At 72.4% G+C, this 56,006-nt stretch carries 51 protein-coding genes (1 of these 51 running past the window's edge); 28 read left to right on the top strand and 23 right to left on the bottom strand.

Annotated features, from left to right (window positions below; all coding sequences use genetic code 11):
• Positions 1-1,379: the 3' portion of an NAD(P)-binding domain-containing protein gene (locus tag ABZT18_RS22855; RefSeq protein WP_355252467.1), read on the top strand. The gene continues 28 nt to the left of window position 1, outside the view; the window shows 1,379 of its 1,407 coding nt (coding positions 29-1,407); the start codon falls outside the window, past its left edge; the stop codon is at positions 1,377-1,379.
• Positions 1,380-1,433: 54 nt separating this feature from the next.
• Positions 1,434-2,228, top strand: a complete 795-nt coding sequence (locus ABZT18_RS22850; RefSeq protein ID WP_354994980.1) for an alpha/beta fold hydrolase — start codon at positions 1,434-1,436, stop codon at positions 2,226-2,228.
• A 44-nt stretch (positions 2,229-2,272) separates the two neighbouring features.
• Here the strand turns inward: ABZT18_RS22850 and ABZT18_RS22845 are convergent, their stop codons facing one another.
• Complete coding sequence (locus ABZT18_RS22845; protein ID WP_354994904.1) at positions 2,273-3,769, bottom strand: trehalose-6-phosphate synthase; 1,497 nt, start codon at positions 3,767-3,769, stop codon at positions 2,273-2,275.
• A gap of 158 nt (positions 3,770-3,927) precedes the next feature.
• The gene (locus tag ABZT18_RS22840) at positions 3,928-4,782 is read right to left on the bottom strand and encodes a DUF308 domain-containing protein (protein ID WP_354994903.1); all 855 of its coding nucleotides are present in this window, start codon (positions 4,780-4,782) and stop codon (positions 3,928-3,930) included.
• Positions 4,783-5,199: 417 nt separating this feature from the next.
• Between ABZT18_RS22840 and ABZT18_RS22835 the strand changes: the two genes are divergently transcribed.
• Positions 5,200-5,892 carry a lysophospholipid acyltransferase family protein gene (locus tag ABZT18_RS22835; RefSeq protein WP_354994902.1) on the top strand — a complete coding sequence of 231 codons (693 nt, stop codon included), beginning with the start codon at positions 5,200-5,202 and terminating at the stop codon, positions 5,890-5,892.
• A gap of 7 nt (positions 5,893-5,899) precedes the next feature.
• Here the strand turns inward: ABZT18_RS22835 and ABZT18_RS22830 are convergent, their stop codons facing one another.
• On the bottom strand, positions 5,900-9,424 hold the full coding sequence (locus tag ABZT18_RS22830; protein WP_355252464.1) for an adenylate/guanylate cyclase domain-containing protein: 3,525 nt from the start codon (positions 9,422-9,424) through the stop codon (positions 5,900-5,902).
• A 162-nt stretch (positions 9,425-9,586) separates the two neighbouring features.
• Between ABZT18_RS22830 and ABZT18_RS22825 the strand changes: the two genes are divergently transcribed.
• Positions 9,587-9,784, top strand: a complete 198-nt coding sequence (locus tag ABZT18_RS22825; protein ID WP_354994900.1) for a hypothetical protein — start codon at positions 9,587-9,589, stop codon at positions 9,782-9,784.
• 74 nt (positions 9,785-9,858) lie between these two features.
• Here the strand turns inward: ABZT18_RS22825 and ABZT18_RS22820 are convergent, their stop codons facing one another.
• Complete coding sequence (locus tag ABZT18_RS22820; protein ID WP_030337710.1) at positions 9,859-10,551, bottom strand: Crp/Fnr family transcriptional regulator; 693 nt, start codon at positions 10,549-10,551, stop codon at positions 9,859-9,861.
• 294 nt (positions 10,552-10,845) lie between these two features.
• Here ABZT18_RS22820 and ABZT18_RS22815 point away from each other — a divergent pair, with 294 nt between their 5' ends.
• From ABZT18_RS22815 to ABZT18_RS22795, 5 genes are all read left to right on the top strand, one after another.
• A complete protein-coding gene (locus ABZT18_RS22815) occupies positions 10,846-11,343 on the top strand; it encodes a polyadenylate-specific 3'-exoribonuclease AS (protein ID WP_030488918.1) in 498 nt (165 codons plus the stop codon).
• A gap of 89 nt (positions 11,344-11,432) precedes the next feature.
• Positions 11,433-11,936 carry a pyridoxamine 5'-phosphate oxidase family protein gene (locus ABZT18_RS22810; protein ID WP_354994899.1) on the top strand — a complete coding sequence of 168 codons (504 nt, stop codon included), beginning with the start codon at positions 11,433-11,435 and terminating at the stop codon, positions 11,934-11,936.
• A 171-nt stretch (positions 11,937-12,107) separates the two neighbouring features.
• A complete protein-coding gene (locus ABZT18_RS22805) occupies positions 12,108-13,136 on the top strand; it encodes a 6-phosphofructokinase (RefSeq protein WP_354994979.1) in 1,029 nt (342 codons plus the stop codon).
• A gap of 174 nt (positions 13,137-13,310) precedes the next feature.
• Entirely contained in the window at positions 13,311-14,129 is an 819-nt protein-coding gene (proC, locus tag ABZT18_RS22800; protein WP_354994898.1) for a pyrroline-5-carboxylate reductase, read from the top strand.
• Between the two features lie 49 nt (positions 14,130-14,178).
• Positions 14,179-14,529, top strand: a complete 351-nt coding sequence (locus tag ABZT18_RS22795; RefSeq protein WP_354994897.1) for a DUF2203 domain-containing protein — start codon at positions 14,179-14,181, stop codon at positions 14,527-14,529.
• Positions 14,530-14,562: 33 nt separating this feature from the next.
• Here ABZT18_RS22795 and ABZT18_RS22790 read toward each other — a convergent pair whose 3' ends face one another.
• Positions 14,563-15,267, bottom strand: a complete 705-nt coding sequence (locus ABZT18_RS22790; RefSeq protein WP_354994896.1) for a class F sortase — start codon at positions 15,265-15,267, stop codon at positions 14,563-14,565.
• The gene (locus tag ABZT18_RS22785; protein WP_354994895.1) at positions 15,237-16,106 is read right to left on the bottom strand and encodes a DUF4397 domain-containing protein; all 870 of its coding nucleotides are present in this window, start codon (positions 16,104-16,106) and stop codon (positions 15,237-15,239) included. The genes ABZT18_RS22790 and ABZT18_RS22785 overlap by 31 nt, the downstream gene beginning before the upstream one ends.
• 225 nt (positions 16,107-16,331) lie before the next feature.
• Here ABZT18_RS22785 and ABZT18_RS22780 point away from each other — a divergent pair, with 225 nt between their 5' ends.
• Positions 16,332-18,050 (top strand): glycosyltransferase 87 family protein, encoded by a 1,719-nt coding sequence (locus tag ABZT18_RS22780; RefSeq protein ID WP_354994894.1) that lies wholly within the window; start codon positions 16,332-16,334, stop codon positions 18,048-18,050.
• Here the strand turns inward: ABZT18_RS22780 and ABZT18_RS22775 are convergent.
• On the bottom strand, positions 17,963-18,637 hold the full coding sequence (locus ABZT18_RS22775) for an NADPH-dependent F420 reductase (RefSeq protein ID WP_354994893.1): 675 nt from the start codon (positions 18,635-18,637) through the stop codon (positions 17,963-17,965). The genes ABZT18_RS22780 and ABZT18_RS22775 overlap by 88 nt on opposite strands.
• A gap of 257 nt (positions 18,638-18,894) precedes the next feature.
• Positions 18,895-19,389: a glutathione peroxidase gene (locus tag ABZT18_RS22770; RefSeq protein ID WP_354994892.1), complete on the bottom strand. Its 495-nt coding sequence runs from the start codon at positions 19,387-19,389 to the stop codon at positions 18,895-18,897.
• Positions 19,390-19,558: 169 nt separating this feature from the next.
• Here ABZT18_RS22770 and ABZT18_RS22765 point away from each other — a divergent pair, with 169 nt between their 5' ends.
• The 4 genes from ABZT18_RS22765 to ABZT18_RS22750 all read left to right on the top strand — a co-directional run bounded on the left by ABZT18_RS22765 (position 19,559) and on the right by ABZT18_RS22750 (position 24,460).
• A complete protein-coding gene (locus ABZT18_RS22765) occupies positions 19,559-21,205 on the top strand; it encodes a glycosyl hydrolase family 18 protein (RefSeq protein ID WP_355252461.1) in 1,647 nt (548 codons plus the stop codon).
• A gap of 181 nt (positions 21,206-21,386) precedes the next feature.
• Entirely contained in the window at positions 21,387-21,896 is a 510-nt protein-coding gene (locus tag ABZT18_RS22760; RefSeq protein WP_354994890.1) for a hypothetical protein, read from the top strand.
• An 87-nt stretch (positions 21,897-21,983) separates the two neighbouring features.
• Positions 21,984-23,390, top strand: a complete 1,407-nt coding sequence (locus ABZT18_RS22755; protein WP_354994889.1) for a class II 3-deoxy-7-phosphoheptulonate synthase — start codon at positions 21,984-21,986, stop codon at positions 23,388-23,390.
• A 38-nt stretch (positions 23,391-23,428) separates the two neighbouring features.
• Positions 23,429-24,460 (top strand): GntG family PLP-dependent aldolase, encoded by a 1,032-nt coding sequence (locus ABZT18_RS22750; protein ID WP_354994888.1) that lies wholly within the window; start codon positions 23,429-23,431, stop codon positions 24,458-24,460.
• Between the two features lie 166 nt (positions 24,461-24,626).
• On the opposite strand, the gene ABZT18_RS22745 is transcribed toward ABZT18_RS22750, so the two are convergent.
• Together ABZT18_RS22745 and pknB are read right to left on the bottom strand one after the other, a co-directional pair.
• Positions 24,627-25,499 (bottom strand): deoxyribonuclease IV, encoded by an 873-nt coding sequence (locus ABZT18_RS22745; RefSeq protein ID WP_354994887.1) that lies wholly within the window; start codon positions 25,497-25,499, stop codon positions 24,627-24,629.
• Positions 25,499-27,487 carry a Stk1 family PASTA domain-containing Ser/Thr kinase gene (gene pknB, locus ABZT18_RS22740; protein ID WP_354994886.1) on the bottom strand — a complete coding sequence of 663 codons (1,989 nt, stop codon included), beginning with the start codon at positions 27,485-27,487 and terminating at the stop codon, positions 25,499-25,501. The genes ABZT18_RS22745 and pknB overlap by 1 nt, the downstream gene beginning before the upstream one ends.
• Positions 27,488-27,675: 188 nt before the next feature.
• On the opposite strand from pknB, the gene ABZT18_RS22735 reads away from it, so the two are divergent.
• Positions 27,676-28,065: an Rv2175c family DNA-binding protein gene (locus ABZT18_RS22735; RefSeq protein ID WP_354994885.1), complete on the top strand. Its 390-nt coding sequence runs from the start codon at positions 27,676-27,678 to the stop codon at positions 28,063-28,065.
• A 97-nt stretch (positions 28,066-28,162) separates the two neighbouring features.
• Here ABZT18_RS22735 and ABZT18_RS22730 read toward each other — a convergent pair whose 3' ends face one another.
• Together ABZT18_RS22730 and ABZT18_RS22725 are read right to left on the bottom strand one after the other, a co-directional pair.
• Positions 28,163-29,245 carry a polyprenyl synthetase family protein gene (locus ABZT18_RS22730; protein WP_354994884.1) on the bottom strand — a complete coding sequence of 361 codons (1,083 nt, stop codon included), beginning with the start codon at positions 29,243-29,245 and terminating at the stop codon, positions 28,163-28,165.
• Positions 29,246-29,254: 9 nt separating this feature from the next.
• On the bottom strand, positions 29,255-29,656 hold the full coding sequence (locus ABZT18_RS22725; RefSeq protein WP_354994883.1) for a helix-turn-helix domain-containing protein: 402 nt from the start codon (positions 29,654-29,656) through the stop codon (positions 29,255-29,257).
• Between the two features lie 247 nt (positions 29,657-29,903).
• On the opposite strand from ABZT18_RS22725, the gene metF reads away from it, so the two are divergent.
• Together metF and ABZT18_RS22715 are read left to right on the top strand one after the other, a co-directional pair.
• Positions 29,904-30,821: a methylenetetrahydrofolate reductase [NAD(P)H] gene (gene metF, locus ABZT18_RS22720; protein ID WP_354994882.1), complete on the top strand. Its 918-nt coding sequence runs from the start codon at positions 29,904-29,906 to the stop codon at positions 30,819-30,821.
• Between the two features lie 44 nt (positions 30,822-30,865).
• Positions 30,866-31,555, top strand: coding sequence for a CDP-alcohol phosphatidyltransferase family protein (locus ABZT18_RS22715; protein ID WP_354994881.1), 690 nt, complete (start codon positions 30,866-30,868; stop codon positions 31,553-31,555).
• A 10-nt stretch (positions 31,556-31,565) separates the two neighbouring features.
• On the opposite strand, the gene crtI is transcribed toward ABZT18_RS22715, so the two are convergent.
• From crtI to ABZT18_RS22685, 6 genes are read right to left on the bottom strand one after another with little or no spacing between them, the layout of a single operon-like run.
• On the bottom strand, positions 31,566-33,053 hold the full coding sequence (gene crtI, locus ABZT18_RS22710; RefSeq protein ID WP_354994880.1) for a phytoene desaturase family protein: 1,488 nt from the start codon (positions 33,051-33,053) through the stop codon (positions 31,566-31,568).
• 11 nt (positions 33,054-33,064) lie between these two features.
• Positions 33,065-34,192 (bottom strand): glycosyltransferase family 2 protein, encoded by a 1,128-nt coding sequence (locus ABZT18_RS22705; protein WP_354994879.1) that lies wholly within the window; start codon positions 34,190-34,192, stop codon positions 33,065-33,067.
• Positions 34,189-35,052 (bottom strand): carotenoid biosynthesis protein, encoded by an 864-nt coding sequence (locus ABZT18_RS22700; protein ID WP_354994878.1) that lies wholly within the window; start codon positions 35,050-35,052, stop codon positions 34,189-34,191. The genes ABZT18_RS22705 and ABZT18_RS22700 overlap by 4 nt, the downstream gene beginning before the upstream one ends.
• Positions 35,049-35,600, bottom strand: coding sequence for a GNAT family N-acetyltransferase (locus ABZT18_RS22695; protein ID WP_354994877.1), 552 nt, complete (start codon positions 35,598-35,600; stop codon positions 35,049-35,051). Before ABZT18_RS22695 ends, ABZT18_RS22700 begins: the two co-directional genes overlap by 4 nt.
• Positions 35,597-36,334, bottom strand: coding sequence for a monooxygenase (locus ABZT18_RS22690; RefSeq protein ID WP_354994876.1), 738 nt, complete (start codon positions 36,332-36,334; stop codon positions 35,597-35,599). Before ABZT18_RS22690 ends, ABZT18_RS22695 begins: the two co-directional genes overlap by 4 nt.
• Positions 36,331-36,819 carry a YbaK/EbsC family protein gene (locus ABZT18_RS22685; protein WP_354994875.1) on the bottom strand — a complete coding sequence of 163 codons (489 nt, stop codon included), beginning with the start codon at positions 36,817-36,819 and terminating at the stop codon, positions 36,331-36,333. Before ABZT18_RS22685 ends, ABZT18_RS22690 begins: the two co-directional genes overlap by 4 nt.
• 442 nt (positions 36,820-37,261) lie before the next feature.
• Here ABZT18_RS22685 and ABZT18_RS22680 point away from each other — a divergent pair, with 442 nt between their 5' ends.
• The 9 genes from ABZT18_RS22680 to ABZT18_RS22640 all read left to right on the top strand — a co-directional run bounded on the left by ABZT18_RS22680 (position 37,262) and on the right by ABZT18_RS22640 (position 47,856).
• Positions 37,262-37,711, top strand: coding sequence for an SAV_6107 family HEPN domain-containing protein (locus ABZT18_RS22680; protein WP_354994874.1), 450 nt, complete (start codon positions 37,262-37,264; stop codon positions 37,709-37,711).
• A 98-nt stretch (positions 37,712-37,809) separates the two neighbouring features.
• A complete protein-coding gene (locus ABZT18_RS22675; RefSeq protein ID WP_354994873.1) occupies positions 37,810-38,607 on the top strand; it encodes a hypothetical protein in 798 nt (265 codons plus the stop codon).
• A gap of 40 nt (positions 38,608-38,647) precedes the next feature.
• The gene (locus ABZT18_RS22670; protein WP_354994872.1) at positions 38,648-40,210 is read left to right on the top strand and encodes a DNA polymerase Y family protein; all 1,563 of its coding nucleotides are present in this window, start codon (positions 38,648-38,650) and stop codon (positions 40,208-40,210) included.
• A 186-nt stretch (positions 40,211-40,396) separates the two neighbouring features.
• On the top strand, positions 40,397-43,810 hold the full coding sequence (locus ABZT18_RS22665; RefSeq protein WP_354994871.1) for an error-prone DNA polymerase: 3,414 nt from the start codon (positions 40,397-40,399) through the stop codon (positions 43,808-43,810).
• A 93-nt stretch (positions 43,811-43,903) separates the two neighbouring features.
• Complete coding sequence (locus tag ABZT18_RS22660; RefSeq protein ID WP_167454721.1) at positions 43,904-44,080, top strand: hypothetical protein; 177 nt, start codon at positions 43,904-43,906, stop codon at positions 44,078-44,080.
• Complete coding sequence (locus tag ABZT18_RS22655; protein ID WP_354994978.1) at positions 44,077-44,847, top strand: methyltransferase domain-containing protein; 771 nt, start codon at positions 44,077-44,079, stop codon at positions 44,845-44,847. Before ABZT18_RS22660 ends, ABZT18_RS22655 begins: the two co-directional genes overlap by 4 nt.
• Entirely contained in the window at positions 44,844-46,016 is a 1,173-nt protein-coding gene (locus tag ABZT18_RS22650; protein ID WP_354994870.1) for a nucleotide pyrophosphatase/phosphodiesterase family protein, read from the top strand. Before ABZT18_RS22655 ends, ABZT18_RS22650 begins: the two co-directional genes overlap by 4 nt.
• A 62-nt stretch (positions 46,017-46,078) precedes the next feature.
• Complete coding sequence (locus tag ABZT18_RS22645; RefSeq protein ID WP_354994869.1) at positions 46,079-47,338, top strand: DNA polymerase IV; 1,260 nt, start codon at positions 46,079-46,081, stop codon at positions 47,336-47,338.
• A gap of 116 nt (positions 47,339-47,454) precedes the next feature.
• Positions 47,455-47,856: a DUF3040 domain-containing protein gene (locus tag ABZT18_RS22640; protein WP_354994868.1), complete on the top strand. Its 402-nt coding sequence runs from the start codon at positions 47,455-47,457 to the stop codon at positions 47,854-47,856.
• A gap of 267 nt (positions 47,857-48,123) precedes the next feature.
• Here ABZT18_RS22640 and ABZT18_RS22635 read toward each other — a convergent pair whose 3' ends face one another.
• A complete protein-coding gene (locus ABZT18_RS22635) occupies positions 48,124-48,297 on the bottom strand; it encodes a hypothetical protein (protein WP_354994867.1) in 174 nt (57 codons plus the stop codon).
• Positions 48,294-48,512, bottom strand: coding sequence for a flavin reductase (locus ABZT18_RS22630; protein WP_354994866.1), 219 nt, complete (start codon positions 48,510-48,512; stop codon positions 48,294-48,296). The genes ABZT18_RS22635 and ABZT18_RS22630 overlap by 4 nt, the downstream gene beginning before the upstream one ends.
• Positions 48,513-48,884: 372 nt before the next feature.
• Here ABZT18_RS22630 and ABZT18_RS22625 point away from each other — a divergent pair, with 372 nt between their 5' ends.
• Both ABZT18_RS22625 and ABZT18_RS22620 read left to right on the top strand, forming a co-directional pair.
• The gene (locus tag ABZT18_RS22625; protein ID WP_354994865.1) at positions 48,885-49,286 is read left to right on the top strand and encodes a winged helix-turn-helix domain-containing protein; all 402 of its coding nucleotides are present in this window, start codon (positions 48,885-48,887) and stop codon (positions 49,284-49,286) included.
• Positions 49,287-49,987: 701 nt separating this feature from the next.
• A complete protein-coding gene (locus ABZT18_RS22620; RefSeq protein ID WP_354994864.1) occupies positions 49,988-50,356 on the top strand; it encodes a hypothetical protein in 369 nt (122 codons plus the stop codon).
• 805 nt (positions 50,357-51,161) lie between these two features.
• Here the strand turns inward: ABZT18_RS22620 and ABZT18_RS22615 are convergent.
• From ABZT18_RS22615 to ABZT18_RS22605, 3 genes are read right to left on the bottom strand one after another with little or no spacing between them, the layout of a single operon-like run.
• Positions 51,162-53,636 carry a DUF3488 and transglutaminase-like domain-containing protein gene (locus ABZT18_RS22615; RefSeq protein ID WP_355252458.1) on the bottom strand — a complete coding sequence of 825 codons (2,475 nt, stop codon included), beginning with the start codon at positions 53,634-53,636 and terminating at the stop codon, positions 51,162-51,164.
• 16 nt (positions 53,637-53,652) lie between these two features.
• On the bottom strand, positions 53,653-54,951 hold the full coding sequence (locus ABZT18_RS22610; RefSeq protein ID WP_354994862.1) for a DUF58 domain-containing protein: 1,299 nt from the start codon (positions 54,949-54,951) through the stop codon (positions 53,653-53,655).
• Position 54,952: 1 nt separating this feature from the next.
• Positions 54,953-56,005 carry a MoxR family ATPase gene (locus ABZT18_RS22605; RefSeq protein WP_354994861.1) on the bottom strand — a complete coding sequence of 351 codons (1,053 nt, stop codon included), beginning with the start codon at positions 56,003-56,005 and terminating at the stop codon, positions 54,953-54,955.
• Position 56,006 lies beyond the last annotated feature (1 nt).

Here is a 56,006-nt window from a genome sequence, read left to right as displayed (position 1 = left end):
CCGACCCGGAGGCGACCCCGTCCGCGCAGAGCAGCGACGGCCGCCCAGTCTCCGACCGGGGCGACACGGTCTGCGTCATCGGGGCCGGGGCCAGCGGCCTGACGGCCATCAAGAATCTGCGCGAGCACGGGTTCGGCGTGGACTGCTACGAACGGGAGACGGGCGTCGGCGGCGCCTGGAACTGGCGGCACGATCGCAGCCCGGTGTACGCCAGCACGCACCTGCTGTCGTCGAAGCCGTTCACCCAGTTCCCCGACTTTCCGATGCCGGACTCCTGGCCGGACTACCCCCACCACAGTCAGCTGCTGTCGTACTTCGAGCGGTACGCCGACCACTTCGACCTGCGCTCGCACATCTGGTTCGGCACCGAGGTGATCCGGGTTGAGCCCGCCGAGGGGGAGCGGTGGGACGTGACCACCCGCTCCACCGGCGGTTACGGCCCGGAGCGCACCTCCCGGTACGCCGCCGTGCTGATCGCCAACGGCCACAACTGGTCGCCGAAGCTGCCCCGGTACGAGGGGCTGGAGCAGTTCCGCGGCGAGATCATGCACGCCTCGTCCTACAAGGACCCGGCGCAGCTGCGCGGCAAACGGGTGCTGGTGGTCGGCGCCGGCAACACCGGCTGCGACATCGCCGTCGAGGCCGCCCAGCAGGCGTCACGCTGCTGGCACTCCACCCGACGCGGCTACTGGTACGCGCCGAAGTACGTGCTCGGCCGCCCCGCCGACCAGGTGAACGACTCACTGTTGGCGCTGCGCGTGCCGCTGCGGGTGCGGCAGTGGCTCTACCACTGGACGCTGCGGTTGACGGTCGGCGACCTGACCCGCTTCGGCCTGCCCAAGCCCGACCACCGGGTGTACGAGACGCACCCGATCGCGAACAGCCAGCTCGTCTACTACGTGGGCCACGGCGCGATCGGCCCGGTGCCCGACATCGCCCGGTTCCACCCGTACGCCGTGGAGCTTGCCGACGGCCGTGAGATCGACCCGGAGGTGGTCATCTTCGCCACCGGCTACCTGCCGCGCTTCGAGTTCCTCGACGCGTCGGTGTTCGGTGACAGTGCCGGCGCGGGTCGGCCCACGCTGTGGCTCAACGCGTTCACCCCGGGGCATCCGACGCTGGCGGTCGCCGGCCTGGTCCAGCCGGATTCCGGGTTGTTCACCCTGTCGCACTGGCAGACGGTGCTCTTCGCCCGACTGCTGCAGGCCCGCCGCGATCGACCGGAGCGGGCGGCCGCGTTCGCGTCTCGGGTGCGTGACCGGGCCGGGGAGCGCTACTCCGGGCAGGTCAAGGAGAGCAGCCGACACTGGTTCGAGGTCGGTCACGCCGACTACCTGCGCGCCGTCCAGCGCGCCCTAGTCGACCTGGAGGGCAAGTGACCGGCGACCGCACAGGTGCGAGCGAGAGGCCGACCCGTGACTGAGCTGCGGATCATGCGGGGCCGGGAGTGGTCCCGCCCGGTCCGACCGGCACGGCGGGAGGTGCTCAGCGCCATTCCCGAGCAGGAGGAGGGGCGCCCGCCGCTGCTCTTCGTCCCCGGGTTCGGGCACGGTGCGTGGGCGTTCGCCGAGCACTGGTTGGGTCACGCGGCGTCGCGGGGCTTCCCGGCGTACGCGGTGAGCCTGCGCGGGCACGGTGGCAGCGAGCCGGCGCCGGAGGCGACGCTGCGGGCGTACGCCCACGATGTGGTTCAGGTGGCCGCGGGCCTGCCGCGTCAGGCGGTGCTGGTGGGGCACGGCGCCGGGGCCCTGGTGGTGGCGCACGCGCTAGCCCGCTACCCGGCGCGGGGCGCGGTGCTGGTGGCGCCGGTCTTCGGCGGTTGGGGAGTGCTGGGGGCGGCGCTGCGCCGCAACCCGGCGGGCACGCTGCCGGCGGTGTTCGGCGGGCCGCTGCGGCTCAACCGTGGGCAGCTGTTCAGCCGCGAGTTGCCCGACGAGGAGGCCCGGCGGTACGTCGGACGGCTCGGTCGGGCGGGCCGGCGGGCACAGTGGGCTCTGCTGGGCGAGCCAGAGGCCGAGCCGGCCGTGGGCGCGCCGCCGGTGCTGGTGTTGGGCAGCCCGGATGACCGGGTGGTGCCGGCGTCGACGTTGACCCGGGTGGCCCGCCAGTACGGTTCGGCCCCGCTGCTCTTTCCCGGGATGGGCCACGACCTGATGCTGGACTCGCGGTGGGCGGAGCCGATCGACGCGATCCTGGACTGGCTGGAGAAGGAACCCGCGTCGCACTGAGCGACCAGGCGGCCCTGCGGGGCCGGACAGGCCCCGGCCGCCGGTCAGCCGCTGGCGTGGCGGGTTGCCGGGCTGCCGTTCGGGGTGGCGGGTCGGGGCACCCGAGCGGCGCCCTCGGGGTTGGCGTCGGTGCTGGTCAGCCAGCTGATCAGGGCTCCGCCCTCGTCCAAGGCGCGGAGATAGGAGCGGGCCCAGGCCCGGATGTCGTGCTGGTGCAGGTAGGCGCGCATGGCCCGCATCCGTTGGGTGACGTCGGCCGGGCTGGCCCGCAGCGCCGCGCGGAGCCCCTGCTTGAGCCCCTCCAGGTCGTGCGGGTTGACCAGGTACGCCTGGGACAGCTCAGCGGCGGTGCCGGCGAACTCGCTGAGCAGCAGTGCGCCCGTGTCGTCCACCCGGGCGGCCACGTACTCCTTGGCGACCAGGTTCATCCCGTCGCGCAGCGGAGTCACCGCCATCACGTCGGCGACCCGGTAGAGCGCGGCCAGTTCGGCCCGGTCGAAGGGCTGGGTGAGGTAGTGGATCGCCGGCTCGCCGACCCGGCCGAACTCGCCGTTGATGCGGCCCACCTCGCGCTCGATCCGCTCGCGCAGGATCTGGTACTGGCCGACGCGTTCCCGGCTCGGCATCGCGACCTGCACCAGCACCGTGTCGCGGACCTTGACGTCGCCGTTGGCGAGCAGTTCGCTGTACGCCTTGAGCCGCTGCTCGATGCCCTTGGTGTAGTCCATCCGGTCCACGCTGAGGATGACCTGCCGGGGATCGCCGAGGTCCTGACGTAGCCGGCGGGCGCGGGCGGCCACCTCGGGACGGGCGGCGAGCGCGCCCATCTCGGCGGTGTCGATGGAGACCGGGAACGCGCCGATGCGCACGACCCGGTCGTCGATGCCGATGCGGCGGTCGGTGGCCGGCAGCTCCAGCACCTTGGTCACCAGTTGGGCGAAGTTGTGCGCCGCCTGGGCTCGCTGGAAGCCGACCAGGTCGGCGCCGAGCATGCCGCGCAGCAGCTCGGCCCGACGGGGCAACTGCATGAACAGCTCTGGCGGCGGGAACGGCACGTGCAGGAAGAACCCGATGCGCAGGTCCGGCCGGAGTGCGCGGAGTAGACCGGGGACCAGGTGCAGGTGGTAATCCTGCACCCAGACCACCCCGCCGGGCTCGGCCACCTCGGCGGTCGCCTCGGCGAAGCGTTGGTTGACCCGTTGGTACGCCTCCCACCAGCGGCGGTGATGCTGCGGCTGCTCGACGGCGTCGTGGTAGAGCGGCCAGAGGGTGGCGTTGGCGAACCCCTCGTAGTGGTCGCGCAGGTCTTCCGCGCTGAGCGCGACGGTGTGCATCCGGACGCCGTCCACGTCCGGCAGCGTCGGGGCCGGCCCGATGCCGCCCGCCCAGCCGACCCAGGTCGCCGGGGTGTGCCGCAGGAGCGGGTGCAGCGCGCTGACCAGCCCGCCCGGGCTGCGTCGCCATTCGCAGGCCCCGTCGGGAGCCTGACTGTCGTCGATGGGGAGGCGGTTGGCCACCACCACGAGGGAACTCTGTCGCATCTCGGGCATTCCGATCAGCAGAGACTGACCGCCGCGAGCAAGGAAAAACCGGTCAGTCAGCGGGGGAAGTGACGTACAGCGGTATTCCTACTGACAGTAAGTTACACCACTGTTACGCCTGCGACGGGCCGACGGCCGTCCCGGGATGCGGGCCGACATCAGACGACGGCGCCGTTGTCCGGGTCGTCCTCGTCCTCGTCGCCGGGGCGCAGCCGCCAGATCAGCGTGACGAAACCGGCCAGAATGCCGGTGAACCCGAACAGGGTGACCGCCGAGCGGTCCACCGGAAGCAGCCAGGGGAAGAGGAAGAGCACGAACCCGATGACCACCCCGAGCACGCCGATCACCGCGTACTTGCTGACGCGGGGCAGCGGTGGCGGTGGAGGCGGGTGGTAACCCTCGTCGTCATCGTCGTCGGGCAGGTCGGCGCCGAAGGTGTCCAGCCCGTCCAGCAGCGACGGCTCGTCGGGCCGGGTGCCGCGCCCGATGGAAATGCCGGAGATGTCCGTCGCGGACGGCAGCCGCCGGACGTCGGTAGCGGTCGGACCGGGCTCGTCGGCGCCGGAGCGGGCCAGCGGACCAGCGGCCGGTTCGTCCCGGGCGTCCCGTTCGTCCACGTCCTCCGCGGCCGGCCACGGGTGCTCGCCGACCGTGGAGGTGGTGTGGAAGCCGGCCACGATCCGCGCCCACTCGGCGTCGATGTCCGGCTCGTCACGGGCCGGCGGCGGCTGCTCCGGGGTGGTCTCGTCGGCGAGCTGGGTGAGGTAGTCCCGTGCGGTGGTCAGGTGCGAGCGGTCGACGTAGAGCCGGTCGACCGGCCGGGCCGGAACGGTGGTGGTGCGGGTGACCGGGTTGAGGTCGGCGGAGGGCTGCAGGTAGGCGGCGATCCCGCCAGCGGCCAGCACGTCGAGCAGGTGCTCGCCGACGCGCGGATCGACGTCGCCGACGACGGCGTACTCGTTCGCGTCGAGCCCGTTGTCCCGCCGTCCCCGGCGGGCACCACCCGCTGACACCCGGACTGCCCCCTTAACGCGCCTTCCGGCGCGGCCACCCCTGCCCCTCGACGCCCGTCCGCACGCCGTGCTCTGAATCGTGACACGTCAGGGCCGGGTTCCGGGAGTGCGTTGTGTCGCGTCTTCCAAAGTCACGGCTGCTGCCGCAGGTCGCGGCAGGGGCTCTTTGTCCGTTCTTGCGCAACAAGTGCTATCTCGATGATCGTTGACGTCTGAGCGACTCGACACGCCGAGCCGCACCCTGCTGAGCTGTCAGCGATCGCGGTGGCGGCCGCATACCTGGACGACCGTGGTCGATGTGGTCATCTCCCGCTCTTCGTCCGTTGTGGTGGGAGTCCGCGCTTCGTAGGCTCCTCGGCGACGACGGCGTTCCCGGGGCCTGGCGCTGTCGCGGGCACATCGTGGGAAGGGACGCCGGTGCTCTACTGGCTGCTGAAGTACGTCATCCTCGGTCCGCTGCTCAAGCTGATCTTCCGCCCGCAGGTGGAGGGCCTGCACAACGTGCCGGCGACCGGTCCGGTGATCCTGGCCAGCAACCACCTCTCCTTCTCCGACTCGATCTTCACGCCCTTGATCACCGCGCGGAAGGTCACCTTCGTGGCCAAAGCCGAATACTTCACCGGCAAGGGGATCAAGGGCTGGCTGACCAAGATGTTCTTCGTCGGCACCGGCACGATTCCGGTGGACCGCTCCGGTGGCCAGGCCGCCCGCGCCGCACTGGACACCCAGTTGCAGGTGTTGCGCGCCGGGGGAGTGGCGGGGATCTACCCCGAGGGCACCCGATCGCCGGACGGGCGGCTCTACCGGGGCAAGACCGGGGTGGCGCGGCTCGCCCTGGAGAGCGGCGCCGTGGTGGTGCCGGTGGCGATGCTCAACGCCGACGAGATCCAGCCGCCGGGCAAGCTCATCCCCAAGATCGATCGGGTGCGGATCCGCTTCGGGACGCCGCTGGATTTCTCCCGCTACGCCGGTCTGGCCGGCGACCGGTTCGTCGAGCGCGCGGTCACCGACGAGATCATGTACGAGTTGATGGAGCTCTCCGGCCGGGAGTACGTCGACATCTACGCCCAGAAGCTCAAGGAGCCCGTCCCGGCGCCGGTGGCCGCCTGATCCCGACTCAGCACGCCACCGCCGGCCCGGTCGGGCTGATCGGCCGACCCGCCAGGGCGAGCAGACCGGGGGCGTCGTTGCGCAACGCGAAGGTGCGTACCTCGGCACGCGGCACCCGGGCGGCCGCCGGGTCGCCGGCGCGGGTCAGCTCGGCCGCCGCGAACGCCAGCGCCAGCACGCGGTCGCTGACGTCCGGGATCCGCCCGTAGGTCTCGGCGGCGACCAGGTGCAGCTCGGCCGAGCGCCGGTGGTCGCCGTCCGCCGCGGCCAGGGCCGCCGTCACGGTCCGCAACGCCGCCTCCGACCACGGCGTGCGGTGCCCGACCCGACCCAGCATCGTGCGGACCCGCACCGCCGCGCTCCGACCGCTCAGGGCTGCGGCGTACGCGGCCGCGGCGATCCACTCCCCACTGGCCAGGGCCGGCACCGCTGACCAGCACCGGTCCAGCTCGTCGATCAGCTCCGCAGCCTCGGCCTCGCGCCCCTGCAGCGCCCGGCACAACGCCGCCATGCTCAGCATCGTCCAGTGCAGTCGGTGGAACCCGCTGCGTCGCGCGGTGTCCAACGCGTCGGTCAGGTCGTCCGGATCCTCGTCGTCCCGCAACACCAGCAGGCAGCAGCGAAGCCCGCGTACCTGCATGTCCCAACTTCCGGTGGGCGTGTCCACGAACGCCTCCGCCGCCGCGAGGAGCCGGCCGAAGTCACCGTCGAACCAGGCGCGCATCGCCTCCGCCGAGTAGCTGGTGGTCAGGGTCTGGCCGCTGGCGGTACGCGCCGGGGCGGCCGAGAGCAGGGCGTTGGACCGCAGCCAGTCGCCTTCCTCCCGGATCGCCCAGGCGAGGTTCTGAGTGGCGCGGGGCAGCGCCAGCAGTTGACCGGCCCTGGCGAACTCCACGATCGCGTGCAGCTCGTCCAGGCCGACCCGGTCCCCGGACTGGTAGCGGGCGGTGGCCGCGGTGATCCGGGCATTGGTGCGGCTCTCGGTCAGACCCAACCGCTCGGCGATCTCCGCCGCCGTGTCCGCCGCCGTCACAGCCTGGTCCCGCTCGTAGTTGAGCATGTGCAGCCGGCCCAACTCCGCGTACGCGTCCGCCTTCTGCGGGCTGTCCGGCAGCGGCTCGAACAGGTGCACCGCGCGATCCAGGCAGGCCAGCGCGTCGCCGCGGTCGGCCCGCAGCCAGGCGGCCTGGCCGAGCAGCGTCCAGGCCCGGGCGGCGCAGGCGTCGTCGTCGTGCGCCAGCAGCCGGTCGGCGAGCGCGTGCAGCTGCTCCGGCCCGCCGCCCGAGAGGAACCCGTTGCCGTCCCGATAGAACGAGATCTCCGTGCTCAACAGCTCCAACTGGAGCCGACCCACCGGGTCGCTGTCGTCGGCCAGGCCGAGTGCCCGGCCCGCATGGCTGGCCGCCGCGTCCAGCCCGTGCAGCGCGTACGCCCGGCGGGCCGCCCGGTGCAGCGCCTGCCGCGCCGGCCCGGCGTACCGCCGCACCTGCATGCCCAGCGAGCGGGCGATCTCGTGGGCCGCCCAGCGGTGGTGGGCGAGCACCTCGGCCAGGTCGGTGTCGCGGCTGTGCGACAGCGCGTCGAGCCAGTCGGCGGCCCGCTCGTGCCGGGCAACCCGCTCGGTGCGTGGCAACCGCTGGTAGCAGACGTCGCGTACCAGCACATGGCGGAACCGGAACTCCGCCTGCCCGGCCATCGTCGACGCGGACTGCTCGTGCACGAAGTCACGCTGTTCCAACCGGCGCAGCGAACGCTCGACCGACTCGACCTGCTGCCCGAGGGCGGCGGCCACCGCGCCGGGCCAGAACTGCACCCCGACCACCGAGGCGGCCAGCAGCACCGCGCGGTCCTTGGCGTCCAGCAGGTCCACCCGGTTGGCGATGACCGCGTGCACGCTCTCCGGCATGGTCAGCTCGAGGTGCTTGTCCAGCGACCACCCCCGCCCGGACTGGCGCAGTGCGCCCTGCTCGATCAGCATCCGGACGTACTCGTGGGCGTAGAGCGGGTTGCCGCCGGCCACCTCGATCAGCGGGGTCAGCATGTCGGCGGAGAACGCCGCCTGGCCGAACAGGTGCGCGTACAGGGCGGCGATGCCGGTGTCGCGCAGTGGCGGCAGGGTGATGGTCACCGAGCCGGTGATCGTCCCGGCCCAGCTCGGGTCCCGGTCGACCAGCTCCGGGCGGGCGGTGCAGAGCAGCAGCAGCGGCACTTCGCGGGCCGCCGCCCCGAGCAGCTCCACGAAGCGCAGCATCGCGTCGTCGGCCCAGTGCAGGTCCTCGAAGACCAGCACGGTGGGGCGGCGGGTGGCCAAGGCCAGCAGGAAACGCCGCCACGCCGACTCCGCCTCCTCGGCTGGCAGCGGCGTGCCGGGCAGCCCGACCAGCGGACGCAGCGCGTCCACCACCCGGTCCCGTTCGCCCGGGCCGATCAGCTCGCCCACGGCGGCGGCCAACCGCTGCGCGGCGCTGCCCGCCGGGTCGGTGTCCAGGATGCCGGCCTCGGACTTGACGATGTCGGCGAGCGCGGCGAACGTGACGTTCTCCCCGAACGGCGGGCAGCGCCCGATCCGCCAGGTCAGCGGCTCGTCGACCAGCCGGCCGGTGTGCCGGTAGAGCTCCCGCAGTAGCCGGCTCTTGCCGATGCCGGCCCGGCCGAAGATGGTCACCACCTGCGGCAGCCGATCGCGTAGCGACCGGTGCAGGGCGTTGACGAGCATGCCCAGCTCGTGTTCCCGGTCGACCAGCGGCGTGGTGTCCGGCTCCCGGTCGGTGGGCTGGCGGCGCAGCGGGGACAGGGCGAGCCACACCTCGGTCGGCGACGACCGGCCGCGCAGGGTGACCGGAGGCTGCTCCTCGTAGCGGATCGCGTCCTTCGTCAGCGCGTGGGTCGTGCCACAGACCAGCACCCCTCCGGGTGGCGCGACAGACTGCATCCGGGAGGCGGTGTTCACCACGTCGCCGGCCACGATCGCCTGCCCACCGTCGCGGGCGGCGGCCACGTCGACCAGCGCCTCGCCGGTGGCCACCCCGACCCGGAACCGCAGTTCGGTGCTGCCGGTCGGCGCGAACCTGGTGAGCACCCGTTGCAGCTCCAGACCGGCCCGTACGCAGCGCAGGGCGTCGGTCTCGGTGGCGATCGGTGCGCCGAAGAGCGCCATCACCGCGTCACCGATGTACTTCTCCACCACCCCGCCGTACTGGCCGACCACCCGGCGGGCGGCGGAGAAGAACCCGGTCTGCATGCCACGGACCTGCTCCGGGTCGGTCCGCTCGACGTACGGCGTGAAGTCGATCAGGTCGACGAAGAGCACGCTCACCCGGCGGCGGTCCTCCTGTGGCGTGACCGCGGCCGGTCGGTCCGCGCCCGGTCGGGGCGACCCGCACGAGGTGCAGAACGTGACGTCCGAGGCGAGCGGGCGCAGGCAGTGCGGGCACACAGCGCCCAGCTCGGCGCCGCAGCCACCGCAGAAACGGTCCCCGTCGGCGGCCGTGCGTCCACAGCGTCCACACTGCGCGGCGATGACACCCTCCACTGGCGAACCGGATGACGCCGGTGGCGTCCCCTGACAGTGAGTATCGCCGCCGGCGCGGCTGTCAGGTACCAGCCTGTTGGCTTGTGGACAGTCCAATCGGGTAGTCGGCGGACTAGATTCAGGCGGCCAGATATGGATCAGGGACCAGAGGGGGACAGGTCAATGGTGTACGTCAAGTTGGAGAGCGACTGGACCGACGGCAACGGGGTCAGCCACTCCGCCGGTGAGTCGGTGGACGTCGACGCCGCGACCCTCGCCAGCCTGCAGGCCGAGGGCATCGTCAGCGAGCAGTCCCACGGGCCGGGCGGCGACGGCAAGGGCCCGGACAAGTGGGCCGGGCCGGGCAGCTCCGGAGTGTGAACCAGCGCTGGTAACGCGTCGACGCGGCCGGGTCGCCTACGGGTGACCCGGCCGCGTCGTGCCGTCTCGGTGCGTCAGCGGTCGTTCATGCCGGCGCGGCGGCGCAGCGCGGCCACGTCGGTCACCACGATCCGGCGCCCCTCGGTGCGCAGCCAGCCACGGCTGGCGAACGAGCCGATCGCCTGGTTGACGCTCTGTCGGGAACCACCGGCCATCTCAGCCAGCTGACTCTGGTTGAGCTCGATCGTGATCATCGGTGCCTGGCTCTCGCCAGCCAACCGGACCAGCGTCTTTGCCACCCGACCGGGCAGGTCGAGGAAGACGTGGTCGGCGTTCTGCTCGGTGAGCCGGCGGATCAGCCCGCCCAGGGAGCGCATCACCGCGTCCAGGATGCGGGGGTTGGAGTGCACCAGCTCCATGAACGCGCCCCGGGATAGCGCGAGCGCCGCGCAGTCCTCGATGGCCTCTGCCGAGGCGGACCGGGTGGACGCGTCGAGCAGGGAGACCTCGCCGAGCACATCCGGTGGACGGATAACCGACAGCACGGCCCGCTCGCCGGTGGGTGCGGTGCGAAAGACGGCCACCGCGCCGCGGCGCAGCACGATCAGCGACTCACCCGGATCGTTCTCCACGAAGAGCAACTGGCCCTTGCGGTAGGTGCGCGGGACGGCGGCGGCGATGACGCGCTGCCGCACCTCGGGCTCCAGCCCGGCGAACATCTCGACACCCGTGAGCGCGTCACCCGGCTCCGGCAGGCGAACCTCCACGGCCCAACCCCTCCCCGGTCATGGACCAAAAAATCGCTCACCGGGTGAACCTGATGGCCCTGACAAGGTGAACTGACACCGATTCGGCGTCCGGTAGCGATACACATCAGATCATGACGGTCCGGTCGCTTGCTGTACACCCCTCGAAGCACTTCCGTGACCGTCGCGAGCTGCGGCGTACCGCTTCCTGGGGTGCAGATCCAGCCCGGCGGCGCGGGCCACCGCTGGCCCGGGCCGCGCCGTCCGCCTGCCCCGCCTGCCAGCGCTGCCGGGCGGTGGGCGAGGATGGCCGGAATGGTCTACCGCTACTTCTACGACTGCGAGTTCATCGAGGACGGCACAACCGTCGACCTCGTCTCGATTGGTGTCGTCGACGAGTACGGCCGCGAGTTCTACGCGGTCTCCACCGAGTTCGACGATTCCCGCGCCGTGCCCTGGGTCCGGCGGAACGTGCTGGACAAGCTGCCCTCCCCGGCCGACCGGGCCTGGCGATCGCGCGAGCGCATCCGCGACGACCTGTACGACTTCCTGGTCGAACCGATCCGGGACCGGCCGGGGGAGCAGTTGGAGCTGTGGGCCTGGTTCGCCGCGTACGACCATGTGGTGCTCGCCCAGCTCTGGGGTGCGATGCCGGCGCTGCCCCGGGAGATCCCCCGCTACACCAAGGAGCTGCGGCAGCTCTGGGATGACCGTGGTCGGCCGACCCTGCCGGATGCGGACGCGGCCCGGCACGACGCTCTGGTCGACGCCCGGCACAATCTGGCCCGCTGGCGGGCGATGACGGCCCGCTGAGTGGCGGTGCACTGACGGTCGTGTCGCCGCAGGTTTGACCGGTTCTGTCCCGGGCATCGGTTCGACGAGTCGAGCCGAGGGAGAGTGCAATGAGCAACGAGTCGACCAGCGCCGCCGAGGCCCGCGCCAGGGTCACCGAACTGGCCCGGGCCGCGCGGATCTGCATGCTCACCACGATCGCTCTGGACGGGCGGCAGGTGAGCCGGCCGATGGGGCTCCAGGAGGCCGAGTTCGACGGCGACCTGTGGTTCTTCGCCTCCGCCGATTCGGCCAAGGTCCGCCAGATCCGGGTGAACCCGGAGGTCAACGTCGCCTTCTCCGACCAGAAGCACAACGCCTGGGTGTCGATCTCCGGCACCGCCACCGAGGGGTTCGACCGGTCCCGCGCGGAGCAGTTGTGGAGCCCGGTGCTCACGGTGTGGTTTCCGGACGGGCTGGACACTCCCGGCCTGACCCTGATCAGGGTGCATGCCAGCTCGGCGGAGTACTGGGACTCGCCCAGCAGCACCGTGGTCAACCTGCTCGGCTTCGCGAAGGCCGCCGTCACGGGCCGGCCGCCGGAGGCCGGCGAGAACCACGAGGTGACCTTCTGACCCGCGACAGGTCGTCGATCGACCCGGGGCGCGCAGTCATCGCACAGGCAAGCCGACTACAGTGCGCAGTGACGGCCCGCCCCGGGCCGGCAATGGCGCCGATGGTCTGACCTGACACATATCCTGGGGCATATCGGGCTTTACCTGATGCTTCAGGAGGATGAGCAGATCATGCGTATCGGCGTGCTCACTGGCGGCGGCGACTGCCCGGGTCTCAATGCGGTCATCCGAGCGGTGGTCCGCAAGGGCGTCGCCACTTACGGTCACGAGTTCGTGGGCTTCCGGGACGGCTGGAAGGGCCCGCTGGAGGGTCTGTCCCGGCCCCTGGACATCGCTGACGTCCGCGGCATCCTGCCCCGCGGCGGCACCATCCTCGGCTCGTCCCGGACCAACCCGTTCAAGATCGAGAACGGCGTCGAGCGGATCAAGGACAACCTCGCCGCACAGGGCGTGGACGCGCTGATCGCGATCGGCGGCGAGGACACCCTCGGCGTGGCCACCAAGCTCTACGAGCTGGGTGTGCACGTGGTCGGCGTCCCGAAGACGATCGACAACGACCTGGGCGCCACCGACTACACCTTCGGCTTCGACACCGCGGTCAACATCGCGATGGAGGCCATCGACCGCCTGCACACGACCGCGGAGAGCCACCACCGCACCCTGGTCGTCGAGGTGATGGGCCGGCACGCCGGCTGGATCGCCCTGCACGCCGGCCTGGCCGGTGGCGCCAACGTCATCCTGCTGCCCGAGCGTCAGTTCGACGTCGAGCAGGTGGCCGGCTACGTCGAGAAGCGCTTCCAGCACCAGTACGCGCCGATCGTGGTGGTCGCCGAGGGTGCCCAGCCGCTGGACGGCCAGATGGTCCTCGCCAACCAGGAGCTGGACTCGTTCGGCCACGTCCGCCTCGGCGGCATCGGCCAGTGGCTCGCCGAGCAGTTGGAGGCCAAGACCGGCAAGGAGGCCCGCACCGTGGTGCTGGGTCACATCCAGCGCGGTGGCACCCCGACCGCCTTCGACCGGGTGCTCGCCACCCGCCTGGGCCTGCACGCCATCGACGCGGTCAACGAGGGCGACTGGGGCAAGATGGTCGCGATGCAGAGCACCGACATCGTCCGGGTGCCGCTGGCCGAGGCCACCCGCGAGCTGAAGACCGTGCCGCTGGAGCGGTACGCCGAGGCCGAGGTCTTCTTCGGCAGCTGATCCGCCAGCCCGCGGCGCGGCGGCCCACGGGTCCGCCGCGCCGCGAGCCCCGGGCCCCCGTCGCCCCGGGCCCCGCGCCCATCGCCCCGTCGATCTAGGGCGTATCGCTGTATTTGGAGATCAACTGACGACGATCCGCCCTAGATCGGCGGGGTGAGGGACGGTGCGGGCGACATGGCAGCTGGGGTGCACACCGTTGCCGTTATCGGCGCGGGCAAGATCGGTGAGCTGATGCTCTCCGGGCTGCTGCGTTCGGGGTGGCCGGTGGACCGGCTGCTGGCCACCGCTCGGCGGCCGGCCCGCGCCGCGGAGTTGACCGAGCGGTACGGCGTACGAGTGGTCGACAACCTGACGGCGGTGGACGAGGCGGCGGTGCTCGCGGTCTCCGTGAAGCCGCAAGACGCCGCCGCGCTGCTCGACGAGATCGGTCCCAAGGTGCCGGCCGACAAGCTCGTCATCTCGCTCTGCGCCGGGCTGCCCACCAGCTTCTTCAGCCGCCGGCTGCCCGACGGCACGCCGGTGGTCCGGGTGATGACCAACACCCCGGCGCTGGTCGACGAGGCGATGACCGCGATCTCGGCGGGCGCGTACGCCACCGGCGCGCACCTGGCGCTGGCCGAGGAGATGTTCAAGCCTCTCGGTCAGACGATCCGGGTGCCCGAGTCGCAGCAGGACGCGGTCACCGCGCTCTCCGGCTCCGGCCCGGCCTACTTCTACCTGCTCGTCGAGGCCATGATCGACGCTGGAATCCTGCTCGGGCTTCCCCGGCAGGTGGCGCACGAGCTGATCGTGCAGACCGCGATCGGCTCGGCGGTGATGCTGCGCGACTCCGGCGAGCACCCGGTCAAGCTGCGCGAGGCGGTCACCTCGCCGGCCGGCACGACCATCTCCGCGATCCGTGAGCTGGAGAAGCACGGTGTCCGGGCGGCGATGCTCGCCGCGCTGGAGGCCGCCCGGGACCGGGCCCGCGAACTGGCCGCCCAGGCCGACTGACGTCCGCGCGGGGCCGTGCGCTCCTCCGTGCGTGCCGCATACTGGCCCGGTGTTCACACTCGCCCAGGCCCGGCACCTCGTGGCCACCCTGCAGCCGCGCGTCGATGAGTTGATCCGGGTCCGGGCCGACCTGGCCGAGCTGCGCGTCGACCTGGCCGACCACGGCGTGAGCGCGCTCGGGGGGCTGGCCGAGGTGAAGGGGCTGGAGGCCCGGCTGCACGCCGTCGTCGACGAGCTGCACCAGCACGACATCCAGGTCAAGGGCATCGCCCCGGTGCTGCTCGACTTCCCGGGCGAGCGGGCCGGCCGCGCGGTGCTCTGGTGCTGGCTGGAGGGCGACTCGGACGTGCGCTGGTACCACCGGGCCGAGTGCGGCTTCGCCGGCCGCCGCCCCGTCTGAGAGCACTGCCCCTCTGAGCGTCACGGCCCCGGCTCAGCCCGCCGCCGACTTCGGCAGGACCGGGTCGGCGGCCTCGGTCACCGCGAACACCACCACGTTGTCCCGGTAGTGCCCGCGCTGCCGGTCGAAGTCACCGCCGCAGGTGACCAGGCGTACCTCCGCGCCGGGCGTCGGGCCGTAGACCACGGCCGTGGGGAACTGGTCCTTACGGGTACGCAGCGACCCGGTCACCCGGAACGACAGGCGCTGCCCGCCCCGCCACACCTCCACCAGGTCGCCGGGACGCAGCTCGCCGAGCCGGGCGAAGACCGCCGGGCCGCGCCGCGAGTCCAGATGCCCGGCGAGCACGGCCGGGCCGGTGTCGCCGGGGGCCGGGCCGCCGCCGTACCAGCCAGCGGTGTCGAAGTCGGTCGGCGGGACCAGCGCACCGGCGCGGTCCAGGCCCAGCACGGTGAGCGTGGAGTCGACGCCGATGCGCGGTACGCGTACCCGCGTGGGTGGGCCCTGTGGCGCGGGCGCGGCGGCCGCCGACGGGCAGTCGTCGGCGCAGCCGGGGTGCCAGCTCGCCACCGGCGGCGGCGGACCGGTGGTGGCCAGCCCGACCCCGGTGCCGGCGGCCAGGCAGACCGCCGCGCCGGCCGCGACCAGCGCGGCCAGCGGCACCCGGCGGTCGCGGTGCCGCCGGATCGACGGGTCGGGCCCGGTGCTCACCAGGTGGTGCGCCGCCGCCGACGCCACAGCAGCAGGGTCACCGCGACGGCCGTCGCGGCCAACCCACCTACCACCAGGGGGTACGCGCCGAGCCCGGCCCTGGCGGTGCCGCCGGCGCCGGTGTCCACGCCGCCGGCGGGGACGACGGTGCCCCCCTCGGCGTCGCGGCGCAGCTCGGCGGTGAGCCCGCCCTGCTTCGCGTCGAGCACCAGCAGCGAGTAGACCGCGCCGCCGGTCAGCCGCACCTCGGTGTCGGTGCTCGGCCCGCCGGCGCCGGTCAGCTTCAGTCGCCAACGGCCCGGCTCGACCTGCTGGTATTCGGTCGTGGTGGCGAACTGCACGCCGTCGGCGATCATCGGGCCGTCGGCGGCGGCCACGTCGAGCACCGGGGTACGCACGGAAGCCTGCACGACACGCACCTTGGCGCGGCCCTGCGTGGGCGCGCTGAGGTCGTCGTTGAGCACCCGCAGCCCCAGGTCGGCGTGCCGGCCGACACCGGCCACCGTGTACGCAGCACCGCTGTTCACCGCGACCTCGGTGGTGAGCACCGGGGGATCGCTGGCGGGGGCGCCGGCCTCGCGCATCGCCACCGCGTAGCGGCCGGGTGCCAGCTCCAGGTAGTCGGAGACCACGCCGTAGCCGACCCCGGGGAAGACCCTCGGCTTCGCGGCGTCCGGCGCGGCCAGGTAGACGTCGACGGCCGGGGTGTCGGGGGAGAGGTGGGCGAGCCGGACGTAGCCGACGGTGTCCGCGCCGGTCGCGGCACTGGCCGGAACCGGGGTGCCGGCGGCGGCGAGGGCGGTGGTGAGCAGGAGCGCGCCGGAGCCGGCCAGCAGCCGGCGGGGCACGGTACGGAGCGTGTGCATGTCGCCTCCGGAAGCACGTTCGGTGAGCGGGCGGCAACCCAGGGAACAGAGTCCCGTGTGCGGGACTGCAACGCAAGTTGCCGAGGCGATGTTTTTGTCGCCGCCTCCGTCGCTGCCCACCCGGTGCAAGATCGACGCCAGGTACCGGCATCCGACGCGCCGTGCCCCCTCTTCCCGAGGGCGGACGGGCCGCCGCAGGACGTCGTACTCCCTTATTCTCGGTCGATGCGGGATCGCCGGGTGGCGCTGGTGTGGGCGGCCTTCGTCGTCGTCGCGCTGGTGTCCTGCGTGCTCGTGCTGCGACGCGAGGACCGGCTCTCCGACCTGCACATCTACTACGGCGCACTGTCCGATCTGCACGCCGGTAGGCCGCTGTACGGGTACGTGGCGGAGAACGGTGGGCCGTTCACCTATCCGCCGTTCGCCGCCCTCGTGCTGGGGCCGATCACCGTCGTCGGCGAAGGCGTACTGCAAGGGATCTGGCTGGTGGCGACGTGCGCGGCGGTCGTCGCCATCGCCGGGGCGGTCGGTGTCTCGCTGACCACCCGACAGTCGCGGCGCCCGCTCGTCGTGGCGGTGGCGGCCACGGTGCTGATGCTCTCCGCGCCGGTGCAGAGCAATCTGCGCTTCGGTCAGGTCAGCATCTTCATCGTGCTGATGGCCCTGCTCGACGGGATGGGGGTCGTCCCGCCCCGGCTGCGTGGGGTGCTGGTCGGGTTGGCCGCGGCGATCAAGCTGACCCCGCTGCTGTTCGTGGTCTACTTCCTCGCCACCGGCCGCTACCGCGACGCCGGCCGCGCGGTGGCGACCTTCGTGGCCTGTGCCGCGCTCGCCGCGATCGTGCTGCCCGGCGAGAGCTGGACCTACTGGACCGAGGCGGTGCGGCAGACCTCGCGGATCGGCAACCTGGCCTCACTGGGCAACCAGTCCCTGCACGGGATGCTGCTGCGCATCGGGGTCGACGAGGCGACGTTGCCCCCACTCTGGGCCGGTCTGGTGGCGCTCATCTGCGCGGCGGCGCTGCTGCGGGCCCGGCAGTTGGCACGGGAGGGCCGCCCGGGGCACTCGGCGGTGCTCGTCGGCTGCGCCACCGTCGCCGCGTCCCCGGTGTCCTGGACCCATCACCAGGTGTGGCCGGTGCTTGCGGCGATGCTGCTGGTCGGCGCGTCCGGCGTCACTCAGCGGGCCGCTGGCGCGGCGCTGCTCGCCACGATGGTCGTCTCGTTGGGCGCGGTCCTCAGCCCGGTGTCGATGCGGCCGGGCGTGCAGTTCCTCTTCGAGAACGCCCGCACCGTCGGCGTGTGCCTGCTGTGCCTGGTCGGCTTCGGTGGCGTCGCGGTCGTCGCCGCCCGAACCAACCGGCGGCCGTCCAGGGGGCGGGGCTGGCTGCGGGTCGGCGTTCCGGCCACGGTCGCGGTGGCGTTCTTCGCCGTGCAGCCGTTGCCCGCCGGAGCGGACCCCACCTTCAAGGCGTACGCCCTCGACGACGTGGTCAACCCGCGATACTTCTTCGTCTGCCGTGGCCCGGTCGAGTGCGCCGCCTACGGCACCGACGCGCCGGTCACCTTCGGCACCCGCGCCGAGAAGACCAAGGTCCGGGTCAACGGCGTGGTCTCCCCGCAGGTGACCCGACTGGAGTACTACTCCGCCCCCGGTGGGGCACCGCGGGCCATCCCGCTGCTCGACGCGTACCCGGGAACACGCACGTTCTCGTTCCGTTCGGCGAACATGGCCCAGGGGCGGCTCGTCGCGTACGCCTCGGACGGTCAGCCGATCGCCAGCTACGACGACGAACTCGCCGCCGCCCTCCGTACGGCCACCCGCCAGGGGGTCGCACGAGGGGCGGGCGGCGTTGCTCAGCGGGTGGCGTCGGCCAGCAGGCCGCGCAGCTTCTCGGCGTCGGCCGGGGCCGGGTGCTCCCAGTCGGTCGGGTCGGCGGAGTAGAGCGTGCCGTACGCCGGGGTGTCCGGCTGGTAGCGCCATCCCTCGGCCAGCGATCCGGCGTCCACGACGTCGTAGCCGATCCGGTCCAGGAAGGCCGTCACCTCTGCCTTCGCGGCGGCGTCGTCACCGGCGATCGCGAGAGCGCTACGGTCAGCCGCGCCCGTCGGCCGGGGCAGCGCGGCCAGGTGCTTGAAGAAGATGTTGTTGAAGACCTTCACCACCCGCGAGTCCGGCAGGTGCCGCTGGAGCAGCTCGCTGCTGGTGGTCTCGCCGGAATCCAGTTCCGGGAGGTTCCCGTCGCGCTGCGGGTAGTAGTTGTTGGTGTCGATGACGACCTTGCCGGCCAGCGGCTCCACGGGCACCGCGCGGTACGCCTTCAGCGGCACGCTGACCACCACCAGGTCGCCGACCTGCGCCGCGTCCTGTGCCGTGCCGGCGCTGGCGTGCGAGCCCAACTCGTCGGCGAGGTCCTTCAGCGTCTCCGGGCCGCGCGAGTTGCTCAGCACCACGTCGTAGCCGGCGTCCACCGCCAGTCGGGCCACCGTGCCGCCGATGTTGCCACTGCCGATCAGTCCCACAGTTGTCATGTTTGTTCCCAACCTCGTCCACCCACGACGAATTCCCGACCGGCGCGGTGGGTTATTCGGTTGCCCGGTGCCGACCGGCTGCGCACAGTGCCGGGCATGCGCTGTCTCGTCGAGGATCTCGCGACCTTCGCCGCCACAGCGGGCGCCTGGCTGCGCCGCGAGCCCGTCCTGCACAACGTACTGCTCACGCTGGTCGCCGACCGGCTCTCCGGGGACGTGCCACTCTCCGGTGCCGAGCGGGACGCGGCCCGGAGGGGTCAGGCGGTGGCGGGTAGCGCCTTCTCGATGGCGACGCGCAGCTCGTCGGCGGCGGGCTCGACCGTCGGGGCGAACCGGGCGGCGACTGTGCCGTCCGGGGCCACCAGGAACTTCTCGAAGTTCCACCGGACGTCCCCGGTGTGTCCGTCGGCGTCCGGGGCGTCCACCAGCGCGGTGTAGAGCGGGTGCCGGTTGGGGCCGTTGACGTCGACCTTCTCGGTCAGCGGGAAGGTGACCCCGTAGTTGACCTGGCAGAAGTCGCTGATCTCGGCGGCGCTGCCCGGCTCCTGTCCGGCGAACTGGTTGCAGGGCACGCCGAGCACCACCAGGCCACGGTCGGCGTAGGTGTCCGCGAGTGTCTGGAGGCCGGCGTACTGGGGGGTGAGGCCGCAGCGGGAGGCCACGTTGACGACCAGCAGCGCCTTGCCGCGGTAGCGGGCCAGGTTGGCGGGGCCGCCGTTGAGGGCGTCGAGCGGGATGTCGAAGACGGTCATGGCCCGAGGCTACGCGCCGACCGTGCGGGGGCCCGGAGGGCGGGCGGAGCGAATGCACTCCACGCACCAGAAGAAATCGAAACATGGACATCTTGACGAAGTGATGACGCCGTGAGTACCGTCTCACCATCGCTTTTGGAAAGTTTCCTAACAGTTCGGGAGACGCCTCATGAAAAGATCGCTCCGCCGGGCCCTATGGGCCGGTGCCGTGGTCGCCGTGACCGTCGCAGCGGTGCCGGTGACCACCGCGTTCGGCGCCGGCACGGTCACCACCACGTTCACCAAGGCGCAGGACTGGGGGACCGGTCACGAAACGAAGGTGACCGTCACCAACGGATCCAGTGCCACCGTCAACACCTGGCGCATCGAGTTCGACCTGCCGTCGGGCACCACCATCAGCAGCGCCTGGGACGCCGACGTGACCAGCAGCGGCAACCACTACGTCGCGGTCAAGAAGAGCTGGGCCGGTGGGCTCGCCCCGGGCGCCTCGTTCAACTGGGGTTACAACGGCACGGGCGCCTTCAAGGCACCGCTGAACTGCACCGTCAACGGCGCACCGTGCGGTGGCGGCACCCCGACCACCCCGCCGACCACGACGCCGCCGACCACCACCCCACCGACCACCACCCCACCGACCACCGCGCCACCCACCACCGCCCCGCCCACCACGCCACCGCCGACCACCACCCCGCCGAACCCGGGTGGCAAGAAGGTCGTCGGGTACTTCGCCGAGTGGGGCGTCTACGGGCGCAACTACCACGTCAAGAACATCCAGACCAGCGGCTCCGCGGCCAAGCTGACCCACATCCTGTACGCCTTCGGCAACACCACCGGTGGCCGCTGCGCAATCGGTGACAGCTACGCCGACTACGAGAAGGCGTACACGGCGGCGGACAGCGTGGATGGCGTCGCCGACACCTGGGACCAGCCGCTGCGTGGCAGCTTCAACCAGCTGCGCAAGCTCAAGCAGATGAACCCGCATCTCAAGGTCATCTGGTCCTTCGGCGGCTGGACCTGGTCCGGCGGCTTCACCCAGGCCGCGCAGAACCCGGCCGCCTTTGCCGAGAGCTGCTACAACCTCGTCGAGGACCCGCGCTGGGCCGACGTCTTCGACGGCATCGACGTCGACTGGGAGTACCCCAACGCCTGTGGCCTGACCTGTGACAGCAGCGGTCCGAACGCGTTCAAGAACGTGATCAGCGCGCTGCGGTCGAAGTTCGGCTCCAACGCCCTGGTCACCGCCGCCATCACCGCGGACGGCAGCAACGGTGGCAAGATCGACGCCACCGACTACGCCGGCGCCATCGGCAACCTCAACTGGCTCATGCCGATGACGTACGACTACTTCGGCGCCTTCGCCGCCCAGGGTCCGACCGCCCCGCACTCGCCGCTCACCTCGTACACCGGCATCCCGCAGCAGGGCTTCAACTCCGACGCCGCGATCCAGAAGCTCAAGAGCAAGGGCGTCCCGGCCAACAAGCTACTGCTCGGCATCGGCTTCTACGGCCGAGGCTGGACCGGGGTCACCCAGGCCGCACCGGGTGGCAGCGCCACGGGCGCGGCACCGGGCACCTACGAGGCGGGCATCGAGGACTACAAGGTCCTCAAGAACACCTGCCCGGCCACCGGCACGGTCGGCGGAACCGCGTACGCCAAGTGCGGCAGCAACTGGTGGAGCTACGACACCCCGTCGACGATCAACGGCAAGATGACGTACGCGAACAACCAGGGCCTCGGTGGCGCGTTCTTCTGGGAGCTCTCCGGTGACACCAGCAACGGCGAGCTCATTGGCGCCATCAAGGGCGGTCTCGGCTGAGCCGAAGGCCGACGCACCACCCACACGGCGGGGAGGGGCACGCACCGTCCCTCCCCGCCCGTGAGACACCGGCCCGGTCGACGCCCAGCGTCGGCCGGGCCGCCGTCGTTGGGTAGGGGCAGCTTGATGTGGCAGACTCGCGGCTCGGCACGTCTCGATCTCACCGTCGACGGAGGTGGTCATGCGCCCGACCCACCGCAGGCTGGCGGCGACCGCCGCCGGGCTGGTGCTGCTGCCGGTCGCCCTGGCCGGTTGCGGGATCGGCGGCGGCGGCGAGGAGCCGGCCGCCAAGCCCGAGCGTGCCCCCGCCGAGGAAGCCGCCACCCGCTCCCGTGAGCGCGTGCAGGCGTACCTCGACGCGATGACCGCCAAGGACGTCGCCGCTGGCCGTAGCCAGCTCTGCGCTCTGCTGCACGACGGCTTCGACCTGGGTGCCACCGGCCCCAACGGTGACTTCGCCGATCACTTCCAGGTGCCTGAGGCGGCCATCACCGACATCCGGTCCGGTCAGTTGGGGCAGGAGGTCAGCGTCTCGGTCTCGGTCACCGTCGGCAAGCGCACCGTCGTCCGGCCGCTGGTGTTCACCGTCACCCGCGACGGAGGAGACTGGTGCATCGCCGGGGAGGCACCGGGGGGTGCGCCGGCCGCCGGCCGGACCCCGACCGGCGCCGTTCCCTCGCCGGCGTCCTGACCAGCGCCCGGCGGATTGATCTCCCATCTGCCGGAACCGTCCCCCTCGCCGCCCGTGCACCCCGACGGTCGCCGTACGCTTTCTGTCATGCGCCATGAGTGGCATCAGCTGAGCCATCCCGCGGTGGGCAGCCCAGGCCTGCAGACCAGCCGTCCGACCGTCGACTCCGCCGAGGACGCCGCGCTCGGCCTGGACCGATGGCGGGAGTTGCCCCGCGAGCAGGTCCCGCCGTGGTCCGACCCGGCGGCCGTCGCCGAGGTCTGCAAGGTCCTCGACACCGTGCCGTCAGTCGTCGCCCCCTACGAGGTGGACCAGCTCCGGCAGAAGCTGGCCCTGGTCTGCGAGGGCAAGGCGTTCCTGCTCCAGGGCGGCGACTGCGCCGAGACCTTCGTCGACAACACCGAGAGCCACCTGCTGGCCAACGCCCGCACCCTGCTCCAGATGGCGATCGTGCTCACCTACGGCGCGTCGCTGCCGGTGGTCAAGGTCGCCCGGGTCGCCGGCCAGTACACCAAGCCCCGCTCGCTGCCGACCGACGCCCGCGGTCTGCCCGCCTACCGTGGCGACCTGATCAATTCGCTGGAGGCCGACCCGGCCGCCCGGGTCGCCGACCCGCAGCGCATGATCCGGGCGTACGCCAACTCGGCGGCGGCGATGAACATGCTGCGGGCGTACCTCGCCGGTGGGCTCGCCGACCTGCACGCCGTGCACGACTGGAACAAGGGCTTCGTGAAGAACTCCCCGGCGGGGGAGCGCTACGAGGCGATCGCCCGGGAGATCGACCGGGCGCTGGCCTTCATCCGGGCGTGCGGCATGACCGACGACGAGGCCCTGCGCACCGTCACCCTCTACTGCTCCCACGAGGCGCTCGCCCTGGAGTACGACCGGGCGCTCACCCGGGTCTCCGACCGTCGGGCGTACGGGCTCTCCGGGCACTTCCTCTGGATCGGTGAGCGCACCCGGCAGATCAGCGGTGCGCACATCGACTTCATCTCCCGGATCGCCAACCCGATCGGCGTCAAGCTCGGCCCGACCACCTCCCCGGACGAGGCGATCGAGCTGTGCGAGAAGCTCAACCCGGACAATGTCCCCGGCCGGCTCACCCTGATCAGCCGGATGGGCAACCACCGGGTGCGCGACGCCCTGCCGCCGATCGTGGCCAAGGTCACCGCCGCCGGCGCCAAGGTGGTCTGGCAGTGCGACCCGATGCACGGCAACACGCACGAGTCGTCCAACGGCTACAAGACCCGGCACTTCGACCGCATCGTCGACGAGGTGCTCGGCTACTTCGAGGTGCATCGAGGGCTGGACACCCACCCCGGTGGTCTGCACGTCGAGTTGACCGGCGAGGACGTCACCGAGTGCCTCGGCGGCGCCCAGGGTATTGAGGATCTCGACCTGCCCGACCGGTACGAAACCGCCTGCGACCCGCGACTGAACACTCAGCAGTCGTTGGAGTTGGCCTTCCTCGTAGCGGAGATGCTCCGTGGCTGAGCTTACGAGCCCCGCAGTCGGCAGCCGAAGGGATGACAATGGCTGACATGTTCGTGGACCTGCGTTCCGACACGGTGACCCGGCCGACCGCCGGCATGCGGGAGGCGATGGCCACCGCCGAGGTCGGTGACGACGTCTACGGCGAGGACCCGACCGTCAACGCGCTGGAGGCCGAGGTCGCCGCGCTGTTCGGGCACGAGGCGGCGCTGTTCGCCCCGAGCGGGTCGATGGCCAACCAGATCGCCCTGCAACTGCTGGTGTCGCCCGGCGACGAACTGCTCTGCGACGCCGACGCGCACGTGGTCACGTACGAGATCGGTGCCGCGGCCGCGTACGGCGGGATCTCCTCGCGGACCTGGCCCGCGGTCGGCGCGGACATCGACCCGGAGGTGATCGCCGGGATGATCCGGCCGGACGGCTACTTCGCCGTCCCCACCCGCGCGATCGCCGTCGAGCAGACCCACAATCGCGGCGGCGGCGGTGTGATTCCGCTGGCCACCCTGCGGGAGTTGCGCGGGGTCGCCGACGACGCGGGCGTCGCGCTGCACTGCGACGGCGCCCGGATCTGGCACGCGCACGTCGCCGACGGGGTGCCCTTGATCGAGTACGGGCGGCTCTTCGACACGCTGTCGGTGTGCCTGTCCAAGGGCCTTGGCGCGCCGGTCGGCTCGCTGGTGGTGGGCAGCGCGGAGAAGATCGAACGGGCCCGGATGATCCGCAAGCGGATGGGCGGTGGCATGCGCCAGGCCGGCATCCTCGCCGCCGCCGGTCGGTACGCGCTCGCGCACCACGTCGACCGGCTGGCCGACGACCACGCCAGGGCGGCCCGGCTCGCGGAGGCGGTCGCGCCGTTCGGGGTGCTCGCCACCGTGGTCCGCACCAACCTGGTCGCACTGGACCTCACCAAGCACGCCCTGGACGCGCGTGCCCTGGCCGCCGCTGCGCGGGCCGAAGGCGTACTGATCTCGGTGCTCGGCCCCCGTACGGCCCGCCTGGTCACTCACCTGGGCCTCACCGACGCGGACATTGACCGCGCCACCGCAGCCCTCCCCCGCATCCTGGCCGCCTAACCCGCGCCCCGCGCCCCGCGCCCCGCGCCCCGCGCCCCGCGCCCCGCGCCCCCCGCGCCCCCGCCCTCGCCGATCTAGGGCGAATCGTCGTGGCTGGAGATCAACTAGCGACGATTTTCCCTAGATCGACGCGATGAGGGGTCGCGGCGCACACCTGGGGGCGGGGTTAGGCGGGTGGGGTTAGGCGGGTGAGGGTGGTGATGTCGGCGGCGTGGCCCACGTGCTTCTCGCTCGGGGTTTCCACGACCATCGGGACGCCGGCGGTGGCGGGATGGGCCATCAGCTCGGCGAAGGCGGGCTCGCCGATGGTGCCCTTGCCGATGTTCTCGTGCCGGTCCCGGGTGGAACCGCACAGGTCCTTCGAGTCGTTGGCGTGGATCAGCCGCAGCCGGTCCGCACCGACCGTGGCCACCAGGGTGTCCAGGGTCGCCGTCATGCCGCCCTCGGCCGCCAGGTCGTGACCTGCCGCCCAGGCGTGGCAGGTGTCGAAGCAGACCCCGAGCATGGGGTGCCGGTCCACCGCGTCCAGGTAGGGCCCGAGTTGCTCCACCCGGGAGGCGAGTGACCGGCCGCCGCCCGCGCTCGGCTCGACCAGAAGCATCGGCCCGCCGGCGTCGGCGGCCCAGTCGAGCAGCGGCAGCAACTCCTGGCGGACCTGTCGCATGGCCGCCTCGGCGTGGCCCTCGTCCACCGAACTGCCCGCGTGGAACACCACTGCCCGAGCGCCGATCGCCACGCCCCGACGCAGCGCGTGCGCCAGCGTCTGCGCCGACTTCTCGACCGTGGCCGGGGTGGGTGAGCCGAGGTTGACCAGCAGCGAGGCGTGGATGAACGCCGGAATGCCCCGCTCGGCGCAGCCGTCACGGAACAGGGCGTCCTGCACGGGGTCACCGCTGGGCAGCGCCCAGCCCCGCGAGTTGGAGACGTAGACCTGCACCACCTGGGCGCCGGTCGCGTCGGCGTACGGCAGGGCAGCCTTCGCCAGCCCACCCGAGGTCGGAGTGTGCGCGCCCACCGGCCGCGCGGAGATCGCCTGCATCAGAAGCACGTGATGACGACCGGGGTGCCCGGCGGCACCTGCGAATTCTCGCCCGGGACCTGGATCCGGGCCACCGCATTCGGGTTGACCGCAACCGTCGTCGGGAAGCCCTGGCTCTCCAACACCTGCTTGGCCTGCTGGCAGGGCAGGTCGAGCACCCGGGGCACGACGACCAGCGGCGGGCCCTTGCTGACGTCCAGCTTGACCTGGGTGCCCTTCTCCACGCCGGCACCGTCGGCCGGGCTCTGGCCGAGGATCTCGTCCTTGGGCTTGTCGGAGTCCTTGTAGGTCTCCACCAGCACCAGTTCGAGCTTGGCCAGCGTGGTCCGGGCCTCGGTCAGGCTCTTGCCGACCAGGTTCGGCACCGTCACCGGCGCCCTGCCCCGGCTCAGGATGAGGGTGATCTTCGCACCCGGTTTGACCTCGGCGCCCACCTTGGGGGAGCTGTCCACCACGACCCCGGCCGGCAGGCTGTCGTCGTAACGGGGGGCTCCCTTGGCCACCACCAGTTTCACGTTGACCAGGTCCGCCTCGGCAAGCTCGAACTCCTTGCCGATCACGTCCGGCACGGGGAAGCGCTCCGGGCCGAGGGAGAGGGTCAGGGTGATCGTGCCACCCTTGACGATTTTGGTGGCAGACGCCGGGCTCTGCCCCAGCACGCTGTCCTTCGGGGCCTTCTCGTCGAAGCGCGGCTCACCGTACTTCAGGATGAGCCCGGCACGGTCGGCCTGCGCCTGCGCGTCGGCCTTGCTCAGACTCACCAGCTGCGGGGCGGTCGTGTAACGGCCGACGCCGAACCACCAGCCCCCGACGGCGGCCACCAGGCCCAGCACCACCACCACGGCCGCGACGGCGAGCCGGCCGTGGGCGTTGCCCAGCATCGTGCCGCGTAGGGCGGCGAGCCGGGCACCCAGGCCATCCGCCGGCTCCGGGGCGGCCCGACGGCGACCCGGCCCCTGGCTGCTGCCGCCCTCGGGCAGCCGCGCCCAGGCCGGGCGGTTCGGCGGACGGACCGTGGCGACCATCATGGTCGGCTGGGAGAGTGGCGCGTCGTCACTGATCGGGCGGAGCACGGCGGTATGGCTGTTGGCGTCGCCCAGGCGGTCCCGGGCCACCTGCACCTCGGCCAGCAGTGCGCCGGCGTCGGCGGGCCGCGCGTCGGGATCGCGCCGGGTGGCCCGCTGCACCAGGTCGTCGAGGACCGGCGGCAGGCCGGGCACCAGCGTCGAGGGTGTCGGTACGTCCCGGTCGACGTGCTGCCAGGCGACGTCCACCGGGCGGTCCCCGTCGTACGGCACGCGGCCGGTGAGCATCTCGAACAGCACGATGCCGGCCGAGTAGACGTCAGTGCGCGGATCGGCACGGCCCTCGGTGACCAGCTCCGGGGCGACGTACGCCACGGTGGCCATCAGCTGGTTGCCCTGCTCCTCGTCGGCGCTCGCCTCGACCGCCCGGGCCAGCCCGAAGTCGGCCACCTTGACGACGCTGTCGACCAGGTTGGCGACGCCGCCGGTGGGCGCCTCGGCGACCAGCACGTTTTCCGGTTTGACGTCACGGTGCACGAGACCGGCCCGGTGCGCGGCGGCGATCGCGGCGAGCATCTGCTCGGCGATGGCCAGCGCCTCGTCCGGATTGAGCCGGCGTCGCTCGGCCAGGACGTCGCGCAGCGTACGGCCGCGGACGTACTCCATCACCAGGTACGGCAGACCGGCGTGAGTGCCCTGGTCGTAGACCGCCACCACGTTCGGGTGGGTCAACCGGGCGATGGTCTTCGCCTCGTCGGTGAACCGGGCCACGAAGTTGGCGATCCGGGCCCGGGCCTCGGGCGCCTGGGTCGGATGAATGATCTTGACAGCGACGGTGCGCTCAAGGCGTTCGTCGGTAGCGGTGTACACGGTCGCCATGCCACCACGGGCCACGCGACCGCGAATGCGGTAGCGCCCGTCGATCAGCGAGCCCAGCAACGTGTCGGCGACCTGTGTGTCCATCGGCAGGCAGTCTATGTGTCCAGGGGGTGAAGGTTGAACAGGATGCTACAGCCGGATGTTGAACTGCTCCGTCCCACCGCGCTCGCCGCCCCTCATCCGCTGGTCAGCGACGGTCAGGAGAATGGACTCCGATCGACCTTCCGGGGTGCCGGTGGTTCGTCGCGGCGGCGGCGTGGCAGGGTGGTCGGGTGACCGAACCCGTACCCGACCCGGCCGTGCCCGGCCTGGAGCTCGCCGGACCCACCGATCCGGCCGGCTGGCTGACCCTGCCCGATGTCGCCGAGCGCCTCGACGTGTCGATCAGCAAGGTGCACCAGATGATCCGTGACCGGGAGCTGCTGGCGGTCCGCCGCGACGGCATCCGCCGGGTCCCGGCCGATCTGGTTGCCAACCAGGTCGCGCTCAAGCACCTGCCCGGCGTGCTCAACCTGCTCTCCGACAACGGCTACGACGACGAGGCGGCCCTGCGCTGGCTCTACGAGCCGGACGACACGCTCCCCGGCGCCACTCCCGCCGCCGCACTCTCCGGCGACCAGGCCCGCGAGGTAAAGCGCCGGGCCCAGGCCCTCGGCTTCTAACCCCGTCCCTTCCCCTGTCGATCATGAAGTTAGCGGCGCGACACGCCGACGCGGACGCCGCTAACTTCATGATCGACGCGCTGAGAGGCGGGGTGGGTTAGTCGGCTCGGCGGGTTGCGGCTATGGCCAGGTCTACCAGGGCCTGACGGGCCTCGGTGTCCAGGTCGACGGCGGTCAGTGCCGCCAGGGCGGCGTCGGTGAGCGTGACGATCCGCTGCTCGGTGCGGGCCAGCGCCCCGCTCGCGGAGATCAGCTCGCGCAGCCGGGCCACCCCCTGCTCGTCCAGCTCCGGGTCGCCGAGCCGGCTGAGCAGCAGCTCACGGCCTGCGTCGTCGGTGGCCTCCACGGCCGCCGCCACCAGATAGGTGCGCTTGCCCTCGCGCAGGTCGTCCCCGGCCGGCTTGCCGGTCAGCGCCGGGTCACCGAAGACCCCCAGCACGTCGTCGCGGAGCTGGAACGCCTCGCCCAGTGGCAGCCCGTACGCCGAGTAGGCCGTCCGCACGTCGGCCGTCGCGTCGGCCAGCGCGGCACCGAGCAGCATCGGACGCTCGACGGTGTACTTCGCGGACTTGTACCGGGCGACCTTGCTGGCCCGTTCCACCGAGGTGTCCCCGGTGACCTGCGTCAGCACGTCGAGGTACTGCCCGATGGTGACCTCGGTGCGCATCTCGTCGAAGACCGGCCGGGCCCGGGCCAACGACGGCAGGTCCAGCCCCGCGGAGTGCAGCAGCTCGTCGGACCAGACCAGGCAGAGGTCGCCGAGCAGGATGGCCGCGGCATCGCCGAAGCCGTCCGGGTCACCGCCCCAGCCGGCCCTGCGGTGCCGCGCGGCGAACCGCCGGTGCACCGCGGGCTCGCCGCGGCGGGTGTCGGAGCGATCCATCAGGTCGTCGTGGATCAGGGCGCTGGCCTGGACGAACTCCAGCGCGGCCAGGGCGGTGATCACCTGGTCGCCGTCCACCCCGCTGGCGCCCCGGAACCCCCAGTACGCGAAGGCTGGACGCAGTCGCTTGCCGCCGCCGAGCACGAACGCCTCGATCGCCTCGGCCACCGGAACCAGGGCGTCGTCCACCGCGGAGAGCCGGATCCGCTGGCCGGCCAGGAACTCGGTGAGGGCCTTGTCGACCCGCTGCCGTAGGCCGGCACGGTCGACGGGAGACACGGGAGCAGCGTGGGTCACGCCACGACGCTAGCGGGTGGCCGTGGTCTGCGCTCCACCGCCACGCGTAGTCGCGCCGGGCCGCCCGCCGGTGCGGCCCGGACCGGTTCGCCCGGCCGGTCGCGCGCCGGCCACCCCGGCGCGGCCCGGTCCGGCGGACCGCGTCGAGCCGGCCCGACGGGTGGCTGCGGCGGCCTCGGCGAGCGCCACCAGCGGCACGTCCAGGACGACGGCGAGCCAGCCGAGCCAGAACCCGCCGGGGACGCGACGCTGTCGTTCCCATCGGGACACCTCGTGCCGGCTCAACGTCGGCACCCCGGCGGCGGCACACAACTCGGCAGCGGCGCGCTGCTGGCTCCAGCCACGGGCCAGCCGGCACCGGGCCAGCAGCGGCCCGAGCTGCGCTGGGCGCGGCGATGCGGTCGGGGTCATGGGTCCTCCCGGCGGGCGTCGGTGCGGTGACGACCACCCGCCCGACCGGACGGGACCGGCGTCGCCGCTCGGTTGCTGACCCCCGCGCGGGCCCGGGACCGCCCCCGCCGCCCCTCCCACGCCACCCATTCCTACCTCGGGGGTACGACGCCTTTCCGCCCGCCGGACCGGGGCGCGCGGGGTGGCAGTGGCCGCCCGGGGTGGGAAGCGTCTGGGTCGTGGTGGCGTCGCCCGCTAGAGTCGGGTCGTGGCGCTCGGTCTTCCCTCGGTACTCCCCAACCCGCAGCCGGCGATCGGGGAGCTCATCCGTGAGCGCCAGCCGACCTTCTCGTTCGAGTTCTTCCCGCCCAAGACCGAGGCGGGGGAGCGGCTGCTCTGGCAGGCCATCCGCGAGCTGGAGTCGCTGCGCCCCTCGTTCGTGTCGATCACGTACGGCGCTGGTGGCTCGACCCGGGACACCACCGTGGCGGTGACCGAGCGGATCGCCACCGACACCACCCTGCTGCCGATGGCCCACCTGACCGCGGTCAACCACTCCGTCGCCGAGCTGCGACACGTGATCGGCCGGCTCGCCGGGGTGGGGGTGCGCAACGTGCTGGCCGTCCGTGGCGACCCGCCGGGCAACCCGGGCGGTGAGTGGATCCGCCACCCGGACGGCGTGGACTACGCCGAGGACCTGGTGCGCCTGGTGCGCGACGCCGGTGACTTCAGCGTCGGCGTGGCGGCCTTCCCGTACAAGCATCCCCGCTCGCCCGACGTGGCCAGCGACACCGCGCACTTCGTCCGTAAGTGCCGGGCCGGCGCCGAGTTCGCGGTCACGCAGATGTTCTTCGAGGCTGACGACTACCTGCGGCTGCGTGACCGGGTGGCCGCCGCCGGCTGCGACACCCCGATCCTGGCCGGTGTGATGCCGGTGACCCAGATCGGCACCATCGAGCGGTCCGTGCAGCTGTCCGGGGCGCCCTTCCCGACCGCGCTGGCAGCGCGCTTCGAGCGGGTCGCCGACGACCCGGAGGCCGTCCGCCGGCTCGGCATCGAGCACGCCAGCGAGATGTGCCGCCGGCTGCTGGACGAGGGTGTTCCGGGGATCCACTTCATCACCCTCAACCGGTCCACCGCGACGCGCGAGGTCTGGCAGAACCTGAAGGCCGGCGCGCGGGTGTGAACGCTGAGTTGGCGACACCTGATGCCCGGCACGACGGTTGATCCGTGGTGGGCACACAGCTGAACTGGGATCAGTACGCCACGGCGTGGGCGCGGCTGCACGGTGGGTTCGACCCGCGGGTCGCAGCGCCGGTGGTGCGCGCCTGGCTGCGGTTCGCGTACCACGTCGGGTATGTGCTGGGCCGGCTGCGGGTCAGTCCCACCGCGGTCACCGTGGCCGGGGTGCTGCTCTGCTTCTGCGTACCGTTGCTGGTGACCCGGCCGGGCAACGGGCCGTTCCTCGGCGCGTTGTTCGTGCTGCTCGCCGCCGTGGCGGACAGCGTGGACGGTGCGGTGGCGGTCGCCACCGGCCGCACCACCCGGCTCGGCTACGTCTACGACTCGGTCGCCGACCGGCTCGGTGAGGTGGCGTGGTTGCTGGCGTTCTGGCTGATGGGCGCGCCGGGCGCGCTGGTCGTCGCGGGCGGCGCGCTGTCCTGGCTGCACGAGTACGTCCGAGCCCGGGCGGTCGCCGCCGGCATGCGCGACATCGGCGCGGTGACCGTGGGCGAACGCCCCACCCGGGTCTCGGTGGCGCTGGCCGGGTTGCTGGTCGCCGGCCTGGCCGGGCTGATCGAGCCGGACCTGGCCGCCGGCACCATCACCATGGCGACCGCGGTGTGGGTGCTGCTGGCCGGTTTCGGGCTGGGGCAACTGCTCTCCAGCATCCGGCGCGCCCTGCTCGACGCCGACTGAGCGGCCCGTCCTACCAGGCGGGGCCGATCTCGTCGGCGACGATCTGCGCGGAGAGGGTCACCATCGGCAACCCACCGCCCGGGTGGGTGGAACCGCCCACCAGCCACAGCCCGCTCGCCGGGCCCCGGTTGGCGGGACGGAGCAGCCCACCGGCGGTGCCGTAGATCGAGCCACCCGGCGCGCCGGTCGCCGCGTCCAGGTCGGCGGGGGTGCGGACCTCGCGGAACAGCAGCCGGTCGCGTACGTCCACGCCGCGCCGCGCCAGCACGTCCAGGACCCGATCGGCGTACGCGTCGGCCAGCCCCGGGCGTCGCCAGTCGACCGCGCCCGCTGCGGTGCCCTGCCGAGGGGCGTTGACCAGCACGAACCATGCCTCGTGTCCGGCCGGGCGGACCATCGGGTCGTCGGCCACGGTGACGAACACCGTCGGGTCGGCCGCCGGTCGGGCCCGTACGCCGCGCCCGGGGTCGCCGAAGATCGCGTCGAACTCCGCGTCGTAGTCGTCGGGGAAGAAGACGTTGTGGTGGGCCAGCCCGGTGCTGCCGGAGACGCCGAGCAGCAGCACGAAGCCGGCGAGGCTGCGGTCGGTCAGCCCGGCCAGCCGACGCGGGTGCGGCAGCAGGTCACGGTAGACGGTGAGAGCGTCCACGTTGGCCACCACCACGTCGGCGGGCACCGGCGGGGTGACGCCGGCGAGGCGTACCCCGTGCACCCGGCCGCCGGTGGCGTCGATCCGGGTCACCGTGGCGTCGGTCTGTACGACCACGCCGAGGTCCAGGCAGCGCGTCAGCAGCGCGTCGGCGAGGGTGCCCAACCCGCCGCGCAGATACCAGCCGCCGAAGGTCAGCTCGGCGTACGGGACCGCGACCAGCGCCGCCGGTGCCCGCCGGGGGTCGGCGCCGGTGTAGGTGGCGTACCGGTCCAGCAGCATCCGCAGCCGGGGGTCGGACAGGTGCCGGCGGCCCAACCCGCGCAGAGTGCGGCCCGGGGCGATGGCGGCCAGGTCGCCGACGCGCCAGGCCAGCGACGCGAGGTCGCGGGGGGAGTCGACGGTACGGCGCAGGATGTCCCGCGAGGAGGCGTTCCACACCCGGGTGGCTCGGTGCCACAGCCGTTGCCAGTCGGTTGCCGCCCGGTCACCGAAGGCGGCCCCGATCCGGGTGGCGAACTCCACCGGGTCGGAGCAGGAGTCCAACGTCGGACCGCCGTCGGCGAAGACGTGCCGGACGATCGGGTCCAGCGGGACCAGGTCCAGGTATTCGTCGAGCTTCGCCCCGGTCGCCTCGAACAGGTCCTGAAAGACCTCGGGCAGGGTGAGCAGGCTCGGACCGGTGTCGAAGTGGAACGACCCGGCCGGTGTGTCGTGTGCGTACCGGCCGAGCTTGCCGCCGACCGTGCCGGCCCGCTCGAAGACGGTCACCTGGTGCCCGGTGGCGGCCAGCCGGGCGGCGGTGGCGAGGCCACCCACCCCGGCACCGATGACCACGATCCGCGCCATGCCTCGCCCTCCTAGCTGACCGAGCGGCCCCGCCAGGTCAGGCGGTGTCGCTTCCGCAGATGGTACGACCGCAGGGTCAACCAACCGAGGACCACGACCGACACGGGGTGTGCGAGCGCGTCGGGCCACCACCGACCCCCGGTCGCCCGTGCGGTGAGCACCCGCCCGGCCACGCCGAGCAGGTAGCCGGCCAGGCCCACGGCGGCCACCCCCGGCGCGCCGGCCGCCAGCCCCACCAGCGCGATCAGCGGTGGGGCGGTGTAGAGCAGCAGCAGCGACGCCACCACGGCCGCCGCGGCTCCCGGGTGCCCGAACGACGCCCAGAGCGACTTCGAGTACCCGTCACGCAACTGCGGCCAGTCGTCGTACATCCGGCAGGTGGCCAGCCGGGAACCGTCAGCCAGGGCGATCCGCCCACCGGACCGCTTGACCGCCCGGGCCAGCTCGACGTCCTCCAGGATCTTGTCGGCGACCGCGACGTGCCCGCCGGCGGCGGTGTAGCCGGCCCGGTCCAGCACCAGGAACTGACCGCCCGCCGCGGCCAGCGACGGCCGTGGCGAACGCTCCATCGCGCGTAGCGGCAGGAAGGTCAGCCAGAGCCACTGCAGCAGCGGCTGCACCAGCCGGTCGGCCGCCGTCGCCACCACGATCCGGGGGTACGGCGACAGCAGCGTCGCGCGGGCGGCGCGCAGCTCGGTGACGGCCGCGGCCACGGCGTGCGGGGCGAGCACCACGTCGGCGTCGACGAAGACCAGCGCGGTGGCGGCCGGGTCGACCCGAGTGGCCAGTTGCCAGCAGGCGTGCGGCTTGCCCAGCCAGCCCGGCGGCGGGGCGACCCCGGTGAGCAGCGTGACCCGGGGGTCGTCGCCGGCTATCGCGCGGACCACGTCGGCGGTGCCGTCGGTGGACCCGTCGTCGAGGACCACGATGCGCAGCCCGGGCACGCCGCGCTGGGCGAGCAGGGCGCGCAGGCATCCGGTGACCCGGGTGGCCTCGTCGCGCAGCGGCAGCAGCACGGCGACCGGCTCGTCGACCTCGTCCGGTCGGTCGGTGGGCCGGCGCAGCCAGTGGGCAGCGTTGAGCCAGGTGTGCGCGGTCAACGCGGCGACGGCGATCAGCAGGGCGAGCAGGACGGTCATCGGGTCGCGTCGACGCCGGTGCGGTGCGGCTGGTGGTCCTCCCGGCCGGAGTCACGGCCCCGGCGGTCGCGCAGCAGGGTCACCGCCAGCGGTACGGCGGTCACCGACATGCCGGCCGCGCCCCAGAGTGCCGAGGCGGGCAGGTCCAGGAAGACGGCGTGGGCCAGGATGCTGGAGAAGTACGTCCACAGGTAGAGCGCGATCATCGGGTGATCCCGCTGGTCGGTGTGCCCGGCGGTCGGGCCGGCCAACGGGCGCAGCGCGCTCATCATCAGCACCGCGAAGAGCAGCCAGCCCAGGTAGTTGCTGACCGGAATGCCGGGCAGGCCGGGCAGCGCCGGGGTGGCGTTCCGCCAGACCCAGTAGCCCTCGGCCACCATCTGCGGATCGAGGAAGAGGTCCCAGGCGGCCAGCCCCACCGTGGCCAGCGCGATCCGCCGTACCCGCAGCCCGATCGCCGACCCGCCCGTTGCTCCGTCGCCGAGGGCGGTCGCACCACGGGTCAGTCGGACCGCCGCCAGCCAGGCCGGCCAGGCCATCCAGGTCCAGGCCAGCGGAATGATCAGCGGCACTCCGGCCAGCTTGGGGCCCAGCTCGCCGGAGTAGTCGTAGCTGCCGAACGGGACACCGGTGGCCACCCCGATCGCCTCGATCGCGAACCCGCCGCCGGTGGCCACCGCGACCAGCGCCGCAGCGACCCGCGGGCCCCGGCTGAGCAGCGCGTGGCCGACCGAGAGCAGCCAACCGAGGACGACGGTGGCCACGGTGAGCCCGGCCCGGGTGGCGCCGGTGGTGAGGGGGTAGCAGATCTGGGCGAGCACGAGGACGCCGAGCAGCGTCCAGGAGATCCGCCGGGTCATGACGCCGGTGGATCGAGCGGCAGGTCCCGACCGAGTACGCCGAACGGTCGCTCATCGCCGGGGAAGTGGAAGTCGCGCAGCACGTCGACGAAGCCGAACCGCCGGTACAACCGCCAGGCCCGTGAGGTCTGCTCGTCGGCCTCCGGGGTGGACAGCAGCACGGTGTCGCCCTCGGCCATGCCGAGCAGCGCGCGCAGCTGGCCGGTGCCCAGGCCGTGCCCCTGCGCCGGTGGCCGGACGTGCAGCTCGACCACCTCGAAGCAGTGGGTGAGCCAGCGCTTACGGGTCGGAGCGTCCAACGCTCGATGCACCTGGTCGTGCCACCACTGGCCGGAGGCGCCCAGGTAGCCGTAGCCGAAGCCGGCGAGATGACCCTCGCTGGTCAGGCTGGCGACCGCCCGGAAACCCGGCCGGCGGACGTGGGTGGCGATGTAACCGCGCCGGGCCTCCAGCAGATCGGTGCGGTATCCCATCGCCTCGCCGTAGACGGCCACCACGTCGTCCAGCCGCCGGACGAGATCGTCCGGCGTCCAGCGCACCAACCTCATGCCCGTCCACCCTTCACCGTTCCGGGGTCGCCGTCGGCGACCCATCCGAGCACCGTCCGGTCGCCGACCACGTCGCGCACCTCGAATCGGGCGAACAACTCCTCGGCGTACCAGCCCGCGGTGGGGGTTCGCATGATCGCCGCCCGATGCTCCGGGTGACGGTACGCGAACGCCACCAGGTCCGTCGGGTCGCGCCACACGCTCACCGTGCCCTGCCAACCCAGCGGCGCTTCCCCGACCCCGAACCGGGCCAGCAGCCCGGGCGCGTCGCGCAGTGCGGCGGCCACCGGGGGGACCGCCCGCCAGAAGGTGGCTGCCCGGCGGGCCCGCAGCCGAGCCCGGGTCAGTGCCAGCACCGGGCCGGTGACCCGGCCGCCCGACGGGTCGCCGAACGGCCGCTGGCCGGACCACTCGCCCCGGCTGGTCAGCGGGCGCAGGTCGACCCGGGCCTGGGCGCGGGCGATGCGTGCCCAGGCGCGCCCGACCGGCGAGTCGTCGAAGCCGGCCGCCGCGGCGGGGGAGTCCCAGACGGTCAGCGCCGCCCACCGGGTCAGGTCGGCGTCCCCCGGCCCGAATCCGGTGCCGGTCCCGGTGCCCAGCAGCTTGCCGAACCGGGCGCCCGGGAGGGCGCGCAACCGGCGCGGGTCCATCGCCATCCGGGTCAGCGCCCTGGGCAGCGCGCCACGGGAGGTCCGCCACACGTGCAGCGTGACCAGCTCCGGAACGGTGCTCACGCCACGTCGGCCGGGGTGCCGGCGGTGACTCGCAGCAGCTCTGCGTAGGTGGTGGGGAAGACCGCCTGCGGCACGCCACCCGCCGCCCAGATCTCGGGGTACGCCACCAGCGCCGTGTCCACCAGGGTGCGCAGCGGGTGCGGGTGCCCGATCGGGGCGACCCCGCCGATCGGCTGCCCGGTGTGCGCCCGGACGAACTCCGGGGTGGCCCGGCGCAGCCGGGTGACCCCCATCGACGCCGCCAGGCGGGCGGTGTCGACCCGGTGCGCGCCGGAGGTGAGCACGAGCAGCGGCGCGTCGTCCGCGTCGAAGATCAGCGAGTTGGCGATCTGGCCGACCTGGACGCCGAGCGCCTCGGCGGCCGCCGAGGCGGTGTGCACCGCGTCGGGAAGCAGGCGGACCGTGCTGGGATCACCGGCGCCGTCGAGCGCGCCGGTGCCGTCGAGCGCGTCCTGCACCGCCCGTACGTTCGGGTGTGGCTGCATCCCGCCATTCTTCCCGGTCCGCGGTTGCCGGGTTCACCCCGGTGCACCGGGCGGCGCGTCACACGTTGCATTTTCGTCGGAGGGGAGGTGTACTGTCAGCAGTAGTTAGAACGAGTGTTCGATTGCCTCGAACGCCCGTTCCAACCAGCCGGAGCGCGGCGTTTCGCGGCGCCAGTTCCGGCCGGTGCGGCTCCGCGGGCCGCACCTGGGTTTCCGGGCAGTCGCGAGCCTGGTCCCGACAGGCAGGAGCGTCGCCCGCCGCCCACGACCCCCGGGCGGCGGGCGACGAACCCGCCGGTACGCCGGCCGGGTGTGGTGTGGGGAAGCATCCACACCCGGCCGGCCACACCCGGTGCGTCTTCCTCCGCACCACCCGACCTCGGAGTCTTCTCGGCGGCACCAGCGCGCCGAGGCGACGCCCCGGCCATGTGGAGGAGACACCATGCCGACCAACCCGGCTCAGGCACCGACGGTGCCGGCGCACGTGCTGCCGCACCGCACCCCCGCCCAGCTCCTCACGTTGGCCCGGCGTGGGCTGGTCGAGGCCAGCCAGACCCGACCTGACGGCCTGCGCTACGCGGCTGCCCACCTGGCGGCGCTGCGCGCGGCGGCCGCCCTGCTCGCCGCCCGTGCCCGGCCCGCGCCGAGCCGGCGCAACCGGATCACCAGCGTCTGGGTCCTCCTCTGCGCCGTCGCTCCGGAGCTCGACGAGTGGGCCCGGTTCTTCGCCGCCGGGGCCAGCAAGCGCGCCGCCGCCGAGGCCGGCATCCCCCGGGTGGTCAGCGCCCGGGAGGCCGACGACCTGCTCCGTGCGGCCGAACAGTTCGTCACGGTGGTGGAGACCGCGCTCGGCGTGGCCCACCAACCGGCCCTGGACGGCCTTGCCGCCTGATCCCGCCGCGCCACCGGCTGCCCTGCGGGGGGAGCCGGGCGGCCGGTGGCGCGTGCCGGTCCTGATCTGTTCCACAGCAACGACGGGGGGTTGGTCCAATGGCGGGCCGCATGGTGGTCGGTTCCGCCGCACTGGCCGATCTGGTGCGCCCGGCGAGCGCACCCGACCCGGTCGGCGGCCACCGGGTGCTGCCGGTGGTGCCCGAGCTGACCGGTCTGCTGCCCAACCGCGGCCTGCGCCGGGGCAGCACCATCGCGGTCGCCGCCGGTCAGCCCCGGCGCAGCGGTGGCACCTCGTTGATGCTGGCCCTGCTCGCCGAGGCGTCCCGGGCCGGCTCGTGGTGTGCCGTGGTCGGTGTGCCGACGTTCGGTGCGGGCGCAGCCGCTGAGCTGGGCATTGCCCTGGACCGGTTGGCCCTGGTGCCGAATCCCGGCCCCGAGTGGGCCACCGTGATCGCCGCGCTGATCGACGGGGTGGACGTCGTGGTCACCGCCGTACCGGCCACGGTCTCCACCTCGGTCGCCACCCGGTTGGCTGCCCGGGCCCGGCAGCGCGGCAGCGTGCTCGTCCCGTACGGCCGGTGGGACGGCGCGGACGTGACACTGCAGGTGGTCCGTGGGGTCTGGGAAGGGCTCGGGCAGGGCCGGGGGCGACTGCGCCGCCGGGAGGTCACCGTCTCGGCGCGCGGGCGCGGGGCGGCTGCCCGACCCAAGGAGATCAAGGTCTGGCTCCCGGGTGACGAGCTGACCCGGGTGATCCCCCGTACGGTGCCGTCGACCGTGGGCCGCCTGGCCGCGCCGCTCGCTGGCCGGCCCCGCCCGGTGCCGCCGGCCGGTGACCGGGCTCGCACCGACGCCGCCCGCCAGAGCGCACTCACCCTGGTTGGTCCGGCGTGACGTCAGTGGTCAGGTCCGAGTCCGGCCCGGGAGGGCCGCGGTGACCGGCTCGCCGGCACGGACCCTGCTGCTGTGGTGCCCGGACTGGCCGGTGCTCGCCGCCGAGATCGTCGACGGGGTGCCGGCGACCGGCCCGGTCGCCGTGCTGCATGCCAACCGGGTGGTCGCCTGCTCCGAGCGGGCCCGCGCCGAGGGGGTGCGCCGAGGGCTGCGCAAGCGGGAGGCGCAGGGGCGCTGCCCGCAGCTCACCGTCGTGGAGTACGACCCGGGCCGGGACGCCCGGGCGTTCGAGCCGGTGGTCGCCGCGGTGGAGGAGTTGGTCGCCGGCGTCGAGGTGGTCCGTCCGGGCGCCTGCGCGGTGGCCGCCCGGGGGCCGAGCCGTTACCTCGGCGGCGAGGAGGCGGCCGCCGAGCGGATCATCGAGCACGTCGCCCAGTCGTGCCTGGTGGAGAGTCAGGTCGGCATCGCCGACGGGGTGTTCGCGGCCGGGTTGGCCGCTCGCGCTGGCCGGGTGGTGGCACCGGGCGGGACACCGGAGTTCCTGGCCGGGTTGCCGGTCGAGGCGCTTGGCCGGTCGGCGTTGGCCGACCTGCTGCGCCGGCTGGGGGTGCGTACCCTCGGCGACTTCGCCGCGTTGCCGGCGGGCGACGTGCTGGCCCGGTTCGGGTTCGACGGTGCGCTGGCCCATCGGCTGGCCGCCGGGCGGGACCACCGCCCACTCGCCGTCCGGCAGCCGCCGGCCGACCTGACGGTGACCGCCGAGCACGACGAGCCGATCGACCGGGTCGACGCGGCGGCGTTCGTGGCCCGGGCGCTGGCTGAGCAACTGCACGAGCGGCTGGCCGGGCACGGGCTGGCCTGCACCCGGCTCGGCATCGAGGCGGTCACCGAGCACGGGCAGGAGCTGCACCGGGTGTGGCGGCACGATGGCCTGCTCACCGCCGCGGCCATCGCCGACCGGGTGCGCTGGCAGCTCGACGGCTGGCTCTCCGGCAGCAACGGTCGCGCTGGCGCCCGACCGGCCCGACCGACGGCCGGCATCATCCGGCTGCGACTGATCCCGGACGGGGTGATCGCCCAGGCCGGTCTGCAAGCCGGCCTCTGGGGGGAGACCGGCGAGGAGCGGGAACGGGCGCACCGGGCGTTGAGCCGTGTGCAGGGCATCCTCGGGCCGGAAGCGGTGGTCACCGCGGTGCTCGGCGGTGGGCGCTCCCCGGCCGACCAGGTGCGACTGGTGCCGTGGGGCGACGAACGCCTTCCCACCCGTCCCGGTGCTCCGCCGTGGCCCGGTCGGCTCCCGGCGCCCGCACCGGCGGTGGTGCTGCCCAGCCCGCTCGCGGCGACGGTGCACGACGCCGCTGGCGAGCCGGTGGTGATCAGCGCCCGGTTGGCGGTGAGCGCCCCACCGGCCCGGCTGGTGGTCGGCACCGGCCGACCGGCGGAGATCGTGGGCTGGGCCGGCCCGTGGCCGGTGGACGAGCGCTGGTGGGCGTCGGCCGAGGCCCGCCGTCGGGCCCGGTTCCAGGTCGGCCTCGCCGATGGCACCGCTCTGCTGCTCGCCGTCGAGGCCGGGCAGTGGCTGGTGGAGGCGATCTATGACTGAGCTGGTCCGGTCCCGTCCGGGGTGGTCGGTCGGCTCCAGGCCGGAGGCGGATGCCCGGGCGAGCGATATGCCTGTCAGGCATGTCTATGACTCTCAGGTATATCGCTCACCGACCCTCTCGCCGGCCGAGCCGGCCGAGCCGGCCGAGCCGACCGTCGGGATCCGGCCACCCGTGGGGGCGGCTCGATGAGCTTTCACAACCCGAAGATGCCCTGGTCGGAGCTGGAGCAGGTGCTCTCCGGGTCGGTCAGCGGCGGCTCCCGCAGGTCGGGCGGCTCCGGCAGGTCGGGCGGGTCCGGCGGCGGGCGGTCGCGCGAGGATCGGCACCTGCACGTGGTGGACCCGCTCGCCGTGGACGCCGACGGTGGCGACTCCCCGGCCTGGAGCCGCAAGCGCCAGCACTACGAGGCGCCGGAGCTGACCCGCCCCGACGGTGTGGTGCCCTACGCGGAGCTGCACGCGCACACCAACTTCAGCTTTCTCGACGGCGCCAGCCACCCCGAGGAGTTGGCCGAGGAGGCGGCCCGGCTGGGGCTCACCGCACTCGCCGTCACCGACCACGACGGCTTCTACGGGGTGGTCCGCTTCGCTGAGGCGGCTCGTACGCTGGGCCTGCCGACCATCTTCGGCGCGGAGCTCTCCCTCGGGCTGCCCGGCCCGCAGAACGGCGAACCCGATCCGCACGGCGCGCACCTGCTGGTGCTCGCGCACGGCCATGAGGGGTACGCCCGGCTCGCCACCACCATCGCTCGCGCCCAGCTGCGCGGCGGGGAGAAGGGCCGCCCGGTCTACGGGGAGCTGGAGGAGGTCGCCGAGGAACTGCGTGACCATGTACTGGTGCTGACCGGCTGCCGCAAGGGGCACGTGCCGGCGGCGCTGCTCACCGAGGGGGTGGACGCGGCGGCCCACGAGCTGGACCGGCTGACCGCGCTCTTCGGCGCGGAGACGGTGGCGGTGGAGCTGACCGACCATGGTCACCCTGTCGACGCCGACCGCAACGACGCGCTCGCCGAGTTGGCCGCCGCAGCCGGGCTGCCGACGGTGGCCAGCAACAACGTGCACTACGCGAGCCCTGGCCGGCGTCGGCTGGCCACCACTGTCGCCGCCGTCCGGGCCCGACGCAGCCTGGACGAGATCGACGGCTGGTTGCCCGCGGCGGCCACCGCCCACCTGCGCAGCGGCGCGGAGATGGCGGCCCGGTTCGCCGCGTACCCGGGTGCGGTGGCTCGGGCCGCGGAGTTCGGCGCCGAGTTGGCCTTCGACCTCCAGTTGGTCGCGCCGCAGCTGCCGGCGTACCCGGTGCCGCCGGGGCACACGGAGATGAGCTGGTTGCGAAAGCTGACCGCCGACGGCGCACGGGAGCGCTACGGCCCTCCGCAGGCGCACCCGGCGGCGTACGCGCAACTCGACCACGAGCTGAACATGATCGAGGAGCTGGGCTTCCCCGGCTACTTCCTGGTGGTCTACGACATCGTGACGTTCTGCCGTGACCAGGACATCTACTGCCAGGGCCGGGGCTCGGCGGCCAACTCGGCGGTCTGCTACGCCCTGCGGATCACCAACGTGGACGCCGTCCGGCACCGGTTGCTCTTCGAGCGGTTCCTCGCCCCGGAGCGGGACGGCCCACCGGACATCGACGTCGACATCGAATCCGACCGCCGGGAGGAGGTGATCCAGCACGTCTACACCCGCTACGGCCGGGAGCACGCCGCTCAGGTCGCCAACGTCATCTCCTACCGGCCCCGGTCGGCGGTGCGGGACGTGGCCAAGGCATTCGGCTACTCACCGGGGCAGCAGGACGCCTGGAGCAAGCAGATCGACCGGTGGGGCTCGGTCGCCACGGTCGACGTCGAGAACATCCCCGAGCAGGTGGTGGAGTACGCCAACGAGTTGCAGACGTTCCCGCGGCACCTGGGCATCCACTCCGGCGGCATGGTGATCTGCGACCGGCCGGTGATCGAGGTCTGCCCGGTGGAGTGGGGGCGGATGCCCGGGCGCAGCGTGCTCCAGTGGGACAAGGACGACTGTGCTGCTGTGGGCCTGGTCAAGTTCGACCTGCTCGGCCTCGGCATGCTCTCCGCCCTGCACTACGGCTACGACATGATCGGGTCCAGGCTCGACCTCGGTGACATGACCCTGGACGACCCGGAGGTCTACGACATGCTCTGCCGGGCCGACTCGGTCGGGGTGTTCCAGGTGGAGAGCCGCGCCCAGATGGCCACCCTGCCCCGGCTCAAGCCCCGCGAGTTCTACGACCTGGTGGTCGAGGTGGCGCTGATCCGGCCCGGCCCGATCCAGGGCGGCTCGGTGCACCCGTTCATCCGGCGTAAGAACGGCCAGGAGCCGGTGACCTTCGCGCACCCGCTGATGCGCAACGCCCTGGAGAAGACCCTGGGTGTGCCTCTGTTCCAGGAGCAGCTGATGCAGCTCGCCATCGACCTGGCCGGCTTCGACGCGGCCGAGGCTGACCAACTGCGCCGGGCGATGGGCGCCAAACGGTCGGTCGAGCGGATGACCCGCATCGCCGATCGGCTCTACGCCGGGATGGCCGAGCGGGGCATCGCCGGTGAGCTGGCCGACGACGTCTACCGCAAGCTCACCGCGTTCGCCAGCTACGGCTTCCCGGAGAGCCACGCGATGAGCTTCGCCTACCTGGTCTACGCCAGCTCCTGGCTCAAGCGCTACCACCCGGCGCCGTTCCTGGCCGCGCTGCTCAACGCCCAGCCGATGGGTTTCTACTCTCCACAGACCCTGGTCGACGACGCCCGCCGGCACGGGGTGGAGGTCCGCCGTCCGGACATCAACGCCAGCGGGGCGAAGGCGGTGCTGGAGTCCACCCCGGACACCCGGTGGGGCAGCGGGCCGGGGGAGCCGCCGCACGCCTGGGGGCTGGGAGGCCCGGCCGTCCGACTCGGCCTGTCCAGCGTACGGACCCTCGGCGCCGACGTGGCCGAGCGGATCGAGGCCGAACGGGCCACCGGTGGGCCGTACCGTGACATGCCTGATCTGGCCCGGCGGGTCGGTCTCACCGCCGCGCAACTGGAGGCGCTGGCCACCGCGGACGCCTTCGCCTGTTTCGGGCTGACCCGGCGGCAGGCGCTGTGGGCCGCCGGCGCGGCTGCCCAGGACCGGCCGGGCCGGCTGCCCGGCACGGTGACCGGCGCGGCGGCGCCCACGCTGCCCGGGATGGAGGCGGTGGACCGGTTGGTTGCCGACGTGTGGGCCACCGGGCTGTCACCGGAGAGCCATCCGGCCCGGTTCATCCGGGGTCAGCTCGACGTGCTGGGCGCGGTGCCGATCGCCCGGCTCGGCCGGGTGGAGCCGGGGCAACGGATCCGGGTCGGCGGCATCGTCACCCACCGGCAACGCCCGGCGACCGCGGGCGGGGTCACCTTCCTCAACCTGGAGGACGAGACCGGGATGCTCAACGTCACCTGTTCGCCGGGGCTGTGGCAGCGCTACCGGCGGGTGGCCCGGACCAGCGCCGCGCTGGTGGTCCGGGGGCGCCTGGAGCGGCACGAGGGGGTGACCAACCTGGTCGCCGACCGGCTGGACGCCATCGAGCCACCGGTCAGTCCCGCCTCCCGTGACTTCCGCTGACAGAGTGATCCACATTACGGTTTCCTGCGCCGTTGAGCGGGAGACTCCTCCCGAGCGGGCAGAGCGGCCCGTGATCCATGAGGGGGAATGACAGTGACGGGGAATCACGCGTACACCGGTGGAATCGCCAATGCCCGGCGGACCCGGCTGGGTGCCGGTTGGGTGCCATCGCACCTCGCCGACCCCCGCGAGTACGAGGTGACCAACGGTCCGGTGGCCAACGAGCGCCGGTCCCGGGCGGAGGACGAGGTCGAGGGCACCGAGTCCTGACCACTAGGCTCGACCAGGTGGAGCAGACCCGAGGCCGGTTCGCCGGGCCGCCGCTGACACCCCGCACCGCCGTGATCTGGTCGGTGCTCCGCGCCGAGTTGGACCGGCGTGGCGACGCCGAGCTCACCGTGCTGGACGTGGGTGGTGGCACCGGCGGTTTCGCCGTCCCGCTGGCCCGTGCCGGCCATCGGGTCACCGTGGTCGACGCCAGCCCCGACGCGCTGGCCGCACTCACCCGCAGGGCCGCCGAGGCCGGGGTGGCCGACCGGATCGCCGCAGTCCAGGGCGACGGCGACGCGTTGGCCGGGCTGGTCGAGCCGGCCGGCGTCGACCTGGTGCTCTGCCACGCCGTGCTGGAGGTGGTCGACGACCCGACGCCGGTGGTGGCCGCGCTGGCCACCGCGCTGCGTCCCGGCGGCGCGGCCAGTGTTCTGGTGGCCGGGCGGGCGGCCGCCGTGCTGGGCCGCGCGATGAACGGTCACCTGGACGTCGCGACCGCGCTGGCCGCCGATCCGGCTGGCACCGCCGGGCCACGGGACACTCTGCGCCGGCGCTACGACGCCCCCGGCGCCGCCGCGCTGCTCGACGCCGCCGGGCTGGTGGTCGAGGAGATCCACGGGGTACGCGTGCTGGCCGACCTGCTGCCGGCCGCGGTCGCCGATGGGCAGTCCGCCGCCCTCGTCGAGCTGGAACGTGCGCTGGCCGCCCAAACGCCGTACCGGGACCTGGCCGCCCAACTGCACCTGTTCGCCCGCCGGCCGGCATGATCGCCGAGCCGGGTGGTGCGCCGGCGCCGCTGGAGGTCCTCGGGCCGGACCACGGCGGCGGCCGTCTCGCCGATGTGCTGCCCAGCGCGCTCGCCGTGCTGGGCGTGCCCGGCGCGGCCGACCCCCTCGGGCTCGTCCCCGCGTTGGCCGGCGTACGCCGGATCGCCGTGCTGTTGGTCGACGGGCTTGGTTGGTACCAGCTGCCGACCGCCGCGCCGTACGCGCCGACCCTCGCCGGGCTCGCGGCGACGGTGGCCCGGCCGCTCATCGCCGGTTTCCCGTCCACCACACCCACCAGTCTGGTGTCGCTGGGCACCGGCGTCGCGCCGGGCGCGCACGGGGTGCTCGGCTTCACCGTGCGGGTGCCCGGCACCGATCGGGTGCTCACCCACACCGACTGGGCCGCCGACCCGTCGCCGCTGTGCTGGCAGCCGGTGCCCACCCAGCTGGAGCGGGCCCGGGCCGCCGGCGTGACGGTGACCGTGGTGAGCCGGCCGGAGTTCGGTGGCAGTGGGTTGACCCTGGCCGCCAACCGGGGCGGTGACTTCCGGGGCGCCGCCGGTGGGGACGCGGTGGCCGCCACCATGCTGGCCGCGCTGGCCGCCGGCTCCGGGCCCACCCTGGTCTCCGGCTACCACGCCGACCTGGACCGGCACGGTCACCTCAGCGGCGTCGACTCGGCGCCCTGGCGGATCGCCGCCACCGAGGTGGACACCCTGCTCGCCCGGTTGGTCGACGGGCTGCCGCCGGACGCGGCGCTGCTGGTGACCGCCGACCACGGCCAGCTCGACATTCCCGCCGCGCACCGCTTCGACCTGGACACCGATCCGCGACTGCGCGCCGGTGTGCGGCTGGTGGCCGGTGAGGCCCGGGTCCGCTACCTGCACGTCGAGCCGGGCGCGGTCGACGACGTGAGGGCCGCCTGGTCCGAGGTGCTGGGTGCCGCGGCGCGCGTGCACACCCGTGACGAGGTGGTGGCCACCGGCTGGTTCGGGCCGGTGCCCGAGGAGCACCTGGATCGGATCGGCGACGTGGTGGTCACCTGCAACGACACGTACGCGGTCATGGCCAGCCGCACCGAACGACCGATGGCGTCGCGACTGGTGGCGTACCACGGGTCGGACACCGCCGCGGAGCTGACCGTGCCGCTGCTGGTCGTGCGCGGCTGACCGGCGCACGGTCCGGCCCGCCGACGGCTGGTGGTGTCGTACCGCCGGGTTAACCTGCCGGGATGGGCCGCAGTCAGTCGTTGCCCCGGGGCGACGATCCGCGCTTCGGGCCGGACGCCGACGACTCCGGCAGTCCGATCCTGCACGTCGACATGGACGCCTTCTTCGCCGCCGTCGAGGTGCGCCGCCGACCCGAGCTGCGCGGCCAGCCGGTGGTCGTCGGCGGCATCGGGCCGCGCGGGGTGGTCAGCTCGGCCAGCTACGAGGCCCGCCGGTACGGCGTGCGCAGCGCGATGCCGACCAGCCAGGCCCGGGCACGCTGCCCGCACGCGGTCTACCTGCCACCGGAATTCACCGCCTACAACGCCGCCTCCCGGGCGGTCATGCAGATCTTCCGGGACGTCACCCCACTGGTCGAGCCGCTCTCCCTCGACGAGGCGTTCCTCGACGTGACCGGCGCCCGCCGACTCTTCGGCTCCCCGGCCACCATCGCCCGGCTGATCCGCCGCCGGGTCGCCGACGAGCAGGCGCTGACCTGTTCGGTCGGGGTGGCGCCGAGCAAGTTCGTGGCCAAGCTGGGTTCCACCCGGGCCAAGCCGGACGGCCTGCTGGTCGTGCCACCCGGGCAGGTGCTCGACTTCCTGCACCCGCTGCCGGTCAACGCGCTGTGGGGGGTGGGGGAGCGCGCGGCTGAGGCCCTGCGCCGGCTCGGCCTGGCCACCGTCGGCGACCTCGCCGAGGCGCCGGTGGGCATGCTCCGCCGAGCGGTCGGTGCCGCCTCGGCGGCGCACCTGCACGAGCTGGCCTGGGGACGGGACCCACGCCAGGTCAGCCCCGAGCACGTCGACAAGTCGATCGGCGCGGAAGTGACCTTCGACGTCGACGTGTCCGACCCGCTGGAGATCCGCCGTGCACTGCTCGCGCTCAGCGCGAAGGTCGGCGTCCGGCTGCGGGGCTCCGGGCAGGTCGGGCGCACCGTCTCACTCAAGGTCCGCCTGGCCGACTTTCGCACCGTCAGCCGCTCCCGCACCCTCGACGTGCCCACCGACACCGCCCGCGAGATGTTCGACACGGTCTGGGTGCTCTACACCGCATTGGACCCGGGCGAGAGGATCCGACTCGTCGGTGTCCGGGTCGAAGGGCTCGCCTCGGCGCAGGGCGCGCCCCGGCAGCTCACCCTCGGCGCGCCCGAACATGGCTGGCGGGAAGCGGAAGCTGCCGCGGACGCCGCTGCTGCCCGTTTCGGGCGGTCCGTCATAGGTCCGGCCAGTCTGATGGGCGACCGTGATCCCCGCCGAAACGAAAATCCACCCCACCCGTAGGTCGTCCCGCTTTCCGACGCGCGACCCCCCTCGTAGACTTGCGGGTAAGCAGCCGGTTGGCTGCCACGGTCTGTCGGCCCGAGTGGGCCCGACCAACGTGACCGGGGAGGAGTGCCGTGCCGCTCTCGGAGCACGAGCAGCGGCTGTTCGAGCAGATCGAGCGGTCGCTTGCCGAGGACCCCAAATTCGCCTCGGCCGTGCGCGCCAGCGATCCGCGCTTCCATGCGCGGCGTCGCCTGCTCGTCGCCGCCGGCGTGATAATCGCTGGCTTGGCTCTACTGGTCTATGGCGCGGTGATCAAGACTCCACCGCTGGCGGTGGCGGGCTTCGTCGTCATGCTGGCGTCGGCCGCGTTCGCGGTGCAGTCGCACCGGAGGGCGCAGTCACCCGACCTGCACGTGGTAGGCGGCACGACGAGTCGTCGCCGTTCCCGCGGTGGTGGCCGATCCGGTCGCCGGTCGTCGCTCCTGGACCGCATGGAGGACAGGTGGCGGCAGCGCCCGGAGGGACACCGCTGAGCCGGCCCCGCCGCTGAGGCGGGCCGTACGCCGCGACGAGCGGGTCGCCGGGCATAGCCCCCGGCGACCTCGGTCGTATCCGCGCGCCCTCTCCCGCTGACGATTGCGCCGCTCCCCGGCTCGTGATGCGTGCCCGGGCAGGGCAGGGCTGGCGGGTTGCCAGCGTGCCGGCCGGGTCGGGTGCCGTGCGAGATCTCCGACCTGTTGGCGTTCGTCCCGGTCCTTTGGCTGGCACGGTTGCTGTACTTCGCTGCTGTACTGCTGGCGTCAGACGAGGCGCTGGACGCGCACCTTTGGGCGCTCGTTCCTCAGGTGGCCGTGCTTGTGCTGGCGGACCTGCTCGTCCCAGACCTCCTGGTCGTAGTCGGGGTCGGGTGGGATCCATTTGTGGGAGCCGTCGCTGTAGTGGAACTTCTCGTCGCCGGGTCGCATGATGCTCATCGGGTCCAGCCGAGGAATCGGTGGTGCAGGTGGCCGGCGGGGACGTGGGCCAAGTCCTGGGCGGCGTCGACGAGCTGGGCTGCCAGGTACAGGGCGAGTGACACCGGGGCTCGGTCGTACTCCGCGCACAGTTCTCGACGGCGGGTGTGGCAGGGCCAGTCGGCACCGCAGCCACCGCAGGTCCAGGTTGGCGTGATCGGAAGGTGGGTCGTCACTTCTGCGTCTCCCGCTCGGCCGGCGGTTCCGATAACGGAGCGGACGACCGGCCGTCCTCTGCCGGCCAGTGATCTCGGTTGATCGGGATCCGATGCCTCGTATGGCAGGGCAACTTGCCCCCGCATCGGCAGACCTTCCGCCATCGCTGCCATGACCAGACCGGCCGGTGCCGCCTCGCCAGGGTCAGCGCGACGGCCACCAAGTACTCCTCGTACGACACGCGAGGCACCGGGTCTCCCCTCGGAGCGTTTGTCGATCTCACGGGCGGGCGGAGCCGGTCGCCGGCTGTTGTCCTAGCTCATGTCACCGTAACGACGTAGGACTGTAGATACAATAAGATGTAGAACTGTTGGACACGTAGCGTCACATTCGTGATCGACCCCAGCGCGGATCGCGCCGTGTTCCGGCAGCTCGCAGACCTCCTGCGAGACCGGATCGCGTCTGGCGACCTCGCGCCCGGGGCCTCGCTTCCCAGCGAGCTGCGGTTGGCTCAGGAGTACGGGCTGAGCCGCACGAGCGTCCGACAAGCGGTAGCGCTACTCCGGTCGGAAGGACTCGTGATCGTGGAACCACCGCGCGGCACGTTCGTCCGCGCCGACGAGCCGACCGAAACGGTGTCCCTCCTCAAGGGCGACACCGCCACCGCTCGGATGCCCACCCCCGCCGAACGGCGCGAACTCGAAATCGGCGAGGGCATCCCGGTCATCGTGATCTTCCGCGCCGACGGCTCACGCGAGGTGTACGCCGCCGACCGCATCCGCGTCGGCCGCTGACCGCTCCCCGCCGCCGTTGGCGAGCCCCACTGGGGGGATGCGGTCTCAACTTGTCGGCTACTGCCAACTGGTGGTGGCCGTCGTCGGCGACCAAGTGGCCGCCATCATCGGTTGATGTTTCGGGCCGACCCGCATCGAGACTCACGCTGCCTTCTTGTTGCCTCGGCGTTGACTCTCGTCAACCGTCGGATCGGGCACGCAACGGCACGCACGCGGGTGCGGGCACCGCAGTACCCCTGGCGTCCACTCTGCTGCGGTGAGAGGCCGCATCCGTCCCGCCTCCGTGCGGCCTCAAGATCGCGACGACGAGGTGGCGATCGAGAGTGGTTAATTGACCAGATCGTCAAGCTGACGCGCCGCAACGGGGATGCCAGTCTTCAGCCTTGGCGCTAATCTGGTCTCGTGTAGACACGTATGTCCCTCCCCTGGGGCCGGATCTTGACCTCGGGGTTGTCCCGCGACGCAAGAAAGCCCGGATCGTTACTAAAGCGAGTTTGGGAAGAGATGCATAGAGGGCGAGGAAAGTGACTCTTGTTCATGGCAGGAGATTCAGTCGGGTACCCGACACATTGACAAGCGGGGTGGACACGAAGGGGAATACCTCCGCTACCCTGCGTTTCATGGCCCAAGCCCCATCGCCTCGACGCGAGTCAAAGGCGACTCCGCGCAAACGCCAAGGCTCCCAACAGCCTAAACGAGACATGGCGTTAGAGGCCATGCGACTTAAGTACCAGTTAATAGTGCGCGGGATCGATGGTTTTAAGGTTGGGCTTTGGATTGCAGCCTCCTTCATTCCACTGAGCGTGATAGAGAAGATTTCGCGCAATATTGCTGGCAAGCAAACAAACTTCTCGGTCACAGTAAGCATAACCTTAGCTATATCTATTTTACTGTCGGTGGGCTGGGGCATTACGGCACGACGGAGTCATGAGCGGAAGAGGGAGATCGACCGCCTACGCTCCAGAAACGACAAACTTGAACATGGCGCCCTGATACAGCGCCAGGCGCAGCCGCCCGCGGTCGAGTCCTTGCAGGAGTCAGACCCTGCTCCTGAGGAGACGTCACGATGAGCGCAGCATCCGGCACCATATTTTTAATACTGATAGCGGCATCATTTCTGCCATTCGGGTTGATCTTTCAGTACACCAACTGGCAGCACAGCAGGTTTCGAAACCAGCTATGGCACATCAGGGACTCGCTAGTTGACGAGCTGCTGGCTGGCAACATTGAGTTTAGCCGTGGTGCAACGGTGCTATTGCACGTGATTGAAACCCACATCAGGAACACCCGACGCCACACTCTTGCTGACGTATTGATCGCTGTTTACCTGCTGCGTAACGTGGAACTTCCGTCAATCACTGATCAGATGCTTGACGATGGAGTTCGCCCAAGTGACCGTAAAGTCTTGCTGAGGTACTTCAACGAGTTTCGAGAGGCGAACTCCTCCTACCTCAAACGGTGCTCCCTATCGGGTTGGCTCGTCGCATTCCGCCTTTGGCTCAAAAACTCTCGCCCACTCAACCGCAAGGCCGGGCAGGCTGCAACGCCTGCGCTTCGACAGCAGGTGGAGCGTGTAGAGCGTGTAGAGCTTAGGGCTATTCCTGAGCTAGCACCACCGGCTAAGCGGATTCGGAGGGGCCCCTTAATCGACGATTCAATGAGCTTGGTGTAAGCAACTCGTCCGCGCTCAAATTCTCGACGCTATAAAAAGCGTAGCTCCGCCGGGCCTCACATTCGTCGGCGAGCTGGCGCCTCCTATAGGGAGGGCTGGGCCGTTATCTTGCACCCACGACCGTAGTGACGCGGGTCGGTGAGTGCAGGGCTGGCGGGGGCGGCGATCGGTGGACCGCCGCCCCTTAGCTGGACGGGCGTTGGTCAGCGGGCCGCCCGATCGGCCAGCAGCCGTCGGGGGTTCCAGCGCAACAGCCGATACCGGGCTCGCCCGGTCAGCGCCGCCATCCGGCCCGACGTGTCCGCGAGGGTGGTCCTCCACCGCAGCAGCACCGACGGCGGCAACACGGCGGCGAGCAGGCGGGTCCGTCGGTTCGCCCGCGCGGCGAGCGTCCCACGGACCGCGCGTAGCGCCGGCAGCAACCGCTCACCGGTCAGCGGATTTCGCGCGTAGCGGGCCCGCTCCTCCGCCCGGCCGAGCAGCCGCGCTGACTCGATCGCGGCGCTGTCGTCGCTGAGGGTGTCCCGGACAAGCCGGTCCGCGGTCGCCCTGGGCGTCTCGGTCAGGTCGACCGGGACCCGGAAGTCCACCAGCGTGTCAAGCAGCTCCGCCCAGGCGGCATGCGCGTCCGCGCGGGCCGCGTTGGCGTCCGCGCCGACCACCACCAGTCGCGTTCCCGGGTCGGTGCCGTCGTCGACGGTGGTGGCGGCCACCGCGGGGCTCGCCGCCTGGCCACCTCGCCGACGGCGCAACGCCAGCCGGCGCAGAGCGGGAATTGCGAGCAGCATCAGCAGGGCCAGCAGGCCCGCCGTCCACCAGGGCCAGACCGGTGGCTGCTCGTCCGGGGTCGTCCCGCCGAGGGAAAGCCCGTCGTCGGTGTCCCGGTCGGCGTTGTCCGGTCCGGCCGGACCAGCCGACGCGTCGGGGCCCGCCGGGGTGTCCGTGACACCGGTGTCCGGGGCGGACGGCTCCGGCGCGTCAGTGTCCGGCGCCCAGGCCGACCGGGTGGAGCCCGGCACCCCGTACGCCGGTGTGGCGTCGAACGGCACCCAGCCGGCCCCGTTGAAGTAGACCTCGGTCCACGCGTGCAGGTTGAGGTTGGTCAGTGTGAAGGTGTCACCGTCGCGCTTGCTGCCGTTGGTGAACCCGAACGCCACCCGGGCCGGGATGCCGGCCGAGCGGACCAGCCAGGCCATCGCGGCCGCGTACTGCTGGCAGTAGCCGACCTTGTTGGTCAGGAAGTTGACGATGTCCTGACCGCTGCTGCCGCTCGCGGTGCTGAGCCGGTAGCTGAATCCGTTGTCCGCCGAGAAGTGCTGGTAGATCGCCAGCACCCGGTCGTAGTCGGTGCGCTTGTCCTGGACCAGCCCTTTGACCAGCTCCTCCACCTCGGGCACCGGCCCGGGGGTGGCGGTCAGCTGTCGGCGTACCGTGTGGTCCGCCGACAGCGGTTGCGCGGCTCGCAGCGCCGCCGGAGAGTACGTCGAGCGGATGTAGTCGAAGGAGTACTTCCGGCCCCGGGAGTTCTCCCGGTTGGAGAAGACGACCTGCTGGTTGGCGTCGTAGAGCCAGTTGCTGTTGAGGCCCTCGGTGCGTATCGGCTCGGCGTACACCGGCATCAGGGACATGCTCAGGCTCTTGGTGACCTCGACGGTCGCCCGGTAGGAGGTCTGCTGCACCCCTCGGTCGGCGCGTTCGGTCGGATCCGGCAGGTCCCGGTTGGTCGGTCGGCCGGTCGGGTTGCGCGCCTGGAAACCACTCGGGCGCAGCTCGTCCGCGACGGCGTAGCGCAGGTAGAACGGGTTCGGCTCGGACGTGGTCACCTTGACCAGGTCGGCCACCTCGGACTGGTTGAGTTGGCCGGCGAGCGAGGCGAACAGGTCGATCCGACCCGACGTACCGCCCGAGCCGTTGCCATTACCGTTGCCGTTACCGGGCCCCCGGCTGAGGGAGTCGAGTAGCCCGCCGGTCATGCCGGGCACCGCCAGCGGCAGCACCACCGCCAGGGCCACCCCGACCGCCGCGAGCCGACGGCCGGCGGACGCCAACGGCGAGGCCTCCCACACGTCGACGTCGCGGCCGTCACCGGTGAACCGGCGCCCGAACCGGCGTACCCGGTCGACGTTGTCGGTGACCAGCAGCCAGAGGTAACCGGCGGCACCCACCATGAACGGCACCGCGGGGACGCTGTCCACGTAGACGGCGACCGGTACCGAGTAGATGGCGAGCATCGGCAGCCCCGCCAGCGCGGGCCGGCGCAGCCCTACGGCAAGTACGTCCACCAGCACGGCGACCCCGCCGACGCCGAGCACGGCGATGAACAAGAGCGGGTCAGTGTCCGGGACCTCGACTCCGTACGAGCGCATGTCCTGCGTGGACCCGGCGAGCAGATCGGCGAAGTGCGCGAACGTGCCCGGCGCGGGCAGGAAGGCGAGCAGCTCCTCGCCGCTCGGGAAAAGCCAGGTCAGGGCGAGCACCAGGCCGGCCAGCATGCCGAGCACCTGACCCCACAGTGGTGCCCGGACGAGCCGGGTCAACGCCGCCGCACCGGCCACCACGGCGACCGCGATGATGGACTCGATCAACCACGTCCAGCTCTGGAAGATGGCCGACAGTGGCGCGGCGGCCAGCAGCGTGGCGGCGGCGGCCACCACGCCGGTGTTCCGACTGGCGATCATGAGGGGAACCTTCCGTTCATCGCACGCCGCCGGCGACCGTCTCGGCCAGCGCGGCGCGCAGGGCGAAGCCCTGGGAACCCCGGCCGGCCTGCGGCCACAGCGCCGGCAGTCGGGCGCCGTGGTCGACGCCGACCACACGCCAGCCGCTCTGCAGCATGGCGAGGACGGCGGCACCGTGCGCGTGCTCCGCCTCGGCCCGCGCCTTCTCCGGCAGGCTGAGCCAGGTAGAGCTGTTCAGCAGGAAGCCGACACAGGTGGCGCCGTTGCCCCGCAGCCCGGCCAACAGCTCGGCCTCGGCCACGCTCACCGTCCCGAACAGTCCGATGATCAAACCGCCGTCGGCGCGCTGCCGGACCCGCTGCACGAGGCCGGTCAACTCGGCACGCTGATCGAGCCGCACCTCCGCGAGGTGGTCGAGCAGCGCCCCGTCACCGCCGGCCTCCGAGGCGTCCACATCCACGTCCGAGCCGGTGACCAGGCGCAGCTTGTAGCCGGCCTGCCGCAGGTGGACGGCGATGCTCGCGGCGGCGGAGACGGCCCACTCGAAACTGGCCGTCGGCCCCTCGCCGCGGTGACCGTAGGCCCGGGTGTCCAGCACGACCGTGGCGCGGCTCTCCCACGGCTGCTCCTCGCGGCGCACCATCAGCTCGCCGGTACGGGCGGTGGACTTCCAGTGCACCCGGCGTAGGTCGTCGCCGCGCCGGTACTCCCGGGTCGCCGCGTCATCCTCGCCGTGCACCGCCACCGAGCGGGCCCGGCTGTCGCCGCTGCCCGCGTACTCCCCGGGAAGCCGGACCGACGGCAGTGGGGTGACCTGCGGGATGACCGTCAGGTGGTCGGAACTGGGGAAGGACCGGGTGAGTTCGCAGAGGCCGAACGGGTCGGTCATCCGGACCACCAGCGGACCCACGTCGTAGCGGCCCCGCACGTCGGCCCGCACGGTGTACGCCACGGAACTGGCCTGGTGCGCGCCGAGCCGCTCCAACACCACGCGGGGCCGGCTGCCCAGCGCGTACGGCAGGCGGTCCTCCAGAAGGAGGGTGCCGGTCGGCAGCCGGGAGAGGTTCTGCAGGCGCAGCACCACCCGGGAGTTGGCGCCGACCGGGACCCGGTGCGGGTCCAGCGAGCGGTTGCAGGCGAGCTTGTAGCGGCTGCGCCCGACGTAGGCCGCGGCCAGCAACGGCAGGATTGCCAGCAGCACAGCCACCCGGAGCAGGTCCTGCTCGCCGAGGATGCCGGCCGAGATCGCCGCCGCGACCGCAGCGGCGAGGAAGGAGCGCCCGCGGGTGGTCAGCCCGCGCAGCCCGGCACGCACGTCATGGCCTCCGCGGCTCGTAGGGCGCGCGGCCGTTGCCGGAAGCGGGCCGGGTGTCGTACGGATTGCGCTGCCGGTCGTGCGGCAGCGGCAGGCGGTGCACCAACTCGGAGACGATCGCGTCGGTGGTGCGTCGGGCGAGCTGCGCGTCGGCGGTCGGAATGATCCGGTGCGCGAGCACCGGCACCGCGAGGGCCTGCAGGTCGTCGGGGAGGACGTAGTCGCGGCCCTCCAGGGCGGCGACCGCCCGGGCGGTGCGCAGCAGTTGCAAGGTCGCCCGGGGGGAGGCGCCGAGCCGCAGGTCGGGGGCTTCGCGGGTGGCGGTGACCAGGTCGATCGCGTACTGCTTGACCGCGTCCGCGACGTGCACCTGCCGGACGGTGGCGATGAGCTGCCGGACGATGGCCGCGTCGGAGACCGCGCGCAGGTCGTTCAGAGGGTCGGTCGCGCCGTGCCCGTCGAGCATTGCCATCTCGGCGCTGGAGTCCGGGTAACCCATGGCGATGCGGGCGGTGAACCGGTCGCGCTGCGCCTCGGGCAGCGGGTAGGTCCCCTCCATCTCGATCGGGTTCTGGGTAGCGATGACCATGAACGGGGTCTGCAACTGGTACGTCACGCCGTCGACGGTGACCTGCCGTTCCTCCATGCACTCCAGCAACGCCGACTGGGTCTTCGGCGAGGCCCGGTTGATCTCGTCGCCGACCACCAGGTTGGCGAACACGGCGCCGGGACGAAACTCGAAGTCGTGCGTCTCCTGGTTGTAGACGCTGACCCCGGTGACGTCGCTGGGCAGCAGGTCAGGGGTGAACTGGATGCGCCGCACCGTGCAGTCGATGGACCGCGCGAGGGCCTTGGCCAGCTTGGTCTTGCCGACACCCGGGACGTCTTCGATCAGGAGGTGGCCCTCGGCGAGCAGAACGGCCAGGGCGAGCCGCACGGTGGCGGTCTTACCCTCGATGACCTGCTCGATGTTGGCCACGATGGCCTCGCTGGCAGCGCGGAACTCGTCGTGCGGCAGTAGGCCGCCCACCTCGTCCCAGGTCTGTTGTGTCACG

Origin of the sequence: Micromonospora sp. NPDC005291 (assembly GCF_040607415.1) — a bacterium.
In the GTDB taxonomy this organism is placed as follows: domain Bacteria; phylum Actinomycetota; class Actinomycetes; order Mycobacteriales; family Micromonosporaceae; genus Micromonospora.
This window is presented reverse-complemented; position numbering and strand designations above follow the sequence as displayed.

What these genes read in the sequence shown, in the direction of transcription:
- ABZT18_RS22745 (WP_354994887.1), bottom strand. Translation starts at nt 25,499, where the DNA reads ATGCAGGCGATCTCCGCGCGGCCGGTGGGCGCGCACACTCCGACCTCG.
- ABZT18_RS22785 (WP_354994895.1), bottom strand. Translation starts at nt 16,106, where the DNA reads ATGCACACGCTCCGTACCGTGCCCCGCCGGCTGCTGGCCGGCTCCGGC.
- ABZT18_RS22810 (WP_354994899.1), top strand. Translation starts at nt 11,433, where the DNA reads ATGAGCAACGAGTCGACCAGCGCCGCCGAGGCCCGCGCCAGGGTCACC.
- ABZT18_RS22675 (WP_354994873.1), top strand. Translation starts at nt 37,810, where the DNA reads ATGGCGGGCCGCATGGTGGTCGGTTCCGCCGCACTGGCCGATCTGGTG.
- crtI (WP_354994880.1), bottom strand. Translation starts at nt 33,053, where the DNA reads ATGGCGCGGATCGTGGTCATCGGTGCCGGGGTGGGTGGCCTCGCCACC.
- proC (WP_354994898.1), top strand. Translation starts at nt 13,311, where the DNA reads ATGGCAGCTGGGGTGCACACCGTTGCCGTTATCGGCGCGGGCAAGATC.
- ABZT18_RS22770 (WP_354994892.1), bottom strand. Translation starts at nt 19,389, where the DNA reads ATGACCGTCTTCGACATCCCGCTCGACGCCCTCAACGGCGGCCCCGCC.
- ABZT18_RS22650 (WP_354994870.1), top strand. Translation starts at nt 44,844, where the DNA reads ATGATCGCCGAGCCGGGTGGTGCGCCGGCGCCGCTGGAGGTCCTCGGG.
- ABZT18_RS22825 (WP_354994900.1), top strand. Translation starts at nt 9,587, where the DNA reads ATGGTGTACGTCAAGTTGGAGAGCGACTGGACCGACGGCAACGGGGTC.
- ABZT18_RS22805 (WP_354994979.1), top strand. Translation starts at nt 12,108, where the DNA reads ATGCGTATCGGCGTGCTCACTGGCGGCGGCGACTGCCCGGGTCTCAAT.
- ABZT18_RS22845 (WP_354994904.1), bottom strand. Translation starts at nt 3,769, where the DNA reads ATGCGACAGAGTTCCCTCGTGGTGGTGGCCAACCGCCTCCCCATCGAC.
- ABZT18_RS22850 (WP_354994980.1), top strand. Translation starts at nt 1,434, where the DNA reads ATGCGGGGCCGGGAGTGGTCCCGCCCGGTCCGACCGGCACGGCGGGAG.
- ABZT18_RS22750 (WP_354994888.1), top strand. Translation starts at nt 23,429, where the DNA reads ATGGCTGACATGTTCGTGGACCTGCGTTCCGACACGGTGACCCGGCCG.
- ABZT18_RS22765 (WP_355252461.1), top strand. Translation starts at nt 19,559, where the DNA reads ATGAAAAGATCGCTCCGCCGGGCCCTATGGGCCGGTGCCGTGGTCGCC.
- ABZT18_RS22620 (WP_354994864.1), top strand. Translation starts at nt 49,988, where the DNA reads ATGGCGTTAGAGGCCATGCGACTTAAGTACCAGTTAATAGTGCGCGGG.
- ABZT18_RS22755 (WP_354994889.1), top strand. Translation starts at nt 21,984, where the DNA reads ATGCGCCATGAGTGGCATCAGCTGAGCCATCCCGCGGTGGGCAGCCCA.
- ABZT18_RS22705 (WP_354994879.1), bottom strand. Translation starts at nt 34,192, where the DNA reads ATGACCGTCCTGCTCGCCCTGCTGATCGCCGTCGCCGCGTTGACCGCG.
- ABZT18_RS22780 (WP_354994894.1), top strand. Translation starts at nt 16,332, where the DNA reads ATGCGGGATCGCCGGGTGGCGCTGGTGTGGGCGGCCTTCGTCGTCGTC.
- ABZT18_RS22635 (WP_354994867.1), bottom strand. Translation starts at nt 48,297, where the DNA reads ATGAGCATCATGCGACCCGGCGACGAGAAGTTCCACTACAGCGACGGC.
- ABZT18_RS22775 (WP_354994893.1), bottom strand. Translation starts at nt 18,637, where the DNA reads ATGACAACTGTGGGACTGATCGGCAGTGGCAACATCGGCGGCACGGTG.
- ABZT18_RS22665 (WP_354994871.1), top strand. Translation starts at nt 40,397, where the DNA reads ATGAGCTTTCACAACCCGAAGATGCCCTGGTCGGAGCTGGAGCAGGTG.
- ABZT18_RS22815 (WP_030488918.1), top strand. Translation starts at nt 10,846, where the DNA reads ATGGTCTACCGCTACTTCTACGACTGCGAGTTCATCGAGGACGGCACA.
- ABZT18_RS22685 (WP_354994875.1), bottom strand. Translation starts at nt 36,819, where the DNA reads ATGCAGCCACACCCGAACGTACGGGCGGTGCAGGACGCGCTCGACGGC.
- ABZT18_RS22615 (WP_355252458.1), bottom strand. Translation starts at nt 53,636, where the DNA reads ATGATCGCCAGTCGGAACACCGGCGTGGTGGCCGCCGCCGCCACGCTG.
- ABZT18_RS22680 (WP_354994874.1), top strand. Translation starts at nt 37,262, where the DNA reads ATGCCGACCAACCCGGCTCAGGCACCGACGGTGCCGGCGCACGTGCTG.
- ABZT18_RS22725 (WP_354994883.1), bottom strand. Translation starts at nt 29,656, where the DNA reads ATGACCCCGACCGCATCGCCGCGCCCAGCGCAGCTCGGGCCGCTGCTG.
- pknB (WP_354994886.1), bottom strand. Translation starts at nt 27,487, where the DNA reads ATGGACACACAGGTCGCCGACACGTTGCTGGGCTCGCTGATCGACGGG.
- ABZT18_RS22760 (WP_354994890.1), top strand. Translation starts at nt 21,387, where the DNA reads ATGCGCCCGACCCACCGCAGGCTGGCGGCGACCGCCGCCGGGCTGGTG.
- ABZT18_RS22700 (WP_354994878.1), bottom strand. Translation starts at nt 35,052, where the DNA reads ATGACCCGGCGGATCTCCTGGACGCTGCTCGGCGTCCTCGTGCTCGCC.
- ABZT18_RS22695 (WP_354994877.1), bottom strand. Translation starts at nt 35,600, where the DNA reads ATGAGGTTGGTGCGCTGGACGCCGGACGATCTCGTCCGGCGGCTGGAC.
- ABZT18_RS22645 (WP_354994869.1), top strand. Translation starts at nt 46,079, where the DNA reads ATGGGCCGCAGTCAGTCGTTGCCCCGGGGCGACGATCCGCGCTTCGGG.